This window comes from Malaciobacter halophilus, assembly GCF_002837275.1.
GTDB lineage: Bacteria > Campylobacterota > Campylobacteria > Campylobacterales > Arcobacteraceae > Malaciobacter > Malaciobacter halophilus.
Genome location: NZ_NXIF01000033.1, coordinates 1 through 57,671, shown reverse-complemented (window position 1 = coordinate 57,671; position 57,671 = coordinate 1). Strand labels below are relative to the sequence as shown.

Sequence of the window (57,671 nt, the reverse complement as noted above, 5' to 3'; positions counted from 1 at the left end):
GATGATTGGTAATATTGCTCATCAATGGAGACAACCTTTAACAGCAATAACTACTGCTGCAAGTAGTTTAAAGTTAAGAAAAGAATTAGGTGATTTTACAGATGAGGTTTTAAATGAATCTGTTGAAGCAATAATGAGAAATAGTAAATTTTTATCTCAAACAATTGATGATTTTAAAAACTATTTAAAAGACACAAAACAAAAAGAGCAGTTTAATATCAAAGATTTATTTGAACAATCATTAAGTTTAATAAGACCTGCTTTGGAAAATAGTTTTATTGAGAATAGGGTGAATATTGAGCATGATATATTTATAAAAAGTTATTTTAATGAGTTAAATCAAGCTATGTTGAATATCTTAAATAATGCAAAAGATGCATTAATAGATAGTCAAATAGAGCAAAAAATAGTATTTTTAAAAGCATATATGCAAGAAGATGAAGTAGTAATAGAGATAAAAGATACAGCAGGTGGAATAAAAGAAGAGATTTTAAACTCTATATTTGAACCTTATTTTACAACTAAGCATCAAAGTCAAGGCACAGGGCTTGGTCTTTATATGACATATAAAATAATAACTGAGAGTTTAAATGGAAGTATAGAGGCACAAAATGTATCTTTTACTTATAACAATAGTATGCATAAAGGTGCAAAGTTTATAATTAGGTTGCCATATAATTAAATGAAAAAACTTTTAACAAATAGTAAAACAGATAATTTTTATAATATTTTAACAAATCTTTTTGATTCTTGTAAAAGTTTTTATATAAATGTAGCTTTTATAAATTATAGTGGTTTACAACTATTACTTAATAGTTTAAAAAAGTGTGAACAAAGAAAAGTTAAAGGCAAAGTTTTAACTTCAACATATCTAAATTTTACAGAGATAAAAGCTCTTAAAAAACTTCAAGAGTTTAATAATATTCAATTAAAAATATTTGATAGTAATAAAGTGGGGTTTCACAGTAAGGCTTATATTTTTGAGTTTGAAGATAGCTATAAAATAATTGTAGGCTCTTCAAATATAACAGCAAGTGCATTTAAATCAAATATAGAATGGAATTTAAAAGTAGTTAGCAAAAAAGAAGATAATTTTACTCTTGAAGTGCTACATCAGTATGATATACTATTTCAAAAAGCTTATTTTTTAGATGAAAATTTTTTAAACTCTTATGAAAATTTTTTAAAAACAAATAGTGTTAAAATCAATAAAGAGTTTATTTTTAAACAAGAGTTAAAAGCAAATAGTATGCAAATTGAAGCATTGAAAAATTTAATTAACTTAAGAAAGAATGGACAAGATAAAGCAATAGCAGTTTGTGCAACAGGTACAGGGAAAACTTATCTTAGTGCTTTTGATATAAAAAACTTTAATGCAAAAAAAGTATTATTTCTAGCCCATAGAGAAAATATTTTAATCTCTTCAAAATTTAGTTTTGAAAAAGTTATAAGTTCTAAAAGTTATGGTTTTTTTACTGGAAATAAAAAAGAGATTAATGCTGAGTATCTTTTTGCAACTATACAAACAATAAGTAAAAATCTAAAGCTATTCAAAAAAGATGAGTTTGACTATATAGTATATGATGAAGCCCATCATATTACTAGTCCAAGTTTTCAAAAAGTTTACTCCTATTTTAAACCAAAATTCTCTTTGGGATTAACTGCCACACCTAATAGAAGTGATGAGCAAAATGTTTATGAAGTTTTTGAAGATAATATTGCAATTGATTTAAGATTAAACGATGCTTTAGAGAGAAACTTGGTTTGTGCTTTTCACTATTTTGGTATAAGCGATATAGTAACTGATTATAAGGATATTAATTTAGAAGATATTCCTAAGCTGGCAAAGCTTTTAAGTGTTAATAAACGAGTTGATTTTATATTAGAACAACTAAAATTTTATGGACATGACAATAAAAAAAGAAAGGCATTAGCTTTTTGTGTAAATAAAGAACATGCAAACTATATGTGTGAAGAGTTTAATAAAAAAGAAGTAGTATCAACTACACTTTTAGCAGAAGATTCAATATCAAGTAGAGAAAAAGCTATTGAAAAATTACAAGATGAAAATAGTAACTTAGAAGTTATTTTTTGTGTAGATATTTTTAATGAAGGTGTAGATATACCCAAAATAAATACAATTTTAATGTTAAGACCAACAACTTCTTCAACAGTATTTATACAGCAATTAGGAAGAGGACTTAGAAAGACAAAAGATAAAGAGTTTTTAACTATTTTAGATTTTATTGGAAATCATAACAGAGCTTATTTAATTGCATATGCTCTTTTATCCAATAAAGCAATAGATAAAGATAGTGTAAAGCTTGCACTTAATAATAGTTTTGCAACAATACCAAATAATAGTTTTATTTGTATGGATGAAATCTCAAAAAATAGGGTTTTAAAACAGTTAGAAGAGAAAAATTTTAGTAGTTTTAGATATTTAAAACAACAGTTTTTAGAGTTTAAAAATAGTATTAAAAAATCTGTTTATCTTATAGATTTTATAACTTATGAAACAACAATTAATCCAAAAGATTTTATAGATGATAGTAAATCATATATAGAGTTTGTATTAAAAGTACAAAAAACTACTAACAATTACTCTTTAGAGTTCTTAAAGACTATTAGATTTATAGATTCACATATTAATTTAAAAAGAGTTAATGAGTTTGCTATACTAAAATATCTTATAAATCATGATTCAATAGATATTTTAACAGCAAAAAAAGAGATTTTAAAATATCAAGAAAAAGTTGATATACAAAGTATAAAACATAGTTTTAGATACTTAAATCAAGATTTCTTTGATAGTGCACAAATAAAAAGATATGAAAAAGTTGTTGATTTAAATAATGAGATTTTATATGTATCTCAAAGCTTTAAAAGATGTTTAGAAGTAAAAGAACAAAAACAGATTATAAAAAATAGTTTAGAGTATGGAATTGTTTTATATGAAAAAGAGTTTGGAAGAGCTTATTATGGATTACCATTTTTTAAACTTTATGAAAAGTATAATATGAAAAATATTGCATTGCTTTGCAATTTAGATAAGATACATAGCTCTTTTAGGGGAAGTGGACAGCTAAAATATAAAAATGACTACTTTTTATTTATAAATTTAGATAAACAAAATGCAGTAAAAAGTAAAAGATATAATAATACTTTCTTTACAAATGATACTTTTTCTTGGCAAACAAAACCTAATGCAACTATAAACAAAGGTGATGGTCAAAAACTAATTGATAATAAAAAATATAAGATAAAAATCCATATTTTTGTAAGAAAGTTTATTACAGTAGATAGAAAAACACAAAATTTCATATATTTAGGATTAGCAAATACTATAAAGCATGAAGGTGAAAAACCCATCAATTTAACTTTAAAATTAGAAAAAAAACTTCCTGCTTATTTATTTGATGAGTTTACATTAAGTGTTTAAGCCGCTGCTTCATCAATTATTTTAAAGATTGTTTTTTCAACTCTTTGCATTAGTGGTTTTAATTTTTCATTTAATTGAGGGAATAGAAAAGAGGGCTTAACTACACATATATTTGTTTTCCCTTCATCCTCATATAAAGAGATACTACATGGCAAAACTGAGCTAACACTTGGGTCAATATCTAAAATCTCTTTAGCAATATATGGCTGGCATATATCTAATATTAGACATCTTCTTCCAAGCTCAACATCTTTTGCTTTTAGTTTTTCATGTACATTATGAGTATGTTGAAGTCCAAATTTATTTTTTACAATAGACTCTTGAAGTGCTTCATAAGTCTCATCAAATGATTTATTTGTTGTAAGTTGATATTTCATAATTTTTCCTTATAATTAATAATCGAAAATTTTAACAAAACTATTATTATATAAAGATTTTAAAGTAAGAAAATCTAAAAAAATTAAATTTAAAAAAATTGATTATAATAAGTTAAAATTATAAAACTATCTTAACAATATATAATTTATATATAAAAAATACTCTATAAATTATTATTTAAAAACTTTTATAAAAAAAGACTCAAAAAGTACTTGACAAATATACACTCAATAAGTTATAATACTTTAGCAGTTCAAGAGAATGAGTGCTAAAAATTCAAAAGATTGGTTTTAAATGATTGATAAAAAAGAGTTTTTATTACAGTCTATTATCAAAGCATATATTGAACACTGTGAGCCAATTGGCTCTAGTCAGTTAAAATCAATGTATGATATCGCTTACTCACCAGCAACTATTAGAGGGTACTTTAAGAAGTTAGGTGATGAGGGTTATTTAGCCCAAGCACATGCAAGTAGTGGAAGAACACCAACTACTGAAGCTTTAAAGCAGTATTGGCATGGTAAGTTAAATTTTAAACTATCTTTTGTTGATTTAAGAACTATTGAGCATTTAGCCCAAGTAATAGGTCTTACTGTTTTTATAAAAGAGCTTAAAAATGATAAATTGGTAAATATAATTAATATCCAAGATAAGTATATGATTTTGGAATTTGATAATTTTCCAATTACAATAAAGTTCTCTTCTGCACTTTATAGATTTTTGCAAGATATGATTGGTTTAGAAATTAATCATATTATAAAAATATCTAAAGATGTGGGAGCTTATGAATTATATGAACAGATTTCGCAGTTTGTGAAAAAAAGAGACCTTTCAATATATAACACTAAAGAGTTTTTAAGATTAGCTCTTAGCTATGATTTTGATGAAAGTATTATTAATTCGTTTTTAAATGGAGAAGTTATAGACAAATGTGAAGAGGGCTTATATTTTGAAGAGTTATTACCAAGTGGCTATACTGCAATTTGCCATGAGTGTAATATCAAAGGATATAATTCTAAAATGCTTGTAGTTGGCGAGTTATCAAAAGATTTTGAGTATTTTTATAACCAAATTAGTATGTCTTAGGAGTGAAAATTGAGCGAAGAAAAAAAAGAAGAATTACAACAAGAAGAAGTAGTACAAAATCAAGAAGAACAAACTTGTGAAGACAACACTACTGAAGAGGTAAAAGAAGAGACTGTAGAGAGTGTAAAAGCTGAACTTGAAGAGAAATTAAAAGAAGCAGAAGATAAATATTTAAGAGTTCATGCTGACTTTGAAAATATTAAAAAAAGATTAGAAAGAGAGAAGTATCAAGCAATAGATTATGCATCTGAAAAGTTTGCAAAAGATTTACTAACACCAATTGATACTTTAGAAATGGCATTACAATCTGCAAATGCAGAGTTAAGTGCAGAAGAGTTATTGGAAAAGTTAAAAGAGGGAATTGAATTAACTTTAAAAAACTTTACAACAGTATTTGAAAAACATGATATTAGTGTAGTTGAAACTGATGGTGAATTTGATCCAAATTTTCATGATGCAGTAATGCAAGTTGATAGTTCTGAACATGATGATGGACAGATTGTACAGCAGTTACAAAAAGGTTATAAGTATAAAGAAAGATTGCTAAGACCTGCAATGGTTTCTATTTGTAAAAAATAGATAAGTTTGACCGAAATGTCATAAAACTAGATAGATTAGAAAAATTATTATAAATTAAAAAACAAAATTTGATAAGGAAATAAAATGAGCAAAGTAATTGGAATTGACTTAGGTACAACTAACTCTTGTATGGCAGTTTATGAAGGTGGGGAAGCAAAAGTTATACCAAATAAAGAGGGTAAAAATACTACTCCATCTATTGTTGCATTTACTGATAAAAATGAAGTTTTAGTTGGTGATCCAGCAAAAAGACAAGCTATTACAAATCCAGAGAAAACTATATATTCTGTAAAAAGAATTATGGGTCTTATGATGGAAGAAGAGAATGCAAAAGAAGCACAAGAAAAAGTAGGGTACAAAATTGTAGATAGAAATGGAGCTGCTGCAGTTGATATTGCAGGAAAAATATATACTCCACAAGAGATTTCTGCAAAAATCTTAGGAAAATTAAAAGCAGATGCAGAAGAGTATTTAGGAGCACCTGTAACTGATGCAGTTATTACAGTACCAGCTTATTTTAATGATGCTCAAAGAAAAGCTACTCAAGAAGCAGGAACAATTGCAGGATTAAATGTATTAAGAATTATCAATGAACCAACAGCAGCATCACTAGCATATGGACTTGATAAAAAAGGTGAAGAAAAAGTATTAGTTTATGATTTAGGTGGTGGTACATTTGACGTTACTACACTTGAAATTGGGGATGGAACATTTGAAGTTCTTTCAACAGATGGTAATGCATTTTTAGGTGGAGATGATTTTGATAACAGAATTATTGATTGGTTAGCAAAAGAGTTTAAAGATGAGAATGGTTTTGACATTAAAAATGACAAAATGGCATTACAAAGATTAAAAGATGCAGCAGAAAATGCTAAAAAAGAGTTATCTTCAGCAGAATCAACTGAGATTAACTTACCATTTATTTCTATGGGTAATGCAGGACCAGTTCACTTAGTAAAATCTTTAACAAGAGCTAAGTTTGAGTCTATGACTGAAGATTTAATCAATGAAACATTATCTCATATTAAAACTGCTTTAGATGATGCAGGACTTGATAAAGGTGAGATTCAAGAAATTATTATGGTTGGTGGTTCTACAAGATTACCAAAAGCTAATGAAGTAGTTAAAAACTATTTTGGAAAAGATTTAAATAAAGGTGTAAACCCAGATGAAGTTGTTGCAAAAGGTGCTGCAGTTCAAGCTGGTGTATTAAAAGGAGATGTTAAGGATGTATTACTATTAGATGTAACTCCTTTATCATTAGGTATTGAGACTCTTGGTGGAGTTATGACTAAATTAATTGAGAAAGGTACTACAATTCCTGTTAAAAAATCTCAAGTATTTAGTACAGCAGAAGATAACCAACCAGCTGTATCAATTCATGTAACTCAAGGGGAAAGAGAGTTTGCTAAAGATAATAAATCTTTAGGTATGTTTGAACTTTCAGATATTCCAGCAGCTCCAAGAGGTGTTCCTCAAATTGAAGTAACATTTGATATTGATGCAAATGGTGTTTTAAATGTATCTGCTAAAGATAAAGGAACTGGAAAAGAGAACAAAATTACTATCTCTGGTTCATCTGGACTAAGTGATGAAGAGATTGAAAAAATGGTAAATGAAGCTGAAGCAAATAAAGAAGCTGATGCAAAAAGAAAAGAAGTAATTGAAGTTAGAAACCAAGCAGATTCATTACTTCATAGTACAAGAAAAACTTTAGAAGAGAATGAAAGTGCTGTTTCAGAAGAAGAAAAACAAAAAATTATAGATGCAGCAGCAGCTTTAGAAGAGATTTTAAAAGATGAAAATGCTACAAAAGAGCAAATTGAAGAAAAAGTTAAAGCATTAACTGAAGTAAGCCATAAATTAGCAGAAGCTATGTACGCAAAAGAGCAACAAGCTCAAGGTGGACAAGCAGGACAAGCTAATAAAAAAGCTAAAAAAGATGATGACGATGTAATTGACGCTGAGGTTGAATAATCTTGCACAATAACATTTTATTTGCAAAGGGAAGGTGACTTCCCTTATGCAAACACTAATATTTCTACTACTAACTTTTCTTTTAGTAATATTCTCAATATTACTTTACTTTAAAACTAAGCATCAAAGAGTTAAAAAACTGGATTCAGGAGAATGCCCAAATTGTGGTGAAAAAACCAGAACTTTTTTTGATGAACAGACAAAAACAATGTTTAAAAACGAAGCAATTACAAAAAGAGTATTGAAAAATCATGGCTGTTCTGGAGTAGTTGAATTTGAGTATAGATGTAAACATTGTGGCTTAAAAGAAGTACATCCTCAAAGTCATTAATTTTTTGTAATTAAATATTTACTTTAAGATGTTAAAATACTGCAAAATTAAAGGAGCAGTTTTGAAACATTTACTAATTTTTTTTATTACAGTTTTAATTTTTACTGGATGTTCTATCAAAGAGTACCAAAAATACGATGATATATCTAAGGCATCTTTAGAAAAAGTAAATTTTTATGATATTGAAGATTTTTATAATGATGATTTAGATTATGCATTAGAAGTATTTAAAAAAGCTTGTACTCGTTCTAAAAGATATGATATGTTTAAGGATGTTTGTTTAAAAGCAAATGATGTAAAAAATGCAAGAGAGTTTTTTATCTCTAATTTTGAAGCATATAAGTTAATAGATAATAAAGGAAGTGATGAAGGTATAATAACTGGCTATTATGAACCTTTACTACATGGAAGTTTAACAAAAAATGAGATTTACAAATATCCTATTTATAAAACACCAAAAGATATGATTACTGTTGATTTAAGTGATGTTTATCCAGAGTTAAAAAAGTATAGATTAAGAGGAAAACTAAAAGGAAATAGATTAATACCTTATGATAGTAGAGCTGAACTTGAAAAAGAAGAAAATAGTAATTTAGAGCCTATTTGTTATGTAGATGATAAATTTGAACTTTTTTTACTTCATATTCAAGGTTCTGGAAAAGTAAAGTTAACAGATGGAACAGTTTTAAATGTTGGTTATGCAAATCAAAATGGAAGAAGATATAAGTCAGTTGGGAAATATATGTTAAAAAATGGTTTTATTACTAGAAATAATGCCTCAATTCAAGGTATGAAAGCATATTTTGATAAAAATCCAAATAGACTTGATGAAATTTTAAATCATAATGAAAGTTATGTTTTTTTTAAAGAGTCAAAACAAGGTGCTACAGGTGCTTTAGGAGTTGAACTTACTTCAAAAAGAAATTTAGCAGTTGATAGAAGATATATACCTTTAGGAATGCCTGTTTTTATTTCTACTTCAAATCCTGTTACTAAAGAGGATATTAATAAATTAATGGTTGCAGCTGATGTAGGAGGAGCTATAAAAGGTGAAATAAGAGCAGATTTTTTCTGGGGATTTGGCGATAAAGCTTTTGATTATGCAGGAAAAATGAAAGAAAAAGGTAAGCTTTATATGCTTATTCCAAAGCAGGTATTAAATTAAATACCTTGCTTTGAAACTCTTACTTCTTGCCTTTTATCATAAAAATATAACATTAAGTATGAGATTATAATTGCAGCAATTGTTCTAATTGCAATTACTATTGTAAAATCTGCACCAAAAATTACAAATAATAAAGTATCTTCAATAATTGCGTGACAAATCATTAAGAAAGTACCAATAAAAAAAATATCTTTTTTACTTAAATTTGTACCTTTTGCTTCTTCTATTAATATACCAGCACCATAAGTAATTCCTAAAAAAATACCAACTAAGATGGAGAAACTTTTACTTATATTTTTACCACTTTTTTGTATGAAATCTCTTGTTTTAATAAAATCCATAAGAAAAATCAAAGCAGTAATAAGAGCGATAATTTTTATTGAAAGAATAAACGCATTATATGATGATACTTGAAGTAATGAAATTAAACTATCATAACTTTTTTCTTCAAATGCATCTAAATTAATATTTGAGATAAAGTAGTTTGCAGGAATAAAAGTAGTTATATATGCAACTATTAATCCAGCAATAAATCTTAAAAGATATGAGTAAGTATTTGATAAACCAATTTTTTTCATAATAACACTCTCAACTACTAAAGAGTGACAAATACCTAAAAATACTGCTAAAACAGTCCATTGTTGGGCTGTCATATCAAGAGGAGCAGCAAATGCAACAGCTGCATAAAGGTTTAAAAACATTCCACTAATTATAGATAGTGAAGCCTCTTTTGGTAAACCTAAAATAGAAGTAAAAGGTTCAACTAAAAATGATACATATGATAGTGTATTGTAATAAAATAGTATTTCAGCAAGGATATATATTGGAATTACTAATTTTAATATTATCCAAGCACTTTTAAATGAAGAATTTAAGGTTTTTTTGAAATTCATAAGTACTCTTTTTTGAAAGTTTTTGTAATTTTAACTAAATTTTAAAGATTAAAGATTAAAAGATTATTATAGTTTAAAAGATGGATGTAGTTTTAACTACAACATCCATCTCCACAGCATGTTGATTTAGGTTGAGTATCAAATGAAATCACAAAATTATTTTGCATCTCTTCAACTTGAAACTCATGCTTTCCACAGAACTCTTTATTCATCTTATCTTTCATTTGAACTGCACTTAAAAGAGCATCATCTTTTGAATTAAAAGATATATTATTTTCAAGGTCACTTCTTTTAAAACAGCCACATTGATTTGCTACTACGATTTTATACATATAATTTTTCCTTATATAAAAATTCTTATAAATTGTTGTGAAATATTAACTTAAAGATACACTTATTTATCTTACATTAAAAATTTATATTTTAATTTTAAAAATCAAGTGAGATTTTGATAGAATATTTGATTAAAAAGAATTATTAAGGACAATAATGCACATAACAAACTTGATTTCACAATATTTTGGAAAGTTTGCACAAAAAGAGTTTCCCTCTTTTTTTCAAAAGATGATAAATAACGCATATGTGAAGATATTTAAGATAAATATGAGTGAGTTTAGAAATGCAAAATATTATAAATCTTTAACAGATTTATTTACAAGAGAGCTTGCTATACCAAGACAAATTGATGAAGACGAAAAAAGTTTTATCTCACCTGCTGATAGTTTTATTACACAAGCAGGAAGTTTACATAAAGAGACTCTTTTTCAAATAAAAGGTATGGAGTATTCTGTTGAAGATTTACTTACTTATTATTGTACTGATACTTTTCCTATGGTAAAAGATGGAAGTTATATGAATTTTTATCTTGCACCAAGTGATTATCATAGGTATCATGCACCAATTGATTGTGAAATTAAAAAACTAATACATGTTCCAGGAAAACTGTATCCAGTTAATTTTAAATACCTAAATAAAGAGATTGATTTATTTGTTCAAAATGAAAGGGTTATTTTAGAGTGCTTTGCAAATAATAAAATTTTCTATATGGTTTTTGTTGGTGCTTTAAATGTTGGACAAATGGTATTTGAGTTTGAGCCAAGTGTTGAAACAAATAAAAATACAAAAGATATAAAAGTTATAAAGTATGATGATTTAAAAGTAAAAAAAGGTCAAACTTTAGGCTATTTTAAAATGGGTTCAACTGTTGTAATGGTTTGGGAAAAACAAAGTGTTCAATTAGAAGAGCTTTTAAATGAAAAAGTAAAATTTGGACAAAAAATAGGAACTATTAAGTAACAAAGTTTAAGAAATAGCTTCACACTTAATATAGCTGTAAAAATTTAATTTAATTAAAAGTTAAGTTTTGTCAAAATGAAAAAAATTAAAAAAGGAATAGATAATGTCAACAACTACACAAATAGCTACACTTGAGTTATCAGGAACAAAAAAAGGTAAGATAATTATCTCAAATATTACTGAGCCATACGGAAAAAAAACAGAAGATGTTGTTAGTATTGGAATTGCATTAAATGGTAAAGATATTGAATGGAAATCACATATTCCTTATGCAAATCTTGATTCAGTTATTGAAGTTTTACAAAAAGTAAATGAAGAAAAAAAAGCACAAGATGCTTAAACTTTAAGAGATAATAGAAATATTATCTCTTTTTTATAATATTTTTTGTTATAATTTATAACAAAGGATACCTTATGAAAATACTACTTTTATTAGCTACTTTTTTACCTCTTCTTGCAAATACTACTAGTTTTATTGATACTAAAACTTTACAAAAGTATATTTCAAAAAGTGCTATAATAATCGATATAAGAACAAAAAAAGAACAAAAAGATGAAGGTTTAATTCCAAGTTCATATAAAATTACATATGAAGGTAATTCGGAACTTGAAATGAAAAGATGGAAATATAAACTTTTAAAAGTTATAAAAAGTCCAAATCAAAGTTTTGCTCTTATAGATAAGGATGGAACAAAAGCAAAAAACCTAGCAAAAGAGTTAAAAAAAGCTGGATTTAAAAAGGTTTTTTATTTAAAAGGTGGTTTTAACTCTTGGAAAAAAGAAAACAGAAGAGTAGTATATTAATTGAAAACTGTTTCTCTTCCTTCTTTTATCCATTGTGCTATACCTCCATGTAAGTGAGCACAGTTTTTATAACCTAATCCAATAAGATAGTTTCCTATTGTTCGTGTTCTATTTGCATGGGCACAAATTAGTATAAAAGTTTGGTTTTTAGATGTTACTAACTTTTGAAACTCTTGCATCCAATTTTCTAAATCATAATTTCCATAAATATCAAAAAAAGTAAGTTTATGTGAGTTTTTTATAACTCCTGTTTGTTTAAACTCTATATCTGTTCTTACATCAATTAAAACAACATTATCCTTATTCATTAAATCAACTTTTCTAGGAATTAAATCTATTACTTCTTCTTGCATAATTGTCCTTTTAAAAAACAGAATTTTAACAAGCTAATATTAATAAATCTTATAATTTGAAAGTTAGTTTAATAAATACAAGTTTCTATTAACAAACTCTTTACAATTATTTACTATAATACTAAAAAATCTTAAAGGTAAGTGTATGAAAAGAGTAGTTTTAATCTTATTATTTAGTTTTATTTCATCTTTTGCAGCAGAACATATTACAGCTCAAAATATTGATGAAAAGCTACAAAATAAAAATGTAATTGTTGACTTTTATGCTACTTGGTGTCCACCATGCAAGATAATGTCTAAAAATTTAGAAGAGTTTGAAAAATCTAATAGTTCTAATGTTGTAGTTTATAAAGTAGATGTAGATAAGCAACCTGAATTAGCAAAAGAGTATGGAATAAGAACAATTCCTACAACTGTATATTTTAAAAATGGAATATTTTTAAAAAAAGAGGTTGGGATAAAAACACCTTCTCAATTACATTTAAATGTTAAAAACTATTTTTAGGAAAATTAAATGATACAAAGATTTCTTTTAGTATTGATTTTTTCTTTTAGTTCTTTATTTGCAATCTCTAATGATGATTTCTTAACACCAGAACAAGCTTTTCAAACAAAGTTTGAAAAAAACAATGAAAATATTACTTTTAATATTAAACTTGGTAAAGATATATATTTATATGATAATATGTTAAAAATTTTTATCAATACTCCTGAAAAATTAGAAATTACGAAAGAGTTAAATATCCCTAAACCAGTTGAATATGATGGGTTTATTGTACATTTTGGTGAGCAAAATATAAAGATTCCTTTAAGTTTATTAGAATCAAAATTTAAAACAAATAGTTATGAAATAGAGGTTCAATTTCAAGGTTGTTCTAAAGCTGGGTTATGTTATGCACCTATGAGTGAAACATATACTTATTCAAAAACAGCTTCAAAAGTTCAAGAAGTAAAACCTTTAGAAAATAAACAAGCTTTAAGTGAGACTGATTCTATTGCAAATACATTAGCAAGTGGAAACTTCCTTTTAGTATTAGCAACATTTTTTGGCTTTGGATTATTACTTTCATTAACACCTTGTGTTTTCCCAATGATTCCTATACTTTCATCAATAATTGTAAAAGCTAGTAACAATGAAAGATTAACACCACTTAAAGGTTTCTTCTTATCTTTTGTATATGTTTTCTTTATGGCACTTGCATATACTATTGCAGGTGTAGTTGCAGGTCTATTTGGTGCAAACTTACAAGTAGCACTTCAAAATCCTTATGTTTTAGTTGTTTTTGCATTAATATTTGTGGCTTTAGCTTTTTCTATGTTTGGCTACTTTAAATTAGAATTGCCTCAAGCTATTCAAAACAAAATCAATAAAACAACTGAGGGAAAAGAGAAACAAGGAGTATTAGGAATTGCAATTATGGGATTTTTATCTGCTTTAATTGTAGGTCCTTGTGTTGCTCCACCATTAGCAGGAGCTTTAGTTTATATAGGTCAAACAGGAGATGCAGTTCTTGGTGGTTTAGCACTATTTGTACTTAGCTTTGGAATGGGACTTCCTTTATTATTAATAGGTGTAGGTGCTGGTAAATTTATGCCAAAACCAGGTGGCTGGATGGATAGTATTTCTAAAATTTTTGGTATTGTAATGCTTGGTATTGCAATTTGGATGTTAGAGCGAGTTATACCACAATATACTATGTATTTATGGGCATTTTTATTAATTGGAGCATCAATATATTTACAAATGTATAAACATATCTTAATAAGAACATTTACAGTTGTTTTATTAGTTTATGGTGTTATTGCTTTTGTTGGGGCAATAAGTGGTGCAAATGATATATTAAAACCTCTTAATAAACTTACTTTATCAACTTCAAAATCAACTAGTATAAATGATATAAAATGGAAATATGTTAAGAATTTAGATGAATTAGATATGGCTATAAAAGAGTCTTCAAAACCTGTTATGCTTGATTTTTACGCTGATTGGTGTGTGGCTTGTAAAGAGTTAGAAGAGATAACTTTTACAGATGAAAAAGTAAAACAAAAACTTCAAGAGTTTACTCTTTTAAAAGCAGATGTTACTAAAAATAGTGCTGATGATAAATTGATGCAAAAAAAATATGGTATTTTTGGACCTCCTGGATTAATTTTTTGGGATGAAAACAATAAAGAGATTAAAGAGGCTAAAATCGTTGGATTTAAAACTGCTAAAGAGTTTTTAGAAATTGTAAATAGAAGTTTTTAAAAGGGATTTTATCCCTTTTATTTAATCTTTATGCTCAATAAATTGGTTTGTTAAAAAATCATATTTTAAATAGTGAGTTTTTAAGACTTTTTTTTCATCTATTAAAAAATCATATACTTCAATATTAAGTATATTTTTTTCCCAATTTAAATAAGAGTCTAAAAAATTAATCTTTAACTCTTTATTGAACTCTTTAAAATATTTATCTTTGATTAGTTCTCTCATTTTTACACCTAAATCAATATCTATATTTTGAGCTCTTTTATAAAGATTTTCAACATGAGCACCTAATGTATAACCTCTTGCTTGTGACATTTGATTATCTTTATGTATTAAATAACTATTTACTACTCTATGTTCCATATCTTCATAAGTTTCATAAGAGATTTTAAAATAAGTTCTAAAAAGTATTGAGTTTAAAGCTTTAGATGAATAGATAACTTCTTCTTTTTTTGATTTATATAAATCTTTTATAAGGTCTGTTTTTTCATGTTGTGAGTAGTAGTTTTTTGATATTTGTTCTTTAAAATATTTTGTATATTTTTTTGGCATTATTTCTATAATATCTTTTTGATTATCTTTTAAATAATTTTGTATTTTGTTAAACTCTTTTATTGCATATGTATTATCAAAATCTTTAATATCTAAAAAAGTAATAAATACATTTTTACTATAAGTTTCGTCATAAATAATAAAAAACTCTTTATTATAATATTTTTTAAAAACTTTTGCTTTTTCTTTGAGATTGTCTATATACTTAATTTGCTCTTCTTTACTCTTTTTTATTTTCTCTATGATATCTTCTCTTGAATCTTTTTTTTTGCCTCTAAAGTCATGTGCAATTGTAAAATAAAAATCCTCTTTTTTATCATAAAGTATTACAAATTTAAAATCTTGAGGTAAAGGGACAATTGATGGAGCATACACTGTTTCATATGAGATTAATTTTATTTTATTATCAAACTCTTTTTTAAGAATATTTTTTATTTTATTTTTATTTATAAAACTAGAAAACCCATAGTTTGTTTCATTTAAGATTAGTAATAAAGCTATTATCGTAAGAAATTTCATAAAAGACCTTTTGTAAATCTTTGAAATTTTACGGTGCTTTTTATAATAGTGACCTTAATTAAAGTATAAAGTAAATAAAAAGGAGTTAACTCCTTTTTATTTAGATAAATATAAATGAACCTATTAAGATAGCTGCTAAATAAAGTGCTCCAAATATAGCACCTAATCCCCACCATCTTGCTTGAGATATATATCCTGCTCCATACCAAATAGGAGATGGTCCAGTTGCATATGGAGTAATAATACCCATAAGACCTAAACTACCTGCTAATAGTATAGAAAACGGTAATAATTGTTCAGGTGTCATTAGCTTCATAGCAATAGCTATGAAAATTGGCATTAAAGCTGTTGTATGTGCAGTAGTACTTGCAAAAAAGTAGTGTAATACAAAAAATAGTATTAACATTGAAAGAATAAGCATTGTTGGTGTTAATCCAGAAAGATAAGTTTCTGCTCCACTTCCAATCCACTCTAAAACACCTACTTTTTTAAGACCTGAAGCCATTGCTACAAGTGATGCAAACCAAATAAGTACATTAAATGCTGATTTATTTGAGATTACATCATCCCATGTAATAATACCAGATAAAACCATTACAGATACAACTGCAATTGCAGCAGTAGTTGAGTGAATTCCTACTGATTTACCAAAAATCCAAAGAAGAAGTGCAACTAGTGCAAGTGTTGCCATTAATAACTCTTTTTTTGTAATTGAACCTAATTTTTCTAACTCTTTTGCTGCCCATGCTGGAGCTTCTGGTGAAGTTTTTTGAGTTGGTGGATATACTACATAAACTAACCATGGAGTTAATAAAAATAGTGGAATCATAAGAGGTAACATGATACTAGCCCATGCTGACCATGAAATTAGATTTCCACTTCCTTGGTTTATTAAATCAACAGCTAGAAGGTTTGGTGCAAGTGCTGTTAGAAACATAGAGCTTGTAACACAAGTAGTCGCAATTGCAACCCATGAAATATATGCACCTAATTTTCTTGGTTCATTATCTGGAGTTGAATTAAATATTAGTGGAATATTATTTGCAACAGGATAGATTGTACCTGCACTTCTAGCTGTATTTGAAGGCATAAATGGAGCTAAGACTAAATCAGAGAAAGCAACAGCATAACCAAGACCTAAAGAGCTTTTACCCATATATTTAATCATGATTAAAGATACTCTTCTTCCTAGACCAGTTTTTTTATAACCTAGTGCAAACATAAACGCTGCAAAAATTAGCCATATAACTGTATTAGAAAATCCTGATAGTGCCCATGATATATTTGCTTTTGCAGAATCAGAAATAAGACCAAATACAGCAACTAATGAAATTCCTGTAAAACCTATTAGTGCTGCTGGAACTGGTTCAATAATCAAGCCTACTACTACGGCAAAGAAAATTGCTAAAAAGTGCCATGCTTGAACACTTAATCCTTCTGGTGCTGGTATAAACCAAAAAATAACAAGTACGGCAACTGGAATGATTGATTTTGTAAATTGTGACATTTCCCTCTCCTTTTTGTTTTGTATTTTTATTATAAACTGCCTTTTGGGATAAAAATAGGACTTTTTTGTTAGAATAGTAAGAAAATACAAAAGAAGTTTTATATGAGAGTTTTAGTTTTTATTTTATTATTTATATCTTCAATTTATGCACAACCTCAAAAAGATATTCTTATATTGCACTCTTATAATAGTGGTCTTAAATGGAGTGATGGAATAACTCAAGGAATAAAAAAAGTTTTTAAAGATGAACTTGATTATGAATTAACTTTTGAGTACATGGATAGTAAAAAAATTGATACAAAAGAGTATTTTTCACTTTTAGAAAAACTCTATAAACAAAAGTTTTCAAATAGAGATTATGAGTTGATAATTGCTATTGATAATTATGCATTTGATTTTGTATTAAAAAAACACAAAGAGATTTTTAATAGTGTGCCAATTGTATTTTGTGGTGTAGAAAATTTTAAAGAGTCACAAATTCCAGATAGCATAAAAGAGTTTGTAACTGGGGTTGTAGAGTTTAAACACATAAAAAGAAATATTGAATTAATTAAAGATGTTATTCCTGATTTATCAACTTTATATATTATAAGTGATAGCTCTTTCTCTTCAAGCGCAATCAAAAAACAGATTTTAAAAGCAAGTGAAAAATTTAAAAATGATTTTAAGATTATTTTCAATGATAATGTAGATTTTGAGTATTTAAAAAGAGATTTAAGAAATCTTCCTAAAAATAGCGCAGCTCTTTTTACTAGTTTATATATAGATAGGTATCATAATTATATTCCATATAATAAAATTAGAAAACTATTTAAAAATTCAAAAGTGCCTATTTTTGCAGTAAATAAGATACACTTAAAAGAGGGTGTTGTAGGGGGAATTATGGTAAGCCCTCAAGAGCAAGGTGAAGTAGCTGCAAAAAAAGCATTGCAGATTTTGAAAAATAGAAAACTAGCAGGTAATTTAGAAGTTGAAACACCAAGTTCTAAATATTTTTTTGATGATGAGATGCTAAAAAAATATGGCATTGATAGTTCAAATATTCCAATGCTTTCTAATGTAATAAATAAACCACAAAGTTTTTTTGAAAAAAATAGAGAAATAATTGATAGTAGTTTTGTGATGATTCCTTTTTTAATTCTTTTAATATTAGCACTTGTGGTTAATATAATAAAAAGAATAAGTTTAGAAATAAAATTAGTAGAACAAAGTAAATTGGATAAAGTTTTATTAAATAATGTAAAAAGTGGAATTTATTGGCAGAGTAATCAAGGTGTATTATTAGGGTGTAATGAGGCCTTTTGTGATTTCTTAGGTACAAAAAAAGATAAACTTATTGGAAAATATATGAGTAAAGTTTTACCTGAGATTTATGAAAAAATTAGAGATTTTGATGACTTTTTATGTAATGAAATTGAAGTAAAATTGAAACTTGCAAATAAAGATGGGATATATTTTATAAAAAGAAAAGTATATCTTGATAAAAACAATAAAGAAGCAGGTATTGTTACAGTAATAAGTGATATTACAAAGATGAGAAATTTAGAGCTTCAAAGAAAAAAAGAAGAGCAGTTTTTAATTCAGCGTTCAAAACTTTCTGAAATTGGGGAGATGATAACTTCAATTGCACATCAATGGAAAACTCCACTAATTGAGGTTTCGACAATTGCTCAAGAGATGATGATGCATAAAAGAAGAAATAAAGAGTTAAGTTTAGAAGATACTAAAGATTTTGTTGATGAAATAATGACACAAATACAATATATGACAACAACAATAGATGATTTTAGAGCATTTATTAAGCCATCAAATACTAAAAAAGAGTTTGCGGTTCAAGATGCAATAAAAGAGCTACTAAAGGTTATAGAGCATAATATTAAATATAACTATATTGAAGTAGAAGTAAACTACGAAAAAGATAATGATTTAAATGTTTATGGTTATCCAAATGAGTTTAAGCAATCAATTCTAAATATTATAAATAACTCAAGAGATAGTATTTTAAAAAAGAGAGAAATAAAAGATTTTCAAGGAAAAATAACTATTGATATTTATTCTGAAAATAATAAAATATATATACTTTTAAAAGATAATGGAATAGGTATAAAAAAAGAGAATTTAGAGATTATTTTTGATGCTTTTTATACAACAAAAAAGAGTGGGGATGGTTTTGGACTTTATATGGCAAAACTAATTATAGAAGATAAGATGGATGGTAATATAGAAGCGTTGGAGTGCAAAAAAGGAGCACAACTTTTAGTATCTTTAAATAGTTTGAAAGGAAAAGATGAGAGTATTGTTGCTAGAAGACAACAAGAGGTTATCTAATCTAATTATTGAGAGTTTAGAAGAGCGAAACTATCATGTAGATTGGTTTGAAAATGGTAAAGATGCAATAAATGCAATCTTTGATGGGTATGATTGTTTTATTTTAGATATAAATGTTCCTGGAATTGATGGAATATCTTTATTAAAAGAGATTAAAAGTGTATATAGTTCTACTCCTTGTATTATAATAAGTGCAAATGTAGAGTTAGATACTATAAAAGATGCCTACACAAAAGGTTGTGATGAGTATTTGAAAAAACCTTTTTTTGTATATGAACTTGAAACTAAGTTAGATAGATTATGTATAACTGAAGAAGCCATAATAAAACTTAGTGAAGATTATAGTTATGATATTATTAAACAGAAGCTTTTTGACAAACATATGCAAGAAATAAAACTTTCAAAAAAAGAGATTTTATTGATGAACTTATTTGCAAAATATAAAGATAGAGTTATTACTTTTGAACATATAGAACAGTATGTATGGCAAGGTGATTTAACTACAAATGATAATATTAGAGCTTTAATAAAAAGAGTTAGGAAAAAATTACCAAAAGATACTATTATATCTCAAGGAGGCGTTGGTTATAAACTAAATATCAATTAAATATTTGTTATACTTTCGCAAATTTTATAAGAAAGGTTCAATTATGAACTTTAATACAATATTGGGTAAAAAAGATTTTTTAGAGTATTTAAGAGGTAAAAAAGCCTCTTTTGTATTATCTTGCTCTGTTACTAATACAGCTCAAATTGAAGGTATTTCACAAGCTGGTATTCCAGGAAAAATGTATTTGACTCCTACTTTAGATGCAGAGTTTCTAGCTATAAAAGAAGTACGTTCTTTAGATAATATTGCTACAACTACTAAAGGTATTCCAACACCTGCACTTATTACAAGAGCAGTGCATGAATTAAAACCTTTTTCAAGTTTAGAGTTTTTAAATTTAGGTTTAGAGGTTTTACCTAAATTTGAGCACTTTAAAATTTATGATTTTAATATAATTGCAAGTGAAAATATAAAAACAGGTGCAAATATTGATGCAATGGATGTTTTTCAAAAAGGTGTTGAGTTTGGACAAAACTATAAAAGTTCAAATGAATATACAATACTAGCTGAGACTATTCCTGCTGGAACTACAACAGCAATGGCAACAGCACTTGCTTTAGGCTATGATTGTAAAGAGTTCTTTTCAAGCTCTTTTAAAACTAATCCAAAAACTATAAAAGATGAGGTGCTAAATACAGCACTTGAAAATATAAAACCTCATATGGATATTTTTGAAAGATTATCATATGTAAGTGATAATATGATTGTTTTTAATGCAGGTTTTATTTTAGGACTTCAAGCAACAAAACATAAGTTAATACTTGCAGGAGGAACTCAAATGGCAGCAGTTTTATTAACTGTTAATTCAATACTTAAAACAATGGGTGGAGAAATAGATAGTTCTAAACTTGCACTTTGTACAACAAAATGGCTTTTTGAAGATGAGAACTCTGATATAAAAGCACTTTTAGAGTTATTGGACTTTAAAATAAATGCATATAGTTCTCAATTTGATTTTTTAACTAGTAAAAGTAAAGTATTAAAGCTTTATGATAAAGGTGAAGCAAAAGAAGGAGTAGGTGCAGGTGCTGCACTTATATATGCAAGTATAAATGGTGTAAAAAAAGAAGATATAGTAAATAAAGTAGAAGAGCTTTTAGGAGAGTAAGTTGGAAATTGGCGCATATTTTATATCAATATATTTAAAAATGTTTTTTATTATGACTCCCTTTTTTGTATTGTCAGTATTTTTAACAGTTACAAATGAGAGTACTGTAAAACAAAGACATGCACTTGCTATTAAAACTACAATTTCGATTATTATTATGTCTTTAGTATTACTTTTTTTTGGGCAACATATTTTTGCAGTATTTGGGATTACTTTAGACGCTTTTAAAATAGGAGCAGGAGCTTTACTTTTTTTAACAGCAGTTGAGCTTGTAAAAGGTAATAAAGATAAACAAGAGATAAACAATAAGTCGGTTTTAGATTTAGCAGTAGTTCCTTTGGCAATTCCTGTGACTATGGGGCCTGGAACAATAGGGGTTTTACTTGTAATGGGTGCTGAGTTTAATACTTTTGCAAAGTTAATGACAGGAAGTTTAGCTTTAGTTACGGCTATTTTTACAATTGGTGTGATGTTATATTTATCAAGCCATATTGAAAAAATTATTGGAAAGCAAGGACTTATGGTCATTTCTAAAATTACAGGACTTTTTCTTGCTGCTTTATCTGCACAAATTATTTTTAGTGGAATTAAAAGTTTTTTAAATTTAGGATAAAAATGAAATCATTTTACTTTGGTGGACAAAAATCAGGAAAGAGTTCATGTGCTAGTAAAAAAGCACTTATGCTTGCTAGTGCAAAGCCATACTATATTGCAACATATGATAATTCATATGAAGATAAAGCAATGCAAGATAGGGTTAATAGACATATAAAACAAAGAGCTGAAGAGTTTATTACTATTGAAGAGCCAAAAGATTTAACTAAAGTAATAAAACCAAAACAGACTTATTTAATAGATTGTATGACGATGTTTATTTTAAATAATCTTCAAGAAGGTTATGAGTTTATGGAAAAACAGCTTGAAAAGCTTTTTGAAATTGATTGTAATATTATTTTTATTTTAAATGATATAAATAATGGTGTAATTCCTATTGATAAATATAGTAGGGAGTTTGTAGATATTTCAGGCTTAATAGGGCAATTTTTAGCAAAAAATTGTGATGAAGTTATAGAAGTAAAATATTCATTAGAAAGAAGATTAAAATGAGAGAGATTTTTAATGCTTTTGCTTTTAGTTTATCATATTTTACAGTTTTTCCTGTATTTGTAAAAGAGATGATAATAGATAAAAATACTTTTAAATATAGTCTGTTTTTCTTACCATTAATTGGAAGTTTAATAGCAATTGTTACTATATTGATTTTTATACTTTTAAGTAGTTTTTTTCATCCTTTATATGCAAGTGTTGTAAGTGCTGTAATATCTCTTGGTTTATATGGTTATTTACATACAGAAGCAATTACTGATGTTGTTGATGCTTGGTTTGCAAGTTATTCTGGAAAAGATGCTTATAAGATTATGAAAGAGTCAACTATTGGTGCAATTGGTGCAATTGCTACTTTTAGTTTTGTACTTTTAAAAGTATCAATTATTGCTTATTTACTTTATGAAAAAAAGTATGAAATTATCTTAATAGTTTTTATGTTTTCAAGACTTAGTTTAACATATATTTTACCATTTTTTAAATTTAATAAAGACAGCTTTATGAGTCAAGCTTTTGAAGCAAATGGAGTTAATAAAGTTAGATTTGCTGTTTTGATTTTTTTAGTTTTTGCAATATATTTAAATATGAATGCAATTTTACTTTTTGTTTTGGCATTACTGTTTTTATATTTAAATTTAAAGATTTTAAATAAAAGATTTGGTTTTGTAAATGGAGATTGCTTAGGATGTTCTATTGAAATAACAGAGTTACTACTTTTAAATATAGGATTTTTTCTTTGAAAACTTTTGAGCATGGAGGAGATATACAAAACTTTGCAAAAAGCATAAATTGTAAGCTTGAAGAAGTTATAGATTTATCTTCAAATATAAATTTTGTAAAGCCAGAAATTGAGTATGATTTTAATAATTTAGAAATATCTTCATATCCAAAATATGAAAAATTATATAGTAAAATAGCAAAAAACTATAAAGTAAAAGAGTTTGAATTAGAGTTGTACAATGGTGGAAGTAGTGCTATTTTTACACTTTTTAGGCACTTAGATTTAAATCACTGTACTATTTATTCGCCTGCATATTTAGAGTATAAAAAAGCTTGTCACATTTATAAGTATGATTATAATCTTATAAATAGGCTTGAAAGAGTTGATGTGCCAATTGAAAAAAACACTCTTGTAGTCTTTGTAAATCCTTCAACCCCTGATGGGACATATTATGAACTTGAAAAGTTTTTAAACTATTGGCAAAAACAAAATGCAACAGTTTTAATTGATGAGAGTTTTTTAGATTTTACGGATAATAACTCTGCTGTAAAATATATACATAGATATGAAAAACTATATATATTAAAATCAATGACAAAGTTTTATAGTAGTGCAGGAGTTAGAGTAGGTACTATTATTTCTAATAAATTAAATATTGATGAATTAAAAAAATTTGAACCTATGTGGAAGCTTTCTGTTTTTGATAGTATTTATTTACAAGAGGCTTTAAATGATAAAAAGTTTAGAAAAGTTGCAACTGCTATTAATGTAAAAAATAAAATATATTTAGAAAAAATTTTACAAAATAGTAATTTAGTTGAGTTTATTTTTAATAGTAGTGCAAATTTTGTTTTAGCAAGGCTTAAAAGCTATACAGCAAAGCAGTTACAAGAAAAGCTAAAAGAGTATAAAATAATGATACGAGACTGTAGTAATTTTGATTTTTTAGATGAGAAATTTGTAAGAGTTGCAGTAAAGTCTCAAAATGATTTAGATGCTTTTAAAAAGGCTTTAGATGCTATTTCAAAATAAGTTTATTTACTATATCTCTTTGATTATATCTATTATATTTATAGCACTTGTATTTTATATGATATTTACCTCTTTTAAGATTGTTGATAGACAGTTTTTAGATATAGAGGATAAAACATATGTAAATCAAGTAAAAATTGATGAATTTACACACTCTTTAGCAAAGAAATTAACACTACATTGTAAAAACGATAAAATTTGTGAAGTTCAAAGTATGCTTGATTTTACTACTAATATTCCTTATAAAGTAAATGAAAGTATTGCAAGAAGTGCAAGAAATGTCGTAACTCAAAACTTTGGAGATTGTGATGATAAATCAAATCTTCTTATTTCATTACTGCATGTAAAAGGATATGAAGCATATTTTGTCCTTGTGCCTAAGCATATTTTTGTAATAGTGCATTTGGATATAAATCAAAGTTTGAATAAAAAGGCTTTATATGTAAATGGTAAAGCTTTTTATAAACTTGAAACAACTGCAACTAATTCAAAAATAGGTTTTCCTTTAAAGTATAGCTTTGAGCAAATAGAAGCAATAATAGATCCTTTTGAAAATAAAAAAATAAAGTATAAAAGTTTGGAGTATAAATATTGAGTAATATAAAAAATATATCAATCTTTGGAACTAGTAGCGATGCTGGTAAATCTACATTAACTTTTGTAATAGGAAAAATTTTACAAGAAGAGGGCTTTAGTGTTGCCCCTTTTAAAGCTCAAAATGTTTCAAATAACTCAAAAGTTTGTGATGATGGAAGTGAAATAGCAATTGCACAATATTTTCAAAGTGAAGTCTTAGATATTCCTACTTCATATCATCTAAATCCAATACTTTTAAAATCAGGACGTGGAAGTAGTGCTTCACTTATCGTTGAGGGAAAAGTAGTTACAAACAAAGATGTAAGAGAATATTATAGGGATTTAGACCTTTTAAAACCAGCTGTAAAAAGATGTTATGAATATTTAGATGAAAAGTATGATTGTATCATAAGTGAGGGTGCTGGAAGTCCTGTTGAACTTAACTTGATGGATAAAGATTTATCAAATATTTTTATTGCAGATTATTATAATACAAAAATTATATTAGTAGCCAATATTGAAAAAGGTGGTGTTTTCGCTTCAATTTATGGATGCTACCATCTGTTACCTAAGAAGTTAAGGCAGAATGTAATTGGAGTAATTGTAAATAAATTTAGAGGAGATATATCTTTATTTGATGAGGGTATAAGAATCATAGAAGAAGATTTTAAAATTCCAGTTTTGGGAGTATTGCCTTATAGTGAATTTAATTTAGGATTTGAAGATAGTGAAAGTTTACAAAACTATATTCAAATAAAGAAAAACTGTAAAGTAAATGTAGGTGTGATTTCATATCCTACTATGAGTAATTATAATGATATAGAACCACTAATTGCAGATGAAGAGATTTTTGTAGAGTTTATAAGTTCTAATATCTCTTTAGATAAGTTTGATTTGATAATACTTCCTGGTTCTAAACTTGTAATAAAAGATTTGAAATGGCTACGAAATATAGGACTTTTTGAAAATATTAAAGAGTTTAAAAAAAATATTTTTGCAATTTGTGGTGGCTATGAGATGATGTTTGAAAGTTTAAATGATAAATACGCTTTAGAAAATGAAAGTGCAACAATAGAAAAGGGATTTGCTTTTATTGATGATGATATTATTTTTAAAAAAGAAAAGATATTAAAAAAGAGTAGTTATAAACTATTTGGCTTTGATGTAAATGGCTTTGAGATACACCATGGAGTCTCAAAAAAATATCCTTTAGAATATGAAAATAGAAATCTAAAAGGAACATTTATTCATGGTACTTTTGATAATGATGAGTTTAGAACAAGCTATTTTAAATCTATTTGTCATGATTATAAAGGCTTTAATTTTAAAGAGTATAAAAAGAGTAAAGTTGATGAATTTGTAAATAAGATGAAAAGTAAACTTGATGTAAAAAGGATACTTAAAAGTGTTTTATAGTCTTGCATTAATTGCATTTATTATTGATAAACTTTTTGCAGAGTTTGATAAACTAAAAATTAAACATCCTATTATTTATATTGGTGATGTGATAAGATTTTTTGAAAATAAATTTTATAAAGATACAGTTTTACGAGGATTTTTATTAGTTTTATTTACTTTAAGTATAGTTTTTATTGTTGTTTATTGTATAAGTTTTATTGAAAATATTTTTTTTCAAGGTTTTATAGCTTCCTTTACTCTTTCTTCAAAGATGTTATATGTTTGTGTAAAAGATGTAGTTGAAAGTAAAAATATTCAAGAAAAAAGAGAAAAGATATCAATGCTTGTAAGTAGAGATACAAAAGATATGACAAATAGTGATATAAATAAAGCAAGTATTGAAACTTATGCTGAGAACTTAAGTGATGGAGTAATAGCTCCACTTTTTTATTTGGTATGTTTTGGGCTTATTGGAGCATATTTATATAAAGCTATTAATACACTTGATTCTATGGTTGCATATAGGAATAAAAGATATGAAAAATTTGGAAAAGTTAGTGCTAGATTAGATGATATTGCTAATTTTATACCAAGTAGAATTACAGCTATTTTAATAGCTTTATTATTTAAAAGTAAAAAAGCATTTAAAGAGTTTAAAAAATATGGAAGTAAACATGAGAGTTTAAATGCAGGTCTTCCAATAGCTTCAATGGCTTTAGCAACTAACTTAAAGCTAGGTGGAAATACTTCATATTTTGGTAAAGTTAAGCAAAAACCATATTTTGGTGAAGGAAAAGAGATAATTGAAGATAGTGATGTATATAAAGCACTTAGTATAAAATCATCACTTGATATATTTATAATTATAGTATTGGGAGTATTATATGTCTTATACTGATTGGTTTGAAGCCCATGGAAAAAAACATGCAAAGATTATGGAAAAATTAAAGCATAAAAGTGATGATGAGGTTATAGAGTATTTTAGATTTGAAAATATGGTAAAAAATGAGCCAGATTTCTGTCCTTTGTATAAAGATAATAAAAAGTGCCATGATTATGAAAAACTAAACTGTTATTTGTGTGCTTGTCCTAATTTTAGGTTCAATGACAATGGTTTTAGAAAACAAGAAAATAGAACTTTGTATTCATATTGTGAAATTGAGTCAAAAGATGGAAGTCAATTTATTTCAGATACTTATATACATCAAGACTGTACAGGTTGTATAGTACCGCATAAAGAAAGATATATTAAAAAGAACTTTTCAAGAAATTGGTTTGAAGTTATGAATAAAGTTAAGAAAGGATAATCATAAAGTGATTATATCCCTCTTTATAGCTATATTTTAATTTATATCCATGCATATTCATAATGGTTTTTACTATGTAAAGTCCAAGTCCAAAACCATCTGCTCTTTTCTCTTCTTGTGAGAAAGGTTCTGTATAGTAATCTAGTTTATATTTTAATTTTATACCCTTTGAAATAACATCAATTCTTTTTTTATTTGCTACAATATTAACTTTTTTATCCGAAGAGAATTTTATACCATTGTCAAGAAGATTTTTAAGAGCTACACTAAAAAGTGTTGAATCTACTTCAAAAGTAAAATCATCTATTTTTGAAGAGATATGAGAAGATTCTATCATCATAATATCTAAAGTTTTTCTATAAATATTAAAAAAAGAAGTGAATTCTTTATATGTAACAGATGTTTTTGATGTAATTCTTTCTACTGTTGCAAGCTCTTTAATAATATCATCCATTCTTTTAAAAGCTTTTTGAAGCATCTGCTTACTTTTTTCATCTTCTAAGGTTTCTGCAATGAACATAGCTTTTGTAATAGGTGTTTTTAATTCATGCATCATATTACGCATAAAAAGATTTTTGGATTCAGTTTGATTATTAATAAGTGTAATTGCAGCATCAAAATTTTTTGCTATTTCTCCAATTTCATCATTTGATTTAGGCTTGATTTTTATATTTAAATCCCCTTTTGAGAACTTTGTTATTTCACAATTTAGCTCTTTAAGTGGTTTTAGTTTTCTTTTTAAGATTATATATAAAAAAAGTATTGTTGAGAGTGATAAAATTAAAATTAGAATAATTACTGCAATATTATATTTATTTGAATGTAAATCTTTTAACATTAAGTTATATCCAAGTTGTTGGGCATATAAATAGTATTCTGATTCGAAAATATAGATTCTATATGTACCTAAATAAGTTCTTTTAAAAAGTAATTCTTGTCCCTTATTTAGAATATTTAATTTTTTTTCTCTATCTTTTACAAGTTTTACTTTAAATTGAGTATATAGTTGTTTTAAATCATTTTTTGAGGGATTTTTTTTAAAAACGGAAAGAAAGTTTTCTGCTATGATTTCATATCTATTTTTTTGCATTATTTGATGCTTTTGCATATCAAGGTTTATAAATAGTGCAAATGTTATTAAAATTGCTATAACTGCAATAGTAAAAATGGCATTAATAAATGTTGAAATAGATATGTTTTTAATCATATAAGTTGATACCCAATACCTCTAACTGCTTTTATATATGTTCTGCTATCATCTATTTTAGAGATTTTATTTCTAATTCTAGAGATAATAACATCAATGTTTTTTAAACTGCTATCATCTTCAATATGGTCACTTGCATAAATGAAATCTTCTCTTGCAACAACTGCTCCATTTCTTTGAATAAGTAGTTTTAAAATATCAAATTCTGCTAGTGTTAAACTAAGAGTTTGTTGCTTTAAACTAATTTGCATATCATCACTTTTTATTGTAAAAGCACTATTATTTGTACTTTTTTCCTCTGGTGTTTTTTGTGTTGATATTCTTTTTAAAATAGCTTTAATTCTAGCTTGTAGTTCTCTTGGATTATATGGTTTTGGTAGATAATCATCTGCACCTCTTTCTAAGCCCATTACTTTATCAAGAATATCATCTCTTGCACTTGAAATAATAATAGGAATATCTGATACATTTCTAATTTTTGGGATTAGTTCTAATCCATCAATTTCAGGAAGTGTTAAATCCAAAATTAATAATTCAAAATCTTTTTTTGTTTCTAAAGTTGATAGTCCAAGATATGGACTATCAAAGTTTGTAACTTCTATATCAAATGATTTTAAATAATCTGTGATGATTTGTGCTAATTCTAAATCATCTTCTATCATAAGTACCTTTGTTATAGCAAATCCTTTATTTTATAACTAAAAGAATAGTTTGACCGTATCTATTTACGTAAACTCTTTTATGTTGATTATTATACTTTCTAATTGCTTGTTGCATGTTTACAAACGATTCAATCTCCATATCTTCTATTTGAACTATTACATCTCCTGGTTGGAAACCAACTTTCTCTGCTCTTGATTTTGGTTCAACCTCTGTAATTAAAACTCCTTTTATATTTCTATTTATTCTAAATTTTGCCATCATATTAGTATCAAGTTCTGCTAATCTTAAACCACCTAAGAATTTACCATTATTTGCTGTTGATACTATAAGTCCATCTCTATTTCCTAAAACAATATCAAATGAGTAGTTCTTTTTATCTCTTTCTATTTTTAAAGTAATTTTTTGATTAGGTTTAAAAGATGCAATTGTATTTTGTAAATCAGCTCTATCTTTAATAGTTTTGTTATTTATAGCATATATTAAATCACCCCTTTTTAAACCATACTTTTCAGCAGGTGTATCAGGAGAAACATCTAAAATAAGTGCACCTTTTTTATGGTTATAGATTCTTGCAAGTTTTTTATTTAAATCATCTATTACAACACCTAAATAACCCCTTGTTACTTTACCATCTTTTATTAGTTTTTGAACTACATCTTTTACCATAGCAACAGGGATTGCAAAACCAATACCATTATTACCACCACTTTTAGTAATAATTGCACTATTAATACCAATTAATGCACCTCTACTATCAATTAGTGCTCCTCCTGAATTTCCAGGATTAATTGATGCATCTGTTTGAATAAAGTTTTCATATCTATTAATACCAACTTTATTTTTATTAAGTGCAGATATAATACCTTGTGTAACTGTACTTCCTATACCAAATGGATTTCCAAGTGCAAAAATTACATCACCTACTTTTAAATGTTTTGAGTAACCAACCTTTATTGCATTGAAATTATTTCCTTCAATTTTGATAACTGCTATATCACTATCAGCATCTTTCCCAATTACATTTGCTGTATATTCAGTTGGGTCATCTCCTATTGTTACTATAATCTCTTCAGCATTTTCAATAACATGATTATTTGTAACAATATAACCATCTTCTGAAAGTATTACACCAGAACCTAGAGATCTTTGAATTCTATTTTGTTGAAATTGATTTCCAAATTGGTCACCAAAGAATCTTTTGAAAATAGGGTCATTGAACATTTGTAAAGGGAAGTTTCCCATAGCATTTACATGTCTTTTTGCAGAAATATTTACTACTGATTTCATAGCATCTTTAACACTAGAGTTAAAAGATAATAGTTCTGTAGCAGAACTTGGTGCAACTCTTTTTGTATCTTTTTGTGCCATATTAAAATCAATAGAATTTGCAAATATATTAGTAGCTATTAATGTTGAAATTATAAATAGTTTTGATTTCATACCTATCCTTTTTAATTTTACTATGATGAAATTATAAGTTTTTAGTGTAAACTATTTTACAATCAAAGGTTAACAAAGAGTTAATAAAAATAAAGAAAGGAAGAAAAACTTCCTCTCTTTTACATGTCAGTTTTTAATATTGCACCTGAGCTTGCATTTGTTACAAGGGCTCTATATTGTCCTAGCCATCTTGAGTTGAGAGGTTTTTTAAGTGGAGTAAATTCAGCTTTTCTTTTTGCTATCTCTTCATCTGATAAATTTACTTCTAAAATGTATTTATCAACATCAATATGAATCTCATCTCCATCTTTTAATAAACCAATCATTCCACCTTCCGCAGCTTCTGGTGAAACATGGCCAATTGATGCCCCTCTTGTAGCACCACTAAATCTTCCATCAGTAATAAGTGCAACTTTATCTCCAAGTCCCATTCCCATAATAAGACTTGTAGGTGCTAACATCTCTTGCATTCCTGGGCCACCTTTTGGTCCTTCATATCTAATAACAACAACATCTCCAGCTTTAACTTTACCTTCAACAATACCTTTTATAGCTTCAGGTTGTCCATCAAAACATACAGCCTTACCAGTAAACACTCTATCTCCTGTAATACCAGCAGTTTTAATAACAGCACCTTCTTTAGCTAAGTTACCATATAAAATAGCTAATCCACCAACTTTACTATATGGATTGTCAATTGTATGGATAATATTTGTATCTTTAATATAAGCATCAGAAATTCTTTCTAATATTGATTCTCCTGTAATTGTTGGATTATCAAGTAGTATATTATCTCCTCTTTTACTCATCTCTTTCATAACTGCATTTACACCACCAGCTTTATTAATGTCTTCCATATGCACAGTACTTAATGATGGAGAGATTTTTGCAATATGAGAAACTCTTTTTGATATATCGTTAATATTTTCAAGATTAAAGTTAACTCCTGCTTCTTTTGCAATAGCTAACATATGTAATACCGTATTTGAACTTCCACCCATTGCCATATCAACTGCAAATGCATTTTTTACTGCATTTTCATTTAAAATGTTTCTTAATTTAAATTCTTCTCTTGCTTGCTCATCTTTTGCAATTTCACAAACTCTTCTTGCTGCTTTTCTATATAACTCTTCTCTTTGAGGAGTAAGTGCTAAGATTGTTCCATTCCCTGGAAGAGCAATTCCCATAGCTTCCATAAGTGTATTCATAGAGTTTGCTGTAAACATACCAGAACATGAACCTCCACTTGGACATGCATTACATTCTATATCTTTTAACTCTTCATCATTCATATCACCTTTTTCATATTTACCAACAGCTTCAAATGCAGTTGCTAAATCAATAGGTTTACCATCTTTTGTGTGACCTTTTGCCATAGGCCCACCAGAAACAAATACAGTAGGTACATCAACTCTTAGTGCTCCCATAATCATACCTGGTACAATTTTATCACAGTTTGGAATTGCAATCATTGCATCAAGTTTATGTGCATTCATTACTGTTTCAATAGAGTTTGCAATTAATTCTCTTGATGGAAGTGAAAATAACATTCCATCATGTCCCATTGCAATACCATCATCAACTCCAATTGTATTAAATTCAAATGGTACACATCCATTTGCTTTAATCTCTTCTTTTATAATCTCTGATACTTTATTTAAAAAGAAATGCCCAGGTATTATTTCAATAAAAGAGTTTGCAACTGCAATAAAGGGTTTATTAAAATCTTCATCTTTTAAACCAGTAGCTCTTAATAAAGACCTATGTGGAGTTCTTTCAAATCCTTTTTTTACTTCATCACTTCTCATATATATCCTTTAGTGTAACTATATTATTATATTTGCGATTATACTAATTTTGGTGTTTTATTTAGATAAAAATATTAAAAAAAAGAAAATTTTGATTTTTTTTAAAAAAACTCTTGACAAATAAAAAATTTTCTATTATAATTCCAGTCCAATTTAAGAAGAACGACTTTTAAAGTGTTTAAATCTTAAGTACAAAAAGTGCGAGTGTGGCGGAATAGGTAGACGCGTGGGACTTAAAATCCCATTCCGGTTTCGGAGTGTGAGTTCGATTCTCACCATTCGCACCACTTATTAATGTTGTAGTGAGTTGACTGAGTTGGTCGAAAGTACCGGTTTTGAAAACCGGCGAGGTTCACGCCTCCGAGGGTTCGAATCCCTCACTCACTGCCACTTATCTAACAAATTTAATAAATCAAATTTTTTATTTTAATAAAACTAATTTTAAGCGATACAAACTTTGTCTCTTCCTGATTTTTTTGCTTGATATAAACCAATATCAGCTTGTTTTACATACAAATCAACTGTTTTAGAAAAGTTTTCTATTTGTGTTACTCCTATACTAATAGTAATATTTAATTTTCCTTGAGGAGTTTTTATATCCATTTGTTTGCATACTTGTCTAACTCTATTTAGTACAATAATTGATTCATCTAATGTTGTATCTTTTAGTAAAATCACAAACTCTTCTCCACCCCATCTTGCAGGAATATCAATATCTCTTAACTGCTCTTTTAAAAGATTTCCAAAACTTTGTAGAACTAAATCTCCTATATCATGACCATAAGTATCATTAACACTTTTAAAGTGATCTAAATCAATAACTGCTAAACATGAAGAGTGTATATTTTTTGTATAAGTAAGCTCTTTATACTTTTCATACTGCTCATCAAATCCACGTCTATTTAGCAATCCTGTTAAAGTATCACAATTTGCTTCATTATATAATCTTTTAGTTTCATTAATTAGTTTTTGATTGTATTTAGATAAAGAAAGCTGATGACTTACTATTGTTAGTAGAATTGAAAATATAATTATTAGTATTGAAAAAAATACATTAGTCTCTAAATAAAATAGTTTTAAGAAAATAAAACCATAAATTGAAGTTGCTAAAATTGTTAATAATGTAGTAATTGCTACTGATTTTTTATATATCTCTTTTTTATTACTTAAATAAAAAGAGAATAAAACGGCTATTAATAGTAGTAAAGTATTTACAATATTGTTATTTTTTATAATTAGATTATTTTTTAGTGATTCATATGCAATTGCAAGTAAATAAGAGCCTGACATAGCTCCTCTTGGAGTATTTATTCTATCTGATAAAAAAGCTGAACTACCTATAAAGACTGTTTTATTTTTTAGAAAATTTTTATTTGAGATTGATTTTTTATTTAGTGCAACTTCACTGATTTTATAAAAAGGAATACTTATAATTGAGTTTGCATTTTTAGGGTAAAATAGTTTAATTCTACTTTTATTATCAACATGCCAAGTATTTTTATCTATAAAAAGTTTATTTGTTTTTGGGTTATACTCTATTTTTGGTATATTTTTATGTAAAGATTGAAGCCTAAGAAGTAAGGATGGGAATATATTAAAATCAATATTATATAACAGTGGAATTGACCTTATAAAATTATCACTGTCTCCTAAAACTGAAGTGATTCCAAATTTATAAATTGTATCTTCATCAAAGACATTAGTATGAGGAAGAAGTAAACTATTATATTTTAATGTTGGTATATTTAAATGCTTACCCCAAGAGATTTGTTTTAATATCTTTTTTTCTTCTTTATTTATTGGAATTTCTTCTTGTAAAGTACTTGTTACAAAGAAAATATTATTATATTTATCAATTGTTTTTCTAAAAATATCATCTCCAGCTCTTGGGTCTAAAAATTTAATATCAAATACAATATTTTTAACATTCATAGATTGTAAAAATTCAACTATTAGTGCGTATTTATCTCGTGTATAAGGCCAGTGTCCAAAATCTTTTTGTAATACTTTTAAAGAGGTATCATTTATATCAATAACAACTGAATCCGTAAAATATTTCTCTTTAGATGCTAAGTATTGTATAGTATCATTAAAGTAGTTTTTTAATTTATCATATATTGTTGTATGGGAAAAAGCATAAGTGATACTTAAAGATAGTAAAACTATCCAAATCTTATATTTGAAGTATAATTTATCTGTTTTTCTCATTTGTTATCTACTTTAAATTGATGTATTTTACTGTATGGTCCTCTAATACCAGAGCTATCAACACTTGACATTCTAATAAAATATTCTCCTTTTTGTAATGGCAAAGAGATCTTATCTAATGAAGAGTTTAAGTTAGTAACTCTAATTAGAATATTTTTAAAACTTCTCATTCTTGATATTTCTAATATATACTTATTTGCATCTACTGATTTTTCCCAACTAAATAAAATCATTTTTGATTTTAAATTAGCTCTTGGTTCATTTACATTTGGTGGAAGTGGATTAGATTTAACATTGAAATTTTTTATAATTTTAAATCCTTCTAATCCATATTTATCAACAGCTTGAATGCTTATTTTATATTTCCCATCTTTTAAGTTATCTATATCTAATTGTGTATTATTAACATATTTATCATAAATTAGCGCATTGTATTTTGATGTAGTATATATTTGAACATGATATTTAACTGCATTTTTAAGCTTTTTCCATGAGATATATTTTTTATAATATTTAATATTTAATTCATTTAAATCTATTGTTGGTTTATTTAACAGTTTTATTGGTGAACTTAACTTAGTATTATCGTTTACAACTACACCATATCCTGCATTTAAAGTTAAAGAGTTTTCACCATCTGAAGCTAAAATCTTTCCTTTTGTTACAAAAGCTCTTGACTCTTTATCTTCAAAAATTACATTAAATACTGTTCCTCTAACTGCAAGTTGTAAAGTTGGAGTTATTACTTTATATTCAGAACCAAAAGTATCTTGATTAGTTACAGTAGATTCAATTTTTCCTTTTAAAAGCATTATATTTGTAGTTGATTTTTTAGAGTCTTTATCATATTTCAATCTCTTCATAGAAACTAATGATTTTTCAGAGATAATGGCAATAGAATTATCAATAAATTTTATTGTTACAGAAGAGTTCTCTTTTGTTTCTAAAAACTCTCCTATTTTAATTTTATAGCCTTCTTTTACTTTTGTTAGAATTTCTCCTTTTTCGTTAACTAAATTAACTTCACCTACTTTAGAAACAATTTGAGCAAATATATTTTTTGAATCTTCAATTTTATAATATATAAAACCAATAATACCTAATATCAAAATTCCTAAAAAAATAATATAGCTTTTTTTATTCATATTTATTTATCCTCATTTCTAAATTTAAAACTCTAATTGTTCCATCTTTGCTCGTAGCTTTTAAACTAATATTAACTTCTTTTATCTTTTTAGGTAAAGTTCCAGTAATTTTTCCTGTTTTAGAATCTAATATTAGATATTTTGGTAAAGAGTTACCATTTGTTAAAGTTGCACTATATTTAGATGTACTTCTTTTATCAATAATAACAACTTCAACTTTACTATTTTTTACTGAGATTGTTTTTATTGATATTCCCATGGTTTTTAATACATCAGCTGTATTATTTGATAAAATTAATTGACCGTTTTTTTCAATTACTGCTTCAATATCAGATTTACTGAATATAATTTTACCCTTTTCATTAACACGAATCTCTATTTGTGCTTCATCTAATTCATATGTGTTTTGTTTAGGTGTATTTTGTTTTGAGGTATTTGTTTTTGGATTTTTTTTAATTGTTTTTTCATCTGAATTTTTAGTTGAGTTTGAACTTTGTTCAGTTTGCTCATTTTTAGTTTGTTTTTTGTTTAAATTACTTATTTTTGTATCTTTTATTGTGTTGATTGTTTTTGTTTTTTCTTTTACTTGATTTTTTGTTTTATTTTCTATTAGATTATCTATTGTTTTGTTTTGTTTTGTTTTATTTATTGTTGTAGTTTTATTAGTTCTCTTTTCTTGTAAATTTTTACTTGAAGTGACTAAATCTAAAGTCTGTTTTGTTTGATTTTCATCTAAATCTTTTATGGATAAATTTTTTATTGAATTAAGAGGTATAAGTGAATCATTATTTGTTGTTATTTTAACTTTTGAGACTTGGTTATTTTTAGGTATTATTTTATCTTCTATTATTACATTGGCTTTTGTATTATCTTCTTTGATCTCTAATTGTCCATTTATAAAAGTAATATCATATCCAAGATTATTTGACAAACCATTTGCACTTATTGTATATATTCCAGCTTTACTTGCACCTTGAGAAGTCCCTGTATAAACTAATTTACCATTTAAAATTGAAGATGTATCATTATTTACAAAGCCAGAATAAGTGACACCATTTCCTCCTATATAAGAACTACCATTATATTTAAAAGAGTCATTATTAGCAGTAACATAAATAGTTGGTTGTTCTCTGTAAAGGGTATAAAATCCTGAATTTAAAGAAGAGTTTACTGTATCATAACCATTTGAACTCTCATCACTGTTATACCTAAAGTTACCATTAGATATTAAAGTGTTTATAGAGCTTCCATTTATACTACCCGTATAAAAAGTCGCTCTACTTGTATTACTCATTGAAATATTTCCTGAAATATATTTAATATCTCCTCCTGTTGCTATTCCTGCTACTTGACTTTTCCCTGCATTTAAAACTATGGCAGAAGTTCCAATATCTGATGTATTTATATTATTATTAATAGTTAAATTGCCTGTATTTGTTGAAATATTTATAGCCTCTAGTGCTGTTATTCCATTTGTAGAATTAATTTTTCCAATAGTAAGTTCATTTGCATCTATATAAGATAGACTAGTTAAGTTATTAGCAGCTATTACAGAAGTATCATTTTTTATATTATCAAGAATAATTCTACCATTTTTTAAAAGAAGATTATTTGTATTTATATATCCATTTAAATTATCATATATAGTTCCACTAGCATCAAGTGTTAGTATATTTGAACCATTTGAAACTGGTTCACTAATTACAATACTTGATGCACTAAGATTAATATCACCATTAGCTGTTATACCATTAACTCCATTTATACTACCTATTGTAATAGTATTTTTGTCTTTATAAGTTAAGTTAGCCATATTTGTTGCTGCTAATATTCCTATATTATTATTTGCATTAGTTAAGGTTGTAGTAAAACCATTTTTTAACAACAATTTATTGATTTTTATGTATGAAGTAGAATCAGCAAATATTTCATCTGTATTTGCATTTATAATAAGTGTTCCTAATCCTGTTGCATTATCATCTATATAAGAGCCATTATTTAGTTCAAATGAATTACTATTTGCATTTGCCGTATTTCCATAGCCATTTATTAAAATAGTTCCATTTTCAACTCTTACAATAGCTGAACCATCAGTTAATGAAGATGCTTTATCTCCAATAGCAACAGCATCAGAAGCACCTTTTGCTTTACCTTCTATTGTTATATTTCCTCCATGGTTTGTTGTAACACTACCAGATAAACTAACTCCTCTTGCACTAATATAATAATTTGATTGGCTAGCAAGACCTTTTATAAAAATATCTCCACCTGAAGTTAAACCATTAGCACTAATATTACCATTGATTGAAGAACCTCTTGCTATGGAGTTTCCTTCTTTTGAAGAAAAACTACTTCCAACAGCATAAGAGTTCCCAACAGTTAATCCATTCCATGTTTTAGAACTAGCCCCTCCTGCTATGTGAATATGTCCTCCATTTGTTGAGATATTTGAGTTTTGAGGTAACCATACTGAACCATTGTTATTTCCATCACTATCAGACCATAAAACTACATTTAGTTTATTTGTTGTACTTAAGATACTCCCAATTGAATTTAAATTATAGCTATCTGCAAATAATATATTTCTATGTGCTTTTAGTGTCAAAGTTGCATCAGCACCTGAAGTTTTGTTGATACTTGTTTGTAAAAAAATATCACCAGCTTGAGAGTTTGTTCCAGCTTCAGATGTTTCAACAATAACACTAGTTCCATTATTTAATTGTGTTTCAATAGTTGATGCACGTAAAATTGTTGAATCATCTAATGATGAATATAATGGTGCTCCTAAGTAGTCTACATTTGCTTCAGCTATTGCATCAGATACAATTTTTATATTATTTGGATCAATAAGCCAAGTACCACCATTACCTGCATTTATATCAAGAGTATCTGAAAAGTTAATATGTGAACCAGAAGTTTCAATAAAACCATTATTAGCAGTTATTTTACCATCTATATTAGTTTCACCACCATGAGCAAATAATTCAATATTACCTGTTAAATCATCAATACTATTAGCTTCAATAATCCCTGTATTGTTTACTACCCCTTTTAATAATTCATTTACTGCATTAGTTGTTAAATAAATCTTTCCACCATTTGCTTTGATAGTTCCTTTATTTGATACCATAGCATCAAGAACACCTTTATTTACTCTAAGATTAACTAATGAGTTTCCATTTAGATTAATTGAATATGAATCAGTTCCAACTAAGTGAACATTTCCTTTAATAGCTTTGATAGTTCCTTCATTTATAGTCTCATTTGAAGCTAATATAACTGAACCATTATTTATCACTTCTATTGTTCCTTGATTTATAATAGAGTTTGCTGTTGCATTTTTGAAACTATAATTTTTTGCATTAAAATCTTTATCAGAAAGTTCTGCTGTTGTTGCTAAGATTCCACTTGTATTTATACTTGCATTTTTACCAAATAAAACACCATTTGAATTTAGTATCCAAACTTGTCCATTTGCATTTAATGCACCATTTATAATACTTTTCTCATTTCCAATAACTCGGTTTAGTGTAATAGCACTAGAGTTTGGTTGGTTGAAATTAACTGTCTCATTTGCTGCAATAGAGAAATTTTGCCAATTAATAGTTGCTTTATTAGATGTTTGATTAATATTTGTAATAGTTTTATTTTGAGTAATACTTGCAGTTCCAGAAGTAACAGTTCCACCTTTTGGAGAAGCAAGACAAAGTGTTAAAGAACTAAAAAGTGCACTAACTACTAAACTAATTTTGCCACCTTTTAGAATCCTAAAACATGAACTAAAATTATAAATCATTTAAACCTTTCATTGTGTTACTGGTAATATTTAGCGAATTATATCTTTTAATAGCTTTACTATTTCTTCTTATAAAGTTTATAAAATTTAGTGTTTATATTTTTTTATTTAAGCTTTTTAAGTAGCTTATGTGTGCTTTTGGTGCCATCCCAAACATTTTTGAATATTCTCTACTAAATTGAGAAGGACTCTCATATCCTACAATAAAAGCAACTTCGCAGGCTGTTATATTTTGATTTAAAAGCATTAGTTTTGCTTCTTCTAATCTAATCTTTTTTTGGAATTGAATAGGAGACATAGAAGTGATAGTTTTGAAGTTTTGATATAAAGATGATTCACTCATATCAATATTTCTTGCTAATTGCTTTACATTTAGTTTTTTATTGAAATTATCTTTTATATCAGAAATTGTTTTTACAATCTTATTTGATACTGTTCCTTCCATTGCAAATTTATTTAAAAAATAGCCACTTTCGTCTTTTATTAAAATAAACAGAATCTCTTTAATAATTAAAGGATATAAATATTTTATTTCATCTTCTTGTCTATTAAGAAGTTTTATTAATCTACAAATAGGTTCAAAAAGTTTTTCATCAATATTATTGAAAAATAGTCCTTTTTCTGATTTTTCTTTAAAGATAAGTTTTTCTTGATTTATATTTTTTATGACGTTATATATCTCTTCTAATTCAAATTTTATTCTAAATGAAATATATGGAGTTTTTTTTATTTTAACTTTTGCTGGTATATGTGTAGAAGAGATTAGATATTCATTTGAATTATATTGATATACTTCATTTCCAAAATCAACTATTTTTTCTCCTTGTAAAATAATACAAATAGAAGGTTCATAAATAATTGTATTAAATTGAGTTTTTTCATTTGAAAAATAAAAATCTAAATTAGGAATTTGTGTTTTAACTTCACCGTTAATATTTGATATGCAGTATTTGTTATTTATAAATTTTAATAAATCTTCTTGGAGATTTTTAATCTTCTCTTTCATCTTTTCTACTTTAATAAATATGGCGTTTATTATATAAAATATTTTCATATATTAATATAAATATTCTTCATATATATTGCACAATCCTTTAAAATAGTAATAATACATATAATTTAGAGAATTAGGCAATCTGTTTATAAAATTATTCTATGAACAAATTAATATCTTGTTATATACTAAAAAATAAATAATAGGAGTTTTTATGAAAATAATAAAAAATGGAACACAACCATATATAAAAGAACAATTAAAAGATTATTTTACTGGAGATGTAGGATTAGATATGCTTTTTGAAGCAGATGAACCTTCAAATGTATCTTTTGGACATGTTAATTTTATGCCTGAAAGTAGAACAAAATGGCATACTCATCCAAGGGGACAGATACTAATAGTAACTTCAGGACAAGGTTATATTCAAATTGAAGGAGAAGATAAAGAGTACATAAAATGTGGTGATATTGTATGGATTGATGCAAATGAAAAACATTGGCATGGAGCAACAAAAACAACAAAAATGAGTCATATTGCTATACAAGAAAATAAAAATGGAAACAATGTAACATGGCTTGAAGAGGTAAGTAATCAAGAATATCTTTTATAATTAGTTTAAAATAAGATATTTTAACTATAATACGCCAATGAAAACAGATATTTTAGAACAACCTAAAAGTGTAAATAAAGGTATGCTATTTATGCTTATAGCAGTTTTATTACTGCCTTTTACTGATGCTATTGCAAAATATTTATCAACATCACTTAGTCCGACACAAATTTCATGGATAAGGTTTTTATTACAAGCTTTATTTATATTTATACTTAGTTTTTTTGTAAAGCAAAAGATTCAAAAGTTTAGAGTTTCATATATTTTTTTAGGACTTTTTGTTTCTCTTACTATGATACTTCTATTTTGGGGACTTAGATATTTACCATTGGCGAATAATATAGCACTGTTTTTTATTGAACCTATGGTTCTTACAATACTTTCAGTGCTTTTTTTAAAAGAGAAAATATTTTATAATCATATAATAGCTGTTGTTATAGGATTGATTGGAACACTAATTATTATTCGACCAAATTTCTCTTTGTATGGAATGGCCTCTTTTTTACCTATTGCTTCTGCAGTTTGCTATGCTTTATATCTAATGTCTATTAGAATGGCATCAAGTGTTGGCAATAGTATAAGTTTACAGTTTTGGGTAGGAGTTGTTTCAACAATCTTTTTGTCAATACTTATATTAATAGGAGAGAGTTTTTCTATTGAAGTTTTAAGTTTTCATATAATTGATTTCTCTTTTTGGTGGATACTTTTAATTTTAGGAGTACTTACAACAATAATTCAACTTTTAATATCAAGTGCTTTTTTTCATGCAAAAGCCTCTGTTTTAGCATCTTTTCAATATTTGGAAATTATAAGTGCTACAATATTAGGGTGGCTTATATTTAAAGATATTCCAGATAAATTAACTATCTTAGGTGCTATTATTGTAATTTTTGCTGGGATTTATTTAGTAAGGCACGAAAGAAAAGCAAATAGGCCATAAATTTAAATGAATATTAAGAAATCTTTGCTATAATTCTATTCCACTTTTTTGGAGGTATAGCAAAGTTGGTAATGCACCTGATTGCAAATCAGATATTCGTCGGTTCAAGTCCGGCTACCTCCTCCAATTGAAGCTCAAGATGATGGCTTTTGAAAGCTATTTTCTTGAGCTTTTTTTTTGACTAGTTTAAATATACAGAAATAAACTCTAAAATAACATTTTTATTTTCATCATAAAAAAATAGTTTATTTTTTTGAATTTTATATGTTTTTACATATGCAAAAGCTGTCGAAAATTCGTGTGCTTGTGTCATCCCTTTCATGCATGCCATTCTAGTAGAGGCAAGATGTGAAAACTCTATTTTGTTTTTATCTATATTATAAGAACCAAAAATTCTATTACAACCATCTGAGCCTACTATTTTATTTTCATTTTTTAATATAATATGTGCTTCTGTTTGTTTTTCATATGTTATTGTTTTATGCTCTCTTACTTTAGTTAACTTCCAATATGTATTTTTTAAGGAGTCATTATTTTTTACAACTGGTTCATTTTTAGCACATGAAGCTAAAAATAGTGAAGTAAATGCAACTACAAATAGTATTTTAAATATTTTTCTCATTTTCTAATCCTTCATTTAATTTTAATTTGATTGTAAATACTGCACCTTTATACTCTTTATTTTCATAAGTAAAGGTTTCATTTTTATGGCTTAATTTGCCACCCATATGCTTTTCGATTATCTGTTTTGACATATAAAGACCAATACCAGTACCTTTTTGTTCATCTTTAGTAGTGAAGTAAGGTTCATAGAGTTTTTTCTCTATTTTTTTGCTAATACCTCCAGCATTGTCTTTAATTTGAATTATAACATCATTTTCTAATTTCTTACTCAAAATAAAAATAAGTTTTTCTTGAGAGTCTAATTTTTCTAATTCATCCCTTGCGTTATTTAAAATATTTAAAATAACTTGTGTAAATTCATTTTCTAAATTATATATTTTAGTATATTCTATATCTTTAATTATTTTAATATTTTTATTTTTAAATTGGGCACTTACCAATTTTAAAGCTTTTTGAATAATAAAATCGATTGTAAAATTTGTTTTTACTTTATATGGTTTAAAAAAGTTTCTAAAATCATCAATAGTTTGTGAAAGATATTGAGCAGAGTTATTAATATGGGTTAACCCTTGAATTAATTCATCTTCTTTTAATATATGCATCTGTTTTTGAAGTTTCATTCCTGTTGACGCTGTTGTAATATTTGACAAAGGTTGTCTCCATTGATGGGCAATATTACCAATCATCTCTCCCATTAGAGCCATTTTTGATTGTTGAGATAATATTTGTTCTGTTTTTATTCTAGAGTTTACTTCTTTTTCTACTTTTTTATTTAATTGTGTGTTTAGTTCTTGAATTTCAGTAATATCAATTGCAATACATAAAAGATATGTTTTTTTAAATAAATTATAAAAAGGTATTTTTACTCTAATCATCTCATAATAGTATCGTCTTTCATCATCTAAATAAAATTTTTCGATTGTTTTTAATCTACCTTGTTCTAATGCAAGTTGGTCTTTGTCTTTTGAGTTTAAAGATACTTGATTTAATATATTATATGAGTTTTTACCTATTAGCTGTTTTTTAGATTTTAATTTGTAAAGTTTTAACATTTCATCATTTACAATCACAAATTTACCGTCTTGGTCTTTTATAAAGAAAGGATGTGGAATAGAGTTTACTATATAATCTAATAAAATTACATGTCTTGCTTGAATATATGCAATTATAAGTGTAAAAGGAAAACCTATTAATGCTACTATAAAAAATAAAGAGAGGATATTTTTTCTTGTTTCTCTTATAGATGCATCATAAAATCTTTTTTTTATAGATAAAATTATATATGTGTTTTTTTCAGGAAATATTTTTTCTATGTAGAATCTATTTTTTGTATCATTTTTTTTGCTTTTAATTAAAGAGTCAATGTTGGAGATTTCATCTTTTACTTTATAATTTGTGCCAAGTTGAGTACTCCAAGATTTATCTTCATTTGGATGAATAAGAAAGTTTTTATCTTTATCCATATAATAAATATCAAAAAGCTTGCTATTTGTCACTTTTTTTATAAGTTGTTTTGCATTAAAGTTTATTATTAAAATACCTTCAAAAATATTGTTTAAATAGACTGGTGTTGAGACTCTAAGTGTAGGTCTAAAAGGAATTTCAATTTTTTTATTTTCAACATTTAAGTCTAAACTTGAAATAAAGAACTCATCTTTTTTTAATTTTTTGGTTTGTAAAAAATAGTATCTATTACTTTTATTTTGTAGTTTTTTAGGTTCAAAGATAGTTTTGTTTAAATCTCTATCTATTCTAATTTTTTCATCTCCTAGTGAATCTATATATCTTATTTGAAAAATTGAACTATTAGCTTTTATTAAAATATCCATATGCTTTTTTAGAAGCGTTAAATTTGATTTTAAAAGATTGTTTTTTTCAATAGTTGAATTTAAAGATAGAAGAATATCTTTGTATCTTTTGATTGTATTATGAATAATTGTTTTATTTTGTTTTATTTCATATTTCGCAAATTGAAGGTTTTTTTTGTAAATCTCTTCTTTTTGATAAGAGATTAAAAAAAGATACAAAAAATAAGAGATAACTGCACCAATAAATAAAATACCTAGCATATAAGTGAATACATGCTTAAAATAGTTGCCTTTTAACATGCTTTAGCCTTTTTTGTTCCCAACTACTAATATATTATAGAAATAAAAGTTAAAGTAAATTAAAATATTTTTATTAAACTGTAATTGGAAGAGTGGCTTTTTTTATAGATTTATTAATCAATTTATAAAAATTAGATAAAATAACAAATCAAAAAAAAGAGATGCCTGTGAATTATAAGAATGAAAAAATTTTAACTAATATAATTAGATATAGTCTACCTTTACTTACTATTGTGTTATCTTTGATAATTACGTTACTTTTGTATTTAGAAAATAAAACTACTTTTGAAAAAGAGAAAGAGGTTTTAAGTAGAAGTTTTATAAAAAAGAATAAAAAATTGATTCACGAAGAGGTTCAAAGAGTGCATAAATATATCTCTTTTATGAAAGAATCTACAGAAGAAGAGCTAAAAGAATCTATAAAATCAAGGGTATACGAAGCTCATAATATAGCAACTCAAATCTATAATGAATACAAAGATAAAAAAACAAAAGAAGAGATATTTGAAATAATTAAACAGACTTTAGGTTCAATTATATTTAATGAAGGCAGAGGATATTATTTTATTGATGATAAAGATGGAGTAAAAAGATTACAATCATTAAATAGACAATATGAAGGTAAAGATTTATCAAACTTTGAAGATGCTAATGGATATAAGTTTGTAAAAACAATTATTCAAACAATAAAAAATAAAAGTGAAAGATTCGATACATACTATTGGTATAAGCCCCATGAAGAAAAAGCATATAAAAAAATAAGTTTTTATAAATATTTTGAACCGTATGATGTAGTAATTGGTTCAGGTGAATATGTAAAAGATTTTGAGGAAAAAGTAAAAAAAAGAGTTTTAGAGTATGTTAATTTGATTCGATATGCAGATTATGGATATATTTTTATAATTGATTATGATTTTACATATTTAAGTCATATTAGAAAAGATTATATAGGAAAAAATGTAGATGAAATTAAGGATGCTGAAAATAAAAGAAGAGTTTTAAAAGATTTGAAAATCATGGCATCAAATGGTGAAGGTTATTATAGTTATGTTCAAGATGAAAAACCCAATACAAAATTGCCTACTAAAAAAATTAGTTTTGTAAAAGGTTTAAATGGATGGGATTGGATAATTGGAACAGGTTTTTATCAAGATGATATGGAACAAAGTTTAAGAAATAAACAAAAAGAGTTAAATGAGAAGTTTTTTTCTTATATTACAAATGTTATTATTTTTGCGATTATTTTAACTTTTTTATTTTTATTTATTTCAATATATATATCAAAACTTTTAGAAGAGAAGTTTAAATCATATAAAAAAGAGATAGAAAATCAACAAAATATTTTGGCTCAACAATCAAAAATGGCTAGTATGGGAGAGATGATTGCAAATATCGCTCATCAGTGGAGACAACCTTTATCAATCATTTCAACAGCAGCAACAGGAATTAGTTTTCAAAAAGAGTTAAATAGTTTAAGTGATAAAGAGTTTTTTGAAGCAACTGCAAAAATAAATGAGTCTGCTCAATATCTTTCTAAAACAATAGATGATTTTAAAAACTTTTTTAGTCCAACTAAAAAAGAAGTAGAGGCTGACATTAAACACCTTTTTGATAAAACATTTAAACTTTTAGATGCACAGTTTAAAACTAAAAATATACAAGTGATTAAAAATATACCTCAAGTTAAGTTTAAAACTTTAGAAAATGAGTTTTTACAAGTATTAATAAATATTTTAAATAATGCAAGAGATGAATTGATAAAATATGACCAAGATAGATATATATTTATTGATGTAGTAAAAGAAAAAGAGAATTTGATAATTGAGATTTTGGATAATGCAAAGGGAATAGAAGATAAGTATTTATCAAAAGTTTTTGAACCATATTTTACAACAAAAGAGAAAAGTATAGGTACGGGAATAGGACTTTACATGAGTCATGAAATAATCTCTAAGCATTTAAATGGTACTTTATCAGTACAGAATGTTGAGTATAAATATAAAAACCAAACTTTTAAAGGTGCAAAGTTTATAATCAATATTCCAATATATTAATATTAGGATGACGATGTTAGAGAAAACAAGTTTAGAATACTATTTTTTTTATTTAGCAACATCAGTTGTAATTATTGCTGGATTTAAGGCAGCTTCAGAAGTTATTATAATACTTTTATTATCTATTTTTATAGCTTCTATTTTATCAGCATTTTTAAAATTTTTAACTAAAAGAGGGATTCCAAAGCTACTTGCATATGGAATTTTAATTTCAGTTTTAACAATTGTTAGTTTGCTATTAACATATATGATAAATACTTCATTAGCAAGTTTTACAACAAATTTACCTACATATGAACAGAAAATAAAAAACTCTATAATACTATTAATTACATATGTAGAGGATTTTGGCTTTACAGTAAATAAAGAAGAGATTTTAAAGGCTTTAAATTTTAGCTACTTTTTTAAGTTTACAACTGATATTTTAGGAAATATTGGTGCAATTTTTTCAAAAGCACTTTTAGTATTTATTGGAGTTGCTTTTATTTTATCAGAAACAAAAGTTTTTGAGAAGAAATTGAAAGTTATTTTTAATAGTAATAGAGCAAGATTATCAAACTTTAAACTATTTTCACATAATCTTCAAAAATATTTTATTGTAAAAACTTTTACAAGTTTTTTAACAGGTAGTTTTATTTTTATAGCACTTTTCTTTTTTGAAATTGAGTATCCTATTTTATGGGCAGTAGTTGGTTTCTTATTTAATTTTGTTCCCGTAGTAGGTTCAATTGTAGCAGCAATTCCAGCTATACTTTTATCTCTTGTAAGTGGTGATTTTGAGGTTACTATTTGGCTTATAATTGTTTATATGGTAATTAATATAACTATTAGTAATGTTTTAGAACCAAAATTTATGGGAAAAGAGTTAGGGCTTTCTCCTATGATAATATTTTTCTCATTGATTTTTTGGGGTTGGATATTAGGAATAGTAGGTATGTTTTTAGCTGTACCTATTACTATGACTTTAAAAATTGCTTTTGAATCAGCAAGTAATACGAAATGGATAGGAGTTTTATTATCTGATTTAAGTGGTAGAAAAGGTAGAAGTTAATTAACTTCTACTTCTAATCTATAACCAACTTTTGAGATATTTACAATTATATCTTTGCCAACTTTATTTCTTAGTTTGCTTAGAAGGTTTTTAAAAGCAGATTCCGTAACCTCATAAGCACTATTCCAAACGTCTGTTTTTATTTCATCATAACTTACAACTCTATTTTTATTTTTTAAAAGCAGTTCAAAGAGTTTTAATTCTTTTGTTGTTAAATTTATTATTTTATTATTTTTATTATTCTTTAGCTCTTTTTTTAGTACATTATAAAATAATGTCGAATTGATTTTTATAATATATTGTCCTGTTCTTACTATCTCTTTAACTGCTTTTAATAATGCATTTAATAAGGTTTCATAATCTACAGGTTTATTTAAATATTCAACAACTCTATACTCAATTGCTTTAAGTAAATATTCTGTTTCTAAATATGCTGTAAGTAGAATAATTGGTATATTTTCATTTTGATTACGAAGTTGTTTTATTAGTTCTATTCCATCCATTTTTGGAAGGTTAATATCTGTTAATACAATATCAATATTATTGGTTTTAAGATGTATTAGTAGCTCTTTTGCATTATTAAAACTAACACACTCACCACATAGAAGATTTAATGTTTTTGTCATATTTTCTCTTATTATATCTTCATCTTCTACATAAGCAATAGTCATATTTTTAAGAATATTTTTTAACTCATTGTTTTCCAAAAGTAGCCTTTTACAGTATTTAGAATAATTTCATAAATTATATAATATATAAGTTTAAGTTAGTTTAAATACAAAATACGAAATAATTTTATAGGTTATTTGATAACATAAGGACAAAACATGAAAAAATTATTAGTAATAACAATTTCAATACTTCTTTTTTTAAGTTCATCATATGGATTTAGTTTAAAACAAGGAGTACAAAAAACTCTTACATCAAATCCTGATGTATTAGCAGAGAGAAAAAATCAAGAAGCTTATAAATACTATATTGATGAGAAGCAAAGTAAGTATTTACCAACTTTAGATTTTAATGCTTATTTAGAAAAATCAAGAGTAAAAGATTATTATGATGATGATACTCCTGATTCTGATAATAAAAAAGATGGATATAATGCAGCACTTGTTCTAAGACAACTTATTTATGATGGTGGATTAACTCCAAGTGAAGTAAGTGAGATGAAACATCAAGATTTAGCAAATAGATATAGAAGTTTAAATGCTATTGAAAATATAGTTTTAGAAACAGCAAAAGCTTATACTACATTAGTAAAATATGATGAATTAATACTGCTATCTCAAGGAATGATAAAAACTAATGAAGATAATTTAACAATTGCAAAAGAGAAAGAGCAAATAAGTGGAGAGGTTTTAGAAACTTATCAGGTATCTTCTAAATTACATTTTGCAACTGATAAATTTTATGAAGAGAAAAGTAATAGACAAGACCAAGTAAATGCTTTAAAAAAGTATGTGGGATTAGAGGTAAAAGATAAAGTTTGTAGACCAATTGTAGATGAATCTATTCTTCCAAAAAGTTTAGAAGAAGTGATAAAAAAAGCTATTTTAAGTAACTACCAAATAAAAGAGCAAATTGAGAAAATAAAAGTTCAAAGAGAAAAAATCGCTCAAAATAATGCCTCTTTTTTACCTACAATATCTTTTGAACTAAGAACTAGCATTGATGATGATTTAGAGCTAGATGAAAATGGTAGAGAAGATGAAACATATGCAAGATTAAATTTTGACTGGAATTTATATAATGGTGGAGTAAATAGAGTAAAAGATAAACAAGAAAGAGTTTTTTTACAAGAGCAAAAAAAGAGTTTAGATGTTATTACTGATAAAATAGTTGAAGAGGTTAAAAATCAATACTTGAAGTTTCAAAATAATAAAAAAAGAGTTGAAACTCTTAAAAAATATATTGATGCGAATGCAAATATTGTAGAGGTGTATAAAAATGAGTTTGAAGCAGGTACTAGAACATTTGTAGATATTTTAAATGCACAAACTGAACTGTATCAATCAATTCAAAGTTTAATCCAAAGGGAATATGCTTTATATGATAACTATTATGAGTTACTTTATAATTTATCGATTTTAGGAGATACTATCTTAAAATCAAAAGACCAAGACTGTACTAAAGTAAAAGCAAAAGTTTATGAAATTTCACCAGATAGAAAGAAAGAAGAGTTCTCTGATGAATTAAAAGAGCTTTTAGAATCGTAGCCTTGTGACAGAATAGCCACATAAAATAATAACTTTAGATATTTAGTTGTATAATAGATTTTATTAAAATTTAAAAAAGGTTGGCTTTTGTGAATACACAAGATAGCAATGTTGAAGAGGAACAAAGCTTAAAAAACTTAAAAGATAGAAGAGAAGTTGATAGTCTATTAGAGTGTTTGATTTTTCTATCTAAGTATCACAAAAGGGAGACTTCTGCACAGTCTTTAACTTTTGGGTTACCTATTCATAAATCTTCTATGAATGTAGATATGTTTTTACAAGCTGCAAATAGAATAGGACTTACAACAAAAGTAGTAAAAAGAGATATTGCAAATATTACAAAGCTTGCATTACCTTCTGTTTTATTACTTGAAAAAGATAGGTCATGCGTTTTACTTGATTATGATATGCAAAAAGGTGAAGCACAAGTTATTTTACCAGGTCTTAGTAAAGGTGTGACTACTATGAGTATGCAGAAGTTACAATCTGAATATACTGGTAGTTTAATAATTGTAAAACCCGAATTTGCATTTAATAATAGAGTAGAAAATGAAGTTATTATTGAGCAACCAAAAGATTGGTTTTGGGGAACATTAAAACGAAACAGGGGTATATATAAACAAGTAATAATTGTTTCACTATTTATTAATCTATTTATTTTAGCTACACCACTATTTACTATGAATGTTTATGATAGAGTATTACCCAATAATGCTTTAGAGACTTTATGGGCACTATTTATTGGTATTTCATTGGTAATGGTATTTGATTTTATTTTAAAAATGTTAAGGTCTTACTTTTTAGGAGTTGCAAGTAAAAGAGCGGATACGGTGGTTTCTAATAGAATTTTTAATCAATTATTAAATATTAAAATTGATTCAAAACCAGCTTCAACAGGTCAATTTGTAAGTAGATTACAATCTTTTGAGAGTGTTAGAGAGTTTTTTACAAGTGCAACTATTGCTGCTGTTGTTGATTTCCCTTTTGTGATTATTTTTATAATAGTAATTTTTTATATTGGTGGACCTTTAGGTTATATAACAATTGCAACAGTACTAATCTCAATATTAACATCTTGGTATATGCAAAGACCGCTAAAAAATATAATTGAAAAATCTGTAAAAGAGGAACAAATTAAACATACTACTTTAATTGAGACAGTTACAGGCTTAGAGATTATTAAAAGTATTCGAGCTCAAAATAGAATGAGAACATATTGGGACCAAGCTGTAAACAAAACTATTCATTATAGTGATAAAGGGCAATTTTTATCACAAACAATTACTTTTTTTACTGCATTTATTTCTCAATTTTCTAATATCTTAATTGTTGCAGCTGGTGTTTATTTAGCAAGTGAAGGTGAGATGACAATGGGTGCAATTATTGCAGCTATGATTTTAAATGGTAGAGTAATTGCTCCTGTTTCACAACTTGTAGGTATGATAATTAAGTATGATAAAACAATGCTTTCTTTAGAAAATCTTGATGAAGTTATGAAAATGCCAGTTGAAAAAGAGAATAAAACTTATATTAGTAGGCCAAACTTATTTGGTGATATTGAATTTAAAAGTGTTCAGTTTGCATATAAAGAACAAAATCACCAAACATTAAAAGATATTAACCTTAAGATAAAACAAGGAGAAAAAGTAGCAATTTTAGGAAAAATTGGTTCAGGGAAATCTACATTATTAAAACTTATTATGAACCTTTATGAGCCAACTAAAGGTTCAGTATTGATTGACAATGTAGATATTAGACAAATTGATCCAGTTGATTTAAGGCAAGCAATTGGTTCTGTTCCTCAAGAACCTTTTTTATTTATGGGAACGATTAAAGATAATATAACTATTGGTGAACAGTATGTTTCTGATGAAGAGTTATTAAGAGCATCAAAAATTGCAGGACTAAATGAGTTTTTAGGAAAACATGAAGCTGGTTATGATTTGATTGTAGGTGAAAGAGGAGAGGGTTTAAGTGGTGGAGAAAGACAAGCAGTTACCCTTGCAAGAGCACTTATTTCAAATCCAAATGTCTTAATGCTTGATGAACCTACAAACTCTATGGATAGGCAAACTGAGAAGATGTTTATTGAAAGAGTTAAACATATAGTTGAAGATAAAACATTAATTGTTGTTACTCATAAAACATCGTTATTACAACTAGTAAATAGAGTAATAATAGTTGAAGATGGTAAAATAATACTTGATGGTCCAAAAGAAGAAGTATTTAATAAGTTAGGTAAGTAGTTATGAAAAATACAGAAGAAGAGATTCATAAGATTATAAATGAAGGGCAAAATAGCTCTATACCAGAATCAAAAAAGCATAGCTTTAAAGAAGAAAAAAAACAAATAAGTTTAAAAAATAGAATTAAACAGTTGTTTGGATTAGAGGATTCTACAAATGAGGATATGGATTTTGTATATACAAGTTATAGTTATGCAAATGAAGAGCCTTCTAACCTTTCAAAAATAGTATTTATTGTTATAACTGTAGTTTTTACTTCATTTATTTTATGGGCAGCATTAGCTCAAGTTGATGAATTAGCAAGAGGAAATGGTAAGGTTATTCCTTCTGACAAAATTCAACAAGTACAATCTTTTGATGGTGGAGTAATTTCAGAGATATTAATAAAAGAAGGGCAAATTGTAAAAAAAGGTGATCCTTTATTAAAAATAGATACTACAAGATTTCAAGCATCTTTTGAAGAGAATAAACAAGCATATTTAAATCTACTTGCTGTAAGAGTTAGACTTGAAGCAGAAGCAAATATTGATTTAGATAAAAAAGTTCCAAAATTAAAATTTCCAAATGAAGTTTTAGAACAAGCACCTGAATATGCTAAATCAGAAAGGCAGTTATTAAAAAGTAGAGTAAGAGAACTTATCTCTTCTGTAAAGGTCTTAAAAAATCAATTGGAACAAAAAAAACAAGAATTAAAAGAGATAGAGTATACTATTAAGAATTTAAGAAAAAGTTTTAGAATTATTAAAGAGCAAAGAAGAACTATTCAAAGATTGGCTCAAAGAGGAGCAAAGTCTAGTTATGATGTACTTGATATAGAAAAAGAGTACAATAAAGTAGGTGGAGATTTAGAAGCTGCACTATTATCTGTTCCAAGGTCAAAAAGTGCTATTAAAGAAGTAGAGTTTAAAATTGATGAGAAAGTAAATGGGTTTAAAAGTGAAGCTTCTGATTTATTACAAAAAACATTAGGAGAATTAAATAAGTTTAAAGAAAAGCTTGTATCTGATAAGGATAAGGTTGCAAAAACAGTATTAAAATCTCCAGTACATGGTGTTGTAAAACAGATATATTTAAATACAATTGGCGGAGTAGTTCAATCAGGTATGGATTTAGTAGAGATTGTACCAGACAGTAATGCTTTACTTGTAGAGGCAAAAATTGACCCTAAAGATATTGCTTTTATTAGTCCAAGTCAAAAAGTTATTGTAAAGATTACTGCATACGATTTTTCAATATATGGTGGGTTAGATGGAAAGATTGTTGATATTTCTGCAGATAGTATTGTTGATAAAGAATCAAAAGAAGAAAAAAGTTATTATAGAGTAGTTGTGAAAACAAATAAGAACTTTCTTGAAAGAAATGGAGAGAAACTTCCTATTATTCCAGGTATGGTTGCAAGTGTAGATATTGTAACAGGTAAAAAAAGTATTTTAGATTTTATTTTAAAACCAATATTGAAAGTTAAACAAAATGCATTAACAGAGAGGTAATTTATGAGGCTATATTTAGTAGTAATACTAAGCTTTTTATTTTTTAATGGATGTGCTTTTATTGAGAGCAAAAAGCAACTAAAATTAGAAAATAATTTAGCAAAGGTAGATGAAGAGGCTATTTTAGATGAGATGAGTTTACATGATGCAGCAAGAATCAATGATATTGATTTATTAAGCTATTTGTTAAAACAAAATAAATCTTTACTAAATAAAAAAGATAGATTTGGTTATACACCTTTACATTTAGCAGCACGATTTAATCATTTACAAATTGCTGAGATTTTAATAAACAATGGTGCAATTGTAAATAGTGTAGATAAATTTAAAGATACTCCATTGTTGGATGCTTTTAGAAATAGATATTCAAAAATGGCAAAGCTTTTACTTTGTAATAATGCAAACAAAGATGTTGTAGATAAATATGGAGTTTCACCACTTCAGTATGCATTAAAAGCAAAAAATCAATTACTTATAAAGATGCTTGAATCTAATAATTTAAACTCTTTTTGTAAAGAAAATGATGAATCTATGTTGTTAGATGAAAGTTTAAATAGAACATATGAAAAAAAACAAAAAAAAGAGATAAAAAAAGAATTAATTACACTTGATAGTTATACAACAATCAACGATAATACACCTAAAATATGTGGAAAAGTACTTGAAAAAGATATTGAAAGTATAGTTTTAAGAGTTGACAAAGTTGAGTATAAAGGAAGCATAAATAATAATAGATGGTGTGCGCAAGTAGAAAATAGTTTAGAAAACAAAGATTATTTATTAAGTGTTGATGCAAAAAAACAAAATTTCATAGATAAAAAGAGACAAACAGTTTCAATTCATGTATTAAATTCATTATACAAAGCATTAAATGATGAGTTTAATAAAGATTTTGAAAATTGGAATGCAAAGTTACAAAAGGATACTTTAACTTTTAGATTTTTAAATCCTACTACTATGTTTTCAAATGGAAGTTTAGAAATAAGTGATAAATATAAAGATATTTTGAACTCTTTTGCCCCAAGATATATAGAACTTTTATATCAGTATAAAAATCAAATAGTAAATGTCTTAGTTCAAGGACATACTTCATCTATTTATAGAAGTGCAAAAACAGAAGAAGAGAAGTTTCAAAAAAATTTGGAGTTATCTAAAAAAAGAGCACAAAATGTATATAGTTTTATAAAAGGTATTGATGATAAAAGAATCAAAGATAAAATTATTTGGATTGAAAAAAACTTTTTCCCAGAAGGTAAATCCTCTTTAGAAACGATTAAAAATAGTGATGGTTCAGAAAACTATGAGTTATCAAGAAGAGTAGAGTTTAAAATACAAACTGTACCAAATAAGTAAGGATAAAGTATGATTAAAAATATTTCTATTGTAGTTTTTGTTGTCCTATTTTTTAATGCTTGTTCTTTTAAAGATAGTTTGCTTGTTACTAATAAAAATTACAAATATGGTTTGTATAGTGTAAATAACCAAGAGTTTATAATTAAGCCTATTTTTCAAGAGTTATATTTTATTGATAGTTTAAAAGCAGATAATAAAAAAATTGAACATAAAAACTATTTTAATTTACATTGGATTCATAACAATACTCCAAAAGAGTATTTAGTTTATGAGTATAATAATTTATATGGAGTTGTTGCAAATAATAAGAAATTTATTTTTAGACCAATTTTTAAAAATATTTCTAAATTTTATAATAATGTTGCAGTTGTTCAAGAGAATGAGTTATTTGGATATATTAATAAAGATTTAAATTTGATACAAAAACCTATTTTTAAAGATGCAAGAGATTTTTTATCTAAAGTTAGTTTTGTTCAGTCTATGACAAATGATAAATATGCTTGTATTGACTTAAGTATGAATCTTTTAACTAAATTTATTTATGATGAGGTTTACTCTTTTTCAAGTGATTTTGCAAGATTTAAGAAAGATAATAAATGGGGGTTTTTAGATAAAAATTGTAATGAAGTAGTAAAAGCAAAATATGATTTTGCTTATGATTTTTTAGATAATAAAGCAAAAGTTGTAGATAATGAGAAAATCTATTTTTTAAATAAAGATGACTTAAAGTAGGTTCCTATGAGACAAACTAATTTAGATGAATTTATACAACTAGAAGAGCAAAATAAACAATTAGAAAAAAAAGTTCAACAAGAAGTTGAAAAAAATAGACAAAAAGAACAAATACTTTTTCATCAAAGTAAATTAGCTTCTATGGGTGAGATGTTATCTTCAATTGCTCATCAATGGAGACAACCATTAATGGAAATAAACTCTTTATTTATACCTATTGAAGCACAATTAAAAAGTAATAAAAGTGTTGATAATGAAGAGATTTTGAATTCTATAAAAAAATTAAATGATATTACTAATTATATGTCAAATACAATAAATGATTTTAGAAATTTTTTCTCTTCAAATAAACAGGCTATAAAGTTTAATTTATCAACTCAAATAAACTCAGCAATAAACATTTTAAGTACGAGTTTAAAACAAAATAATATTAATCTTGAAATAATAGTAAAAAAGAATCCAGAAGTTTATGGTATAAAAAGTGAATATTCTCAAGTTTTAATAAACATAATCAATAATGCAAAAGAGATGCTTATATTCAGAAAAACACCTAATCCTTTAATAAAAATCACTATTGATAAAAAAGAGGACATTGCAATTATTAAGATTGAAGATAATGCAGGAGGAATAAAACTAAGAAATATAGATGATGTTTTTAAACCTTTTTATACAAAAGAGAAAAAAGATGGCTCAGGCATAGGATTATTTATGTCAAAGCTTATAATTGAAAAACATATGTCTGGTCTTTTAAGTGTAGAAAATAAAGAGAATGGAGCACTTTTTACTATTCAAACACCTCAAAATATTAATAAATAATTAATTTTCATATTTTTATAAAAAAGAGACTATAAGGAGACTTTTTTTTACTATTATAACTATAGTAGAAAACTATAGGAGTCTGCAATGTTAAAGTTAATAGTTAAAGAAGCAAATGGTGAAGTTAAAAGTTTAGATGTTACTGATAATTTAGTAATTACTCCAAAAGCTGGTCAACAGTACTATTTTAATAATTTAGATGGTCATCAATATACTATGAATCTTCAAGATTCTGAGAAATCTATTGTTTTAAATATGGATTTAGGAACACAAAAAGTTAAAATCATATTTAAAAATATGGTGGATTTAGTACTTGAAGAGAATATTCAAGATAAAAGTGTATTGGGAATTATTAAAGATGAAGAAGGACTTGATGAACTAAACCAAACTGTATTAAACGATAATTTTAACGGTGATGATGTAATAAAGTCATTAAAAGATTTATTAGCACAATCATCTACTAATCCTGAAGAAACAAATGGAGTTATAATAGATGATTTTGGTTCTTTAACAAGTATGCTTGAGGCTGCAGCTGCTGGTGGATCAGAAGGGGATACTTCAACTTTCAGACCTATTAACTTTAATGAAACAGATGATGTAAATATATTAGGTGGAAGAAGTAGACTTGATACTCAATTAGATGGATTAGATTCAAATATTCCTGATAGAGATGGAAATAATACAAATGAAGCAGGTGATACTACTGATACTTCTGCAGATATCGAAGTATCAAGTGTAACAAGTGATACAAAAACAGAAGGAACTGATTTAGTTCACACTGTAAAATTAAGTGGAGAAGCAGATTCAGACAAAGAGTATGACTTTACATTTAACACTGGAACAGTAGAAGCAG

At 26.3% G+C, this 57,671-nt stretch carries 51 protein-coding genes and 3 tRNA genes (1 of these 54 running past the window's edge); 37 read left to right on the top strand and 17 right to left on the bottom strand.

The features are described from left to right. Together CP960_RS08980 and CP960_RS08975 are read left to right on the top strand one after the other, a co-directional pair. On the top strand, positions 1 to 682 hold the 3' portion of the coding sequence (locus CP960_RS08980; RefSeq protein ID WP_101185079.1) for a transporter substrate-binding domain-containing protein. Its footprint begins 1,328 nt before the window's first position; the window shows 682 of its 2,010 coding nt (coding positions 1,329-2,010); its start codon lies beyond the left edge, outside the window; the stop codon is at positions 680 to 682. Beyond that, positions 683 to 3,442: a DUF3427 domain-containing protein gene (locus CP960_RS08975; protein WP_101185078.1), complete on the top strand. Its 2,760-nt coding sequence runs from the start codon at positions 683 to 685 to the stop codon at positions 3,440 to 3,442. Here CP960_RS08975 and CP960_RS08970 read toward each other — a convergent pair. Beyond that, entirely contained in the window at positions 3,439 to 3,819 is a 381-nt protein-coding gene (locus CP960_RS08970; RefSeq protein ID WP_101185077.1) for a DUF302 domain-containing protein, read from the bottom strand. The two genes, CP960_RS08975 and CP960_RS08970, sit on opposite strands and share 4 nt — an antisense overlap. Positions 3,820 to 4,114: 295 nt before the next feature. Here CP960_RS08970 and CP960_RS08965 point away from each other — a divergent pair, with 295 nt between their 5' ends. From CP960_RS08965 to mltA, 5 genes are all read left to right on the top strand, one after another. After that, a complete protein-coding gene (locus CP960_RS08965; RefSeq protein WP_101185076.1) occupies positions 4,115 to 4,906 on the top strand; it encodes a heat-shock protein in 792 nt (263 codons plus the stop codon). Positions 4,907 to 4,915: 9 nt separating this feature from the next. Then, positions 4,916 to 5,485: a nucleotide exchange factor GrpE gene (grpE, locus tag CP960_RS08960; RefSeq protein ID WP_101185075.1), complete on the top strand. Its 570-nt coding sequence runs from the start codon at positions 4,916 to 4,918 to the stop codon at positions 5,483 to 5,485. Positions 5,486 to 5,569: 84 nt separating this feature from the next. Further along, a complete protein-coding gene (dnaK, locus tag CP960_RS08955; RefSeq protein WP_101185074.1) occupies positions 5,570 to 7,462 on the top strand; it encodes a molecular chaperone DnaK in 1,893 nt (630 codons plus the stop codon). Between the two features lie 46 nt (positions 7,463 to 7,508). Next, positions 7,509 to 7,793, top strand: a complete 285-nt coding sequence (locus tag CP960_RS08950) for a hypothetical protein (RefSeq protein ID WP_101185073.1) — start codon at positions 7,509 to 7,511, stop codon at positions 7,791 to 7,793. 61 nt (positions 7,794 to 7,854) lie between these two features. Beyond that, positions 7,855 to 8,958 carry a murein transglycosylase A gene (gene mltA, locus CP960_RS08945; protein WP_101185072.1) on the top strand — a complete coding sequence of 368 codons (1,104 nt, stop codon included), beginning with the start codon at positions 7,855 to 7,857 and terminating at the stop codon, positions 8,956 to 8,958. Here the strand turns inward: mltA and CP960_RS08940 are convergent. Both CP960_RS08940 and CP960_RS08935 read right to left on the bottom strand, forming a co-directional pair. Then, the gene (locus CP960_RS08940; protein WP_101185071.1) at positions 8,955 to 9,851 is read right to left on the bottom strand and encodes a nucleoside recognition protein; all 897 of its coding nucleotides are present in this window, start codon (positions 9,849 to 9,851) and stop codon (positions 8,955 to 8,957) included. The two genes, mltA and CP960_RS08940, sit on opposite strands and share 4 nt — an antisense overlap. 92 nt (positions 9,852 to 9,943) lie before the next feature. Next, complete coding sequence (locus CP960_RS08935) at positions 9,944 to 10,183, bottom strand: hypothetical protein (RefSeq protein ID WP_101185070.1); 240 nt, start codon at positions 10,181 to 10,183, stop codon at positions 9,944 to 9,946. 157 nt (positions 10,184 to 10,340) lie between these two features. Between CP960_RS08935 and CP960_RS08930 the strand changes: the two genes are divergently transcribed. The 3 genes from CP960_RS08930 (at position 10,341) to CP960_RS08920 (ending at position 11,951) form a co-directional block, all read left to right on the top strand. Beyond that, entirely contained in the window at positions 10,341 to 11,147 is an 807-nt protein-coding gene (locus tag CP960_RS08930; protein ID WP_101185069.1) for a phosphatidylserine decarboxylase, read from the top strand. A 103-nt stretch (positions 11,148 to 11,250) separates the two neighbouring features. Continuing rightward, on the top strand, positions 11,251 to 11,487 hold the full coding sequence (locus CP960_RS08925) for a hypothetical protein (RefSeq protein WP_101185068.1): 237 nt from the start codon (positions 11,251 to 11,253) through the stop codon (positions 11,485 to 11,487). A gap of 74 nt (positions 11,488 to 11,561) precedes the next feature. Beyond that, a complete protein-coding gene (locus CP960_RS08920) occupies positions 11,562 to 11,951 on the top strand; it encodes a rhodanese-like domain-containing protein (protein WP_101185067.1) in 390 nt (129 codons plus the stop codon). Here CP960_RS08920 and CP960_RS08915 read toward each other — a convergent pair. After that, positions 11,948 to 12,304 carry a rhodanese-like domain-containing protein gene (locus CP960_RS08915; RefSeq protein WP_101185066.1) on the bottom strand — a complete coding sequence of 119 codons (357 nt, stop codon included), beginning with the start codon at positions 12,302 to 12,304 and terminating at the stop codon, positions 11,948 to 11,950. The genes CP960_RS08920 and CP960_RS08915 overlap by 4 nt on opposite strands. A 145-nt stretch (positions 12,305 to 12,449) precedes the next feature. Between CP960_RS08915 and trxA the strand changes: the two genes are divergently transcribed. Both trxA and dsbD read left to right on the top strand, forming a co-directional pair. Continuing rightward, a complete protein-coding gene (gene trxA, locus CP960_RS08910; RefSeq protein ID WP_101185065.1) occupies positions 12,450 to 12,809 on the top strand; it encodes a thioredoxin in 360 nt (119 codons plus the stop codon). A gap of 9 nt (positions 12,810 to 12,818) precedes the next feature. Next, positions 12,819 to 14,552, top strand: a complete 1,734-nt coding sequence (dsbD, locus tag CP960_RS08905) for a protein-disulfide reductase DsbD (protein ID WP_101185064.1) — start codon at positions 12,819 to 12,821, stop codon at positions 14,550 to 14,552. A gap of 21 nt (positions 14,553 to 14,573) precedes the next feature. On the opposite strand, the gene CP960_RS08900 is transcribed toward dsbD, so the two are convergent. Both CP960_RS08900 and CP960_RS08895 read right to left on the bottom strand, forming a co-directional pair. Continuing rightward, positions 14,574 to 15,623: a hypothetical protein gene (locus CP960_RS08900; RefSeq protein ID WP_101185063.1), complete on the bottom strand. Its 1,050-nt coding sequence runs from the start codon at positions 15,621 to 15,623 to the stop codon at positions 14,574 to 14,576. Positions 15,624 to 15,723: 100 nt separating this feature from the next. Continuing rightward, complete coding sequence (locus CP960_RS08895; protein ID WP_101185062.1) at positions 15,724 to 17,130, bottom strand: DASS family sodium-coupled anion symporter; 1,407 nt, start codon at positions 17,128 to 17,130, stop codon at positions 15,724 to 15,726. A gap of 102 nt (positions 17,131 to 17,232) precedes the next feature. Here CP960_RS08895 and CP960_RS08890 point away from each other — a divergent pair, with 102 nt between their 5' ends. Genes CP960_RS08890 through CP960_RS08840 form a run of 11 tightly spaced genes read left to right on the top strand, consistent with a single transcriptional unit; the run spans position 17,233 to position 27,314 of the window. Then, positions 17,233 to 19,458: a sensor histidine kinase gene (locus CP960_RS08890; RefSeq protein WP_101185061.1), complete on the top strand. Its 2,226-nt coding sequence runs from the start codon at positions 17,233 to 17,235 to the stop codon at positions 19,456 to 19,458. Beyond that, entirely contained in the window at positions 19,430 to 20,065 is a 636-nt protein-coding gene (locus tag CP960_RS08885; protein WP_237673264.1) for a response regulator transcription factor, read from the top strand. Before CP960_RS08890 ends, CP960_RS08885 begins: the two co-directional genes overlap by 29 nt. Positions 20,066 to 20,108: 43 nt before the next feature. Further along, complete coding sequence (gene cobT / locus CP960_RS08880; RefSeq protein WP_101185059.1) at positions 20,109 to 21,176, top strand: nicotinate mononucleotide-dependent phosphoribosyltransferase CobT; 1,068 nt, start codon at positions 20,109 to 20,111, stop codon at positions 21,174 to 21,176. A 1-nt stretch (position 21,177) separates the two neighbouring features. After that, positions 21,178 to 21,789, top strand: a complete 612-nt coding sequence (locus CP960_RS08875) for a MarC family protein (RefSeq protein WP_101185058.1) — start codon at positions 21,178 to 21,180, stop codon at positions 21,787 to 21,789. Positions 21,790 to 21,791: 2 nt separating this feature from the next. Further along, positions 21,792 to 22,283, top strand: coding sequence for a bifunctional adenosylcobinamide kinase/adenosylcobinamide-phosphate guanylyltransferase (locus CP960_RS08870; protein ID WP_101185057.1), 492 nt, complete (start codon positions 21,792 to 21,794; stop codon positions 22,281 to 22,283). Continuing rightward, a complete protein-coding gene (locus CP960_RS08865; RefSeq protein ID WP_101185056.1) occupies positions 22,280 to 23,020 on the top strand; it encodes an adenosylcobinamide-GDP ribazoletransferase in 741 nt (246 codons plus the stop codon). The genes CP960_RS08870 and CP960_RS08865 overlap by 4 nt, the downstream gene beginning before the upstream one ends. Continuing rightward, a complete protein-coding gene (locus tag CP960_RS08860; RefSeq protein ID WP_101185055.1) occupies positions 23,017 to 24,033 on the top strand; it encodes an aminotransferase class I/II-fold pyridoxal phosphate-dependent enzyme in 1,017 nt (338 codons plus the stop codon). The genes CP960_RS08865 and CP960_RS08860 overlap by 4 nt, the downstream gene beginning before the upstream one ends. Continuing rightward, complete coding sequence (locus tag CP960_RS08855; protein ID WP_101185054.1) at positions 24,017 to 24,628, top strand: hypothetical protein; 612 nt, start codon at positions 24,017 to 24,019, stop codon at positions 24,626 to 24,628. Before CP960_RS08860 ends, CP960_RS08855 begins: the two co-directional genes overlap by 17 nt. Continuing rightward, complete coding sequence (locus CP960_RS08850) at positions 24,625 to 26,025, top strand: cobyric acid synthase (RefSeq protein ID WP_322866732.1); 1,401 nt, start codon at positions 24,625 to 24,627, stop codon at positions 26,023 to 26,025. The genes CP960_RS08855 and CP960_RS08850 overlap by 4 nt, the downstream gene beginning before the upstream one ends. Next, positions 26,015 to 26,905 (top strand): adenosylcobinamide-phosphate synthase CbiB, encoded by an 891-nt coding sequence (gene cbiB / locus CP960_RS08845; RefSeq protein ID WP_101185053.1) that lies wholly within the window; start codon positions 26,015 to 26,017, stop codon positions 26,903 to 26,905. Before CP960_RS08850 ends, cbiB begins: the two co-directional genes overlap by 11 nt. Further along, positions 26,892 to 27,314 (top strand): hypothetical protein, encoded by a 423-nt coding sequence (locus tag CP960_RS08840; protein WP_101185052.1) that lies wholly within the window; start codon positions 26,892 to 26,894, stop codon positions 27,312 to 27,314. The genes cbiB and CP960_RS08840 overlap by 14 nt, the downstream gene beginning before the upstream one ends. Here the strand turns inward: CP960_RS08840 and CP960_RS08835 are convergent. From CP960_RS08835 to ilvD, 4 genes are all read right to left on the bottom strand, one after another. Further along, the gene (locus CP960_RS08835) at positions 27,301 to 28,521 is read right to left on the bottom strand and encodes an ArsS family sensor histidine kinase (protein WP_101185051.1); all 1,221 of its coding nucleotides are present in this window, start codon (positions 28,519 to 28,521) and stop codon (positions 27,301 to 27,303) included. The genes CP960_RS08840 and CP960_RS08835 overlap by 14 nt on opposite strands. After that, positions 28,518 to 29,198 (bottom strand): response regulator transcription factor, encoded by a 681-nt coding sequence (locus CP960_RS08830; RefSeq protein ID WP_228152047.1) that lies wholly within the window; start codon positions 29,196 to 29,198, stop codon positions 28,518 to 28,520. Before CP960_RS08830 ends, CP960_RS08835 begins: the two co-directional genes overlap by 4 nt. A gap of 10 nt (positions 29,199 to 29,208) precedes the next feature. After that, the gene (locus tag CP960_RS08825; protein WP_101185049.1) at positions 29,209 to 30,624 is read right to left on the bottom strand and encodes a Do family serine endopeptidase; all 1,416 of its coding nucleotides are present in this window, start codon (positions 30,622 to 30,624) and stop codon (positions 29,209 to 29,211) included. A gap of 119 nt (positions 30,625 to 30,743) precedes the next feature. After that, entirely contained in the window at positions 30,744 to 32,432 is a 1,689-nt protein-coding gene (ilvD, locus tag CP960_RS08820; RefSeq protein ID WP_101185048.1) for a dihydroxy-acid dehydratase, read from the bottom strand. 200 nt (positions 32,433 to 32,632) lie between these two features. Between ilvD and CP960_RS08815 the strand changes: the two genes are divergently transcribed. Together CP960_RS08815 and CP960_RS08810 are read left to right on the top strand one after the other, a co-directional pair. Next, positions 32,633 to 32,719 (top strand) — tRNA-Leu (locus tag CP960_RS08815). Positions 32,720 to 32,733: 14 nt separating this feature from the next. Then, a tRNA-Ser gene (locus CP960_RS08810) sits at positions 32,734 to 32,822 on the top strand. A gap of 51 nt (positions 32,823 to 32,873) precedes the next feature. On the opposite strand, the gene CP960_RS08805 is transcribed toward CP960_RS08810, so the two are convergent. The 4 genes from CP960_RS08805 to CP960_RS08790 all read right to left on the bottom strand — a co-directional run bounded on the left by CP960_RS08805 (position 32,874) and on the right by CP960_RS08790 (position 40,587). Continuing rightward, positions 32,874 to 34,640 carry a diguanylate cyclase gene (locus CP960_RS08805; protein ID WP_101185047.1) on the bottom strand — a complete coding sequence of 589 codons (1,767 nt, stop codon included), beginning with the start codon at positions 34,638 to 34,640 and terminating at the stop codon, positions 32,874 to 32,876. Next, positions 34,637 to 35,785, bottom strand: coding sequence for a FecR family protein (locus CP960_RS08800; RefSeq protein ID WP_101185046.1), 1,149 nt, complete (start codon positions 35,783 to 35,785; stop codon positions 34,637 to 34,639). Before CP960_RS08800 ends, CP960_RS08805 begins: the two co-directional genes overlap by 4 nt. After that, entirely contained in the window at positions 35,778 to 39,581 is a 3,804-nt protein-coding gene (locus tag CP960_RS08795) for a two-partner secretion domain-containing protein (RefSeq protein WP_101185045.1), read from the bottom strand. The genes CP960_RS08800 and CP960_RS08795 overlap by 8 nt, the downstream gene beginning before the upstream one ends. A 94-nt stretch (positions 39,582 to 39,675) precedes the next feature. Continuing rightward, positions 39,676 to 40,587, bottom strand: coding sequence for an AraC family transcriptional regulator (locus CP960_RS08790; RefSeq protein WP_101185044.1), 912 nt, complete (start codon positions 40,585 to 40,587; stop codon positions 39,676 to 39,678). Between the two features lie 202 nt (positions 40,588 to 40,789). Between CP960_RS08790 and CP960_RS08785 the strand changes: the two genes are divergently transcribed. The 3 genes from CP960_RS08785 to CP960_RS08775 all read left to right on the top strand — a co-directional run bounded on the left by CP960_RS08785 (position 40,790) and on the right by CP960_RS08775 (position 42,254). Next, the gene (locus tag CP960_RS08785; protein ID WP_101185043.1) at positions 40,790 to 41,188 is read left to right on the top strand and encodes a (R)-mandelonitrile lyase; all 399 of its coding nucleotides are present in this window, start codon (positions 40,790 to 40,792) and stop codon (positions 41,186 to 41,188) included. Between the two features lie 37 nt (positions 41,189 to 41,225). Then, complete coding sequence (locus CP960_RS08780; protein WP_101185042.1) at positions 41,226 to 42,128, top strand: DMT family transporter; 903 nt, start codon at positions 41,226 to 41,228, stop codon at positions 42,126 to 42,128. A gap of 50 nt (positions 42,129 to 42,178) precedes the next feature. Next, a tRNA-Cys gene (locus CP960_RS08775) sits at positions 42,179 to 42,254 on the top strand. A 55-nt stretch (positions 42,255 to 42,309) separates the two neighbouring features. Here the strand turns inward: CP960_RS08775 and CP960_RS08770 are convergent. Both CP960_RS08770 and CP960_RS08765 read right to left on the bottom strand, forming a co-directional pair. Next, entirely contained in the window at positions 42,310 to 42,750 is a 441-nt protein-coding gene (locus CP960_RS08770) for an META domain-containing protein (RefSeq protein WP_101185041.1), read from the bottom strand. Next, positions 42,734 to 44,860 (bottom strand): sensor histidine kinase, encoded by a 2,127-nt coding sequence (locus CP960_RS08765; RefSeq protein WP_101185040.1) that lies wholly within the window; start codon positions 44,858 to 44,860, stop codon positions 42,734 to 42,736. The genes CP960_RS08770 and CP960_RS08765 overlap by 17 nt, the downstream gene beginning before the upstream one ends. 161 nt (positions 44,861 to 45,021) lie before the next feature. On the opposite strand from CP960_RS08765, the gene CP960_RS08760 reads away from it, so the two are divergent. After that, complete coding sequence (locus CP960_RS08760; protein WP_101185039.1) at positions 45,022 to 46,914, top strand: sensor histidine kinase; 1,893 nt, start codon at positions 45,022 to 45,024, stop codon at positions 46,912 to 46,914. Between the two features lie 13 nt (positions 46,915 to 46,927). Continuing rightward, a complete protein-coding gene (locus CP960_RS08755; protein WP_101185038.1) occupies positions 46,928 to 47,965 on the top strand; it encodes an AI-2E family transporter in 1,038 nt (345 codons plus the stop codon). On the opposite strand, the gene CP960_RS08750 is transcribed toward CP960_RS08755, so the two are convergent. Further along, the gene (locus tag CP960_RS08750) at positions 47,962 to 48,672 is read right to left on the bottom strand and encodes a response regulator (protein WP_191321646.1); all 711 of its coding nucleotides are present in this window, start codon (positions 48,670 to 48,672) and stop codon (positions 47,962 to 47,964) included. The two genes, CP960_RS08755 and CP960_RS08750, sit on opposite strands and share 4 nt — an antisense overlap. Positions 48,673 to 48,792: 120 nt before the next feature. Between CP960_RS08750 and CP960_RS08745 the strand changes: the two genes are divergently transcribed. From CP960_RS08745 to CP960_RS08715, 7 genes are all read left to right on the top strand, one after another. Further along, positions 48,793 to 50,181, top strand: a complete 1,389-nt coding sequence (locus CP960_RS08745) for a TolC family protein (RefSeq protein ID WP_101185037.1) — start codon at positions 48,793 to 48,795, stop codon at positions 50,179 to 50,181. 89 nt (positions 50,182 to 50,270) lie between these two features. Then, positions 50,271 to 52,427, top strand: a complete 2,157-nt coding sequence (locus tag CP960_RS08740; protein WP_101185036.1) for a type I secretion system permease/ATPase — start codon at positions 50,271 to 50,273, stop codon at positions 52,425 to 52,427. A 2-nt stretch (positions 52,428 to 52,429) separates the two neighbouring features. After that, positions 52,430 to 53,917 carry an HlyD family type I secretion periplasmic adaptor subunit gene (locus CP960_RS08735; RefSeq protein ID WP_101185035.1) on the top strand — a complete coding sequence of 496 codons (1,488 nt, stop codon included), beginning with the start codon at positions 52,430 to 52,432 and terminating at the stop codon, positions 53,915 to 53,917. A 3-nt stretch (positions 53,918 to 53,920) separates the two neighbouring features. Further along, positions 53,921 to 55,270 (top strand): ankyrin repeat domain-containing protein, encoded by a 1,350-nt coding sequence (locus tag CP960_RS08730; RefSeq protein ID WP_101185034.1) that lies wholly within the window; start codon positions 53,921 to 53,923, stop codon positions 55,268 to 55,270. Positions 55,271 to 55,279: 9 nt separating this feature from the next. Next, positions 55,280 to 56,002, top strand: a complete 723-nt coding sequence (locus CP960_RS08725; RefSeq protein WP_101185033.1) for a WG repeat-containing protein — start codon at positions 55,280 to 55,282, stop codon at positions 56,000 to 56,002. A gap of 6 nt (positions 56,003 to 56,008) precedes the next feature. After that, positions 56,009 to 56,818: a sensor histidine kinase gene (locus CP960_RS08720; protein ID WP_101185032.1), complete on the top strand. Its 810-nt coding sequence runs from the start codon at positions 56,009 to 56,011 to the stop codon at positions 56,816 to 56,818. 87 nt (positions 56,819 to 56,905) lie between these two features. Continuing rightward, a partial coding sequence (locus tag CP960_RS08715) for a hypothetical protein (protein WP_133121147.1) occupies positions 56,906 to 57,671 on the top strand: 766 nt, incomplete at its 3' end.

Bases quoted from the DNA above. Each gene is read 5' to 3' on its own strand.
- CP960_RS08825 (WP_101185049.1), bottom strand. From the start codon at position 30,624: ATGAAATCAAAACTATTTATAATTTCAACATTAATAGCTACTAATATA.
- CP960_RS08720 (WP_101185032.1), top strand. From the start codon at position 56,009: ATGAGACAAACTAATTTAGATGAATTTATACAACTAGAAGAGCAAAAT.
- CP960_RS08725 (WP_101185033.1), top strand. From the start codon at position 55,280: ATGATTAAAAATATTTCTATTGTAGTTTTTGTTGTCCTATTTTTTAAT.
- CP960_RS08970 (WP_101185077.1), bottom strand. From the start codon at position 3,819: ATGAAATATCAACTTACAACAAATAAATCATTTGATGAGACTTATGAA.
- CP960_RS08770 (WP_101185041.1), bottom strand. From the start codon at position 42,750: ATGAGAAAAATATTTAAAATACTATTTGTAGTTGCATTTACTTCACTA.
- CP960_RS08745 (WP_101185037.1), top strand. From the start codon at position 48,793: ATGAAAAAATTATTAGTAATAACAATTTCAATACTTCTTTTTTTAAGT.
- CP960_RS08835 (WP_101185051.1), bottom strand. From the start codon at position 28,521: ATGATTAAAAACATATCTATTTCAACATTTATTAATGCCATTTTTACT.
- CP960_RS08840 (WP_101185052.1), top strand. From the start codon at position 26,892: ATGTCTTATACTGATTGGTTTGAAGCCCATGGAAAAAAACATGCAAAG.
- CP960_RS08890 (WP_101185061.1), top strand. From the start codon at position 17,233: ATGAGAGTTTTAGTTTTTATTTTATTATTTATATCTTCAATTTATGCA.
- CP960_RS08755 (WP_101185038.1), top strand. From the start codon at position 46,928: ATGTTAGAGAAAACAAGTTTAGAATACTATTTTTTTTATTTAGCAACA.
- CP960_RS08940 (WP_101185071.1), bottom strand. From the start codon at position 9,851: ATGAATTTCAAAAAAACCTTAAATTCTTCATTTAAAAGTGCTTGGATA.
- CP960_RS08895 (WP_101185062.1), bottom strand. From the start codon at position 17,130: ATGTCACAATTTACAAAATCAATCATTCCAGTTGCCGTACTTGTTATT.
- CP960_RS08865 (WP_101185056.1), top strand. From the start codon at position 22,280: ATGAGAGAGATTTTTAATGCTTTTGCTTTTAGTTTATCATATTTTACA.
- dsbD (WP_101185064.1), top strand. From the start codon at position 12,819: ATGATACAAAGATTTCTTTTAGTATTGATTTTTTCTTTTAGTTCTTTA.
- CP960_RS08800 (WP_101185046.1), bottom strand. From the start codon at position 35,785: ATGAATAAAAAAAGCTATATTATTTTTTTAGGAATTTTGATATTAGGT.
- CP960_RS08760 (WP_101185039.1), top strand. From the start codon at position 45,022: ATGCCTGTGAATTATAAGAATGAAAAAATTTTAACTAATATAATTAGA.
- CP960_RS08790 (WP_101185044.1), bottom strand. From the start codon at position 40,587: ATGAAAGAGAAGATTAAAAATCTCCAAGAAGATTTATTAAAATTTATA.
- CP960_RS08950 (WP_101185073.1), top strand. From the start codon at position 7,509: ATGCAAACACTAATATTTCTACTACTAACTTTTCTTTTAGTAATATTC.
- cobT (WP_101185059.1), top strand. From the start codon at position 20,109: ATGAACTTTAATACAATATTGGGTAAAAAAGATTTTTTAGAGTATTTA.
- CP960_RS08735 (WP_101185035.1), top strand. From the start codon at position 52,430: ATGAAAAATACAGAAGAAGAGATTCATAAGATTATAAATGAAGGGCAA.
- CP960_RS08930 (WP_101185069.1), top strand. From the start codon at position 10,341: ATGCACATAACAAACTTGATTTCACAATATTTTGGAAAGTTTGCACAA.
- CP960_RS08730 (WP_101185034.1), top strand. From the start codon at position 53,921: ATGAGGCTATATTTAGTAGTAATACTAAGCTTTTTATTTTTTAATGGA.
- CP960_RS08900 (WP_101185063.1), bottom strand. From the start codon at position 15,623: ATGAAATTTCTTACGATAATAGCTTTATTACTAATCTTAAATGAAACA.
- CP960_RS08870 (WP_101185057.1), top strand. From the start codon at position 21,792: ATGAAATCATTTTACTTTGGTGGACAAAAATCAGGAAAGAGTTCATGT.
- CP960_RS08765 (WP_101185040.1), bottom strand. From the start codon at position 44,860: ATGTTAAAAGGCAACTATTTTAAGCATGTATTCACTTATATGCTAGGT.
- CP960_RS08795 (WP_101185045.1), bottom strand. From the start codon at position 39,581: ATGATTTATAATTTTAGTTCATGTTTTAGGATTCTAAAAGGTGGCAAA.
- CP960_RS08805 (WP_101185047.1), bottom strand. From the start codon at position 34,640: ATGAGAAAAACAGATAAATTATACTTCAAATATAAGATTTGGATAGTT.
- CP960_RS08915 (WP_101185066.1), bottom strand. From the start codon at position 12,304: ATGCAAGAAGAAGTAATAGATTTAATTCCTAGAAAAGTTGATTTAATG.
- CP960_RS08935 (WP_101185070.1), bottom strand. From the start codon at position 10,183: ATGTATAAAATCGTAGTAGCAAATCAATGTGGCTGTTTTAAAAGAAGT.
- trxA (WP_101185065.1), top strand. From the start codon at position 12,450: ATGAAAAGAGTAGTTTTAATCTTATTATTTAGTTTTATTTCATCTTTT.
- dnaK (WP_101185074.1), top strand. From the start codon at position 5,570: ATGAGCAAAGTAATTGGAATTGACTTAGGTACAACTAACTCTTGTATG.
- CP960_RS08920 (WP_101185067.1), top strand. From the start codon at position 11,562: ATGAAAATACTACTTTTATTAGCTACTTTTTTACCTCTTCTTGCAAAT.
- CP960_RS08975 (WP_101185078.1), top strand. From the start codon at position 683: ATGAAAAAACTTTTAACAAATAGTAAAACAGATAATTTTTATAATATT.
- CP960_RS08855 (WP_101185054.1), top strand. From the start codon at position 24,017: ATGCTATTTCAAAATAAGTTTATTTACTATATCTCTTTGATTATATCT.
- CP960_RS08785 (WP_101185043.1), top strand. From the start codon at position 40,790: ATGAAAATAATAAAAAATGGAACACAACCATATATAAAAGAACAATTA.
- CP960_RS08780 (WP_101185042.1), top strand. From the start codon at position 41,226: ATGAAAACAGATATTTTAGAACAACCTAAAAGTGTAAATAAAGGTATG.
- CP960_RS08925 (WP_101185068.1), top strand. From the start codon at position 11,251: ATGTCAACAACTACACAAATAGCTACACTTGAGTTATCAGGAACAAAA.
- ilvD (WP_101185048.1), bottom strand. From the start codon at position 32,432: ATGAGAAGTGATGAAGTAAAAAAAGGATTTGAAAGAACTCCACATAGG.
- CP960_RS08965 (WP_101185076.1), top strand. From the start codon at position 4,115: ATGATTGATAAAAAAGAGTTTTTATTACAGTCTATTATCAAAGCATAT.